The organism is Parabacteroides sp. Y3-G-102 (assembly GCF_023656845.1).
Taxonomy (GTDB): Bacteria; Bacteroidota; Bacteroidia; order Bacteroidales; family Tannerellaceae; genus Parabacteroides; species Parabacteroides distasonis.
In genome coordinates this window covers 1-57,671 of record NZ_JAMOKU010000021.1, presented here as the reverse complement: position 1 = coordinate 57,671, position 57,671 = coordinate 1, and the positions used below count along the sequence as shown (strand labels likewise).

The following is a 57,671-nucleotide window of genomic DNA, read 5'->3' as shown; positions in this document are numbered from 1 at the left end:
CGCCCTTTGTTCGCCTCTCACGATTTACAATTAGACAATGTCGTTATTCATGCCGGGGAGTCGGCATTGAAAGAGTGTAGCAATATCATAGCCGTAGGCTGTCGTTTTGAGGGTAAATATCCGTTTTGGCACGTGGATGGCTTCACCATCAAGAATAGCCTGTTTACCGAAGGTGGACGTGCCGCGTTATGGTACTCCCAAAATCTAGTGATGACGGATACACGGGTGGAAGCCCCAAAGATGTTTCGGGAGATGGACGGTATCAGACTGGAAAACGTACAACTACCCAATGCTCAAGAAACCCTTTGGCATTGCCGGAACGTGGAATTGATAAATGTGCAAATAGATCATGCTGATTATTTATTTATGCACGGCGAGAACATTAAAATCCGGAACTACGCTCAAAATGGAAACTACTCGTTCCAGTATTGTAAGAACGTGGAAATCCGTAATGCGGTCATCAATTCGAAAGACGCTTTCTGGAATACGGAGAATGTTACCGTATACGATTCCGAGATTAACGGCGAGTACTTGGGGTGGCACTCGAAGAACCTGCGTTTGGTAAATTGCAAGATCTCGGGTACGCAGCCGCTTTGTTACGCCCACGATCTTATGATGGAGAACTGTACGATGGCAGATGATTGCGATCTAGCCTTTGAATACAGTTCCGTGCAGGCGACTATCAACAGCTCGATCCGTAGCGTGAAGAATCCCCGTACGGGAAGTATCACCGCCGAAAGTTATGGTGAGGTAATCCTCGACGAGAACATCAAGGCTCCGGGTAATTGCCAACTGAGGCTATGGAATGAACGTACTTGCTTTTCCGCATAAAGAATATGAGATATAACTTCGATGAAATAGTGCCTCGTACCGGTACGAACTCTTATAAATGGGATAGTGCCGTGGGCACGGATGTACTACCGATGTGGGTGGCCGATATGGATTTCCGTACGGCACCCGTTATTATCGAAGCTTTACGGCAACGTGTAGAACATGGTATTTTCGGTTATACCCAAGTGCCGGATGCATATTACGAAGCGGTGACAGGTTGGTTTGAACGTCGGCATGGATGGCAAATACGGAAAGAATGGATGATTTATACCTCCGGTGTTGTTCCGGCTATTTCCGCCGTTATCAAAGTGTTGACCGAGCCGGGTGATAAAGTACTGGTGCAGACTCCGGTTTATAACTGTTTTTTCTCATCCATCCGCAATAACGGATGTGAGATTATCCGCAACCCTTTGCCTTATGCCCATGATACATTCACGATTGATTATGAGGATTTGGAGAGAAAAGCCGCTGATCCGAGGGTAAAGGTCATGTTGTTGTGTAATCCTCATAATCCCGCTGGAAGGGTATGGACACGTGAGGAATTAAGTCATATCGGCGAGATATGTATCCGTAATGGTTTAACAGTCGTATCGGATGATATACATTGCGAACTCGTATTTCCGGAATATACTTTTACGCCGTTCGCATCTATCTCGGAAGAATTCCTACGGCATTCCGTGACATGCCTGTCACCTAGCAAGGCTTTCAATATAGCTGGATTACAGATCGCCAATATCGTGTGTTCCGATGAGAACCTACGTCGGAAGATAGACCGGGCAATCAATATCAACGAGGTATGCGATGTGAATCCTTTTGGTGTAATAGCTACCATAGCGGCCTATAATGAGGGAGAGGAATGGCTGTCGCAACTGATCGATTATTTATGGCAGAATTACTTATACATGAAAGATTTTTGCGGGAAATATCTGCCGGACTTCCCGATAACCTTGTTGGAAGGCACTTATCTCGTATGGATGGATTGCCGTAAGTTAGGTAAATCATCGGAAGAATTGGAGCACTTGCTGATCGAGAAAGCGAAGCTATGGCTCAATGCCGGAACGATGTATGGAGCAGAAGGCGAAGGTTTCATGCGTTGGAATATCGCTTGTCCACGTTCCTCGCTGATAAAGGGACTGGAACGGTTTAGGAATTTTGTAGGTAGTGGCTGTTAAAGAATAGTGATGATAGAAAACGAGAGAAGGGGAAAACAACAATTGCTTTCCCCTTCTTTCATATATCTCTCGCTAGATAAAAGATTCGTTTTACTCGATCTCGATGCTATGTTTTACCGGAGTAAGAATGAACGTGAACTCATAGTCGCCGTAAGGAATTTGATATTCCGGGAGTGCGATAGTTCCCCAGCTATTTACACAGCCCAATCCCATCTGCACCTTATCGAGACAAAGGTTTGTCAAGTCAGCTTCCTCTACTTCGGGAGAGTGTCTTTGATCCTTCCGGGCACCGTCATCCAAAGACTCGATCGTATAATGTAAAGCGGAAGCGGAGAATGGGGCAGAGGCTACAACCTCGATACCGTTGCCAGCCTCGTTCAGCATTTTCCACCAGCGGATATCCGATTTCGTTCCATTCTCTTGCGGACGGATATACGAATAGAATTGCTCATCTACGGTCTGGCGGTAAATAGCCAAGTCGGCGTTACCCTTGCGGTCGATATAATTCTCCACGGGACCACGGCCGTAGTATTCGATATTCTCGAATGATCTCGGCATCGGCATTTGCATACCGAAGCGGAACATGGGGGATACCTTGGCATTCTTGTCTGCTGTCATTTTCTGGGTAACCTTGATCGCACCCTTGTTATTGATCACGTACGTCAAGTTCAACTTGGCGGATACGGTCGGCATATCGTAAGCGGCCTCTACGATCACTTGCTTGTTCTCCATCCGTTGGTTAAGAGAAGTCAGCTTCATCTCCGGATTCTTCCATGCGGCGTACTTTTTCTGTAGGCCAGCTCCGAAATCATTGTCTGTCGGCGCGCGCCAGAAGTTAGGAGTCAAAGCCTCTCCTTCCTTGATCATGTCTTGGCCGTTTACCTCGTATTTGATCAGATAACCATTCTCTCGATTGAACTCGGTACGGAAACCACAACCTTCCACGATCAGGTAATTCGCATCGCTATCTTGTACGACTGGAGCCTTGGTTTCGATATTGGTTGTCTCCACGTTTTTCAATTCCATAGATGGAGCCTTGTATGGATTCAACGTCAGCTGATCCTTGGCTACGGTATGTCCGGCGGGTAATAAACCCTCACGGTTCTTCAGTTTATAAGATACATTCAGCAACCATTCCGTGCATTGGCAAGTCTCGCCTAGATCCAATCGGATTGTTGATGTTTGCTGGGGAGCTACTTTCAGGTCATCGACACGTCCGCTACGAACAACCTTGCCACCTTTCAGCATTTCCCATTCCAGATAATAAGCGGAAAGGTCACGGAAGAAATTCTCGTTGTACACCTTGATCTCACCTTTCGACAGATCGCCGGGGGTTGTCCAGATATCTTGGTAATAATACCCCACCTCGTACATATGCGGGTTCGGAACACGATCCGGGCTGATCAAGCCGTTATCGCAGAAGTTATTATCGCTAGCGTCGAACTTATTGAAATCGCCGCCATAAGCATAGATCATTTTCCCGTTCTTGCCGGTCCAGCGTACGGATTGATCCACGAAGTCCCAGATGAAGCCTCCTTGATATTTCGGGTATTTACGGATCAAATCCCAATATTCCTTGAAACCACCTTGAGAGTTACCCATGGCATGGGCGTACTCACATTGTATCAAAGGCTTTTGCATGGAGTTGTCCTCGCAGTATTTAGCGCAATCCTCGTAGTTGTAATACATCGGGCAGAAGATATCTGTCTTTCCGGTCTTTCCGGCCTGCTCGTATTGTACGGCACGGCTGGGATCCTCGTTTTTGATCCAATCGTAAGCGGCCTCGAAGTTAGGACCGTATCCCGCCTCGTTACCCAAGGACCAGAAGATTATACTCGGATGGTTGAAACCACGTTGGACGTTACGTTGGTTACGTTCCAGATGCGCTTTCTTATAAGATGGGTTCTTGGCTAACGTTTCCTCGCCGTATCCCATTCCGTGAGACTCTACATTGGCCTCGGCTACGACATAGATACCGTATTTATCGCAAAGATCGTACCAGAAGTTATCATCCGGGTAGTGGCAGGTACGAACGGCGTTCAAGTTGAATTTCTTCATGATCTGTATGTCCTGTATCATGCGTTCACGTGAAACGACATAACCGCCATCGGGATCCATCTCGTGACGGTCGGCACCCTTGAAAAGAACCGGTTGCCCATTCACGAGTATCTGGGCGTTCTTTAATTCGATCTTACGGAAACCTACTTTTACAGGGATTACTTCGATTGTTTTGCCTCCCTCTTTTAAAGTAGCCCGTAAAGTATATAGATAAGGAGTCTCCGCAGTCCATTTGTGGGGAGAGGAGACTTCTATCGTCGTGCTGACCTTTCCGGAAGCGTTCAAGGATTGGGTAGCGACAGCTTTATTCTGGGCATCCAATAGTTCAAGCTCTACCGTACCTTTACCCTTCATGGTCAGGTTGACAGCCAACGAGCCATTTTGGTATTGAGCGTCCAGATCCGGAGTCACACGTATATCGGCGATCTGTTGCTTTGGGTTACGGGCGTATAAATAACAATCACGTCCGACACCGCTGTAACGGAAGAAATCTTGGTCTTCCAGATAAGTGCCATCACACCAGCGGAATACTTGGAAAGCGATCAGGTTTTTTTGTCCGGGTTTCAAGTAAGGAGTTAAGTTAAACTCCGCTTCCAGCTTGCTATCTTCGCTATAGCCTACGTACTTCCCGTTTACCCACAAATACATATTGGAGGTAACGGAGCCGAAATGGGCGATGATCTCTTTTCCGTTCCAGCTGGCAGGAACCATGATCTCACGACGGTAGGAACCCACATGGTTATTAACGGTAGGGACCTCGGGCGGGTTGTTCTTGAATTGCTCACGCCAAGCGTAACCAACGTTTACGTAGAGAGGATCTCCATATCCGTTCAGTTCCCATACACCGGGCACAGGCATATTGTTCCATCCTTTGTCGTTGTAATCGGTCCGCCAGAAATCGGTAGGACGAGCGTCAGCGTTCTTTACCCAAAAGAATTTCCAAGGACCGTTCAAGGTCATGAAGTTCTGGGATTGTTCCTTGGCGTCCTTCGCTGCCACCTCGGCGGTCTCGTAGGCGAAGAAATTGGCGTGCATCGGGGCACGGTTTACGGCGTTGACCTCGGGGTCTCGCCACTCATTCGACTGGGCTACCGCTGTGAAAGCCAAAGCGGCAAACAGTCCGGTCATAAGTTGTCTTTTCATGCTATTATATTTTTAATCTGCTTTACGGAATTGCAAAACTAAGAATAAAATTCCGGGTATGGCAATAATTCCGGCGGAAACTAACAGGGCGACACGTAAAGAATAGAAATCATTTAGCCAACCTATAAATGGGGCGATGGCAGCGAATATCAAGCGGATCACAAAGTTACGGATCGACAAGACCGTAGCCCGCATCTCCGAGAAGGTCATTTGATTAATGTAACCTTTCAAAATCGGTGTGGCGAAGCCCCGGACTATATAGAAAATGAACAAGATCGCTAATCCCCAATAAGTAAGGTTATAAGCGAGCGATATATATCCACCTACGATTATAAGTAGTATAAACGTGTTTGATTTACGCATCCCGAAATACCGCTCTACCTGATCAGAATAGAGGGCGGACAATCCCACCGTCAGATTGAGCACGGTCCAAATGACACCGTAATAGGAGGTCGGGGTTTCCAACTTCATCAATACGGGCTGCACGAACCATGCCATCGTTAATGTAGCGGCTCCGATGATACCGGAGAACATGATGTTATAGCATAGCCTACGGTTCGTAACCAAGGAATATTTCAAAATGCGGAGAATCTCGGAAACCGGGTTCTGCACCTTACTCTTAGTATTGAATTCCTGCAAGGCGAACGCTGCCGGAATGCCGATAAAGGCGACAAACGCTTGGGCGTAAAACGGCAATCGCAAGGAATAAGCGGCCAGCAATCCACCGAATATCCCGGCGATGGCCTCGGCGAAATTACCGATCATCGTGATACGTCCCTCGTACCGCAAGTAAAGTTCTTCTTTTTTATATCGTACGGTTGTATCGTAGAGCAGCGCCGAATCCGCTCCGTTTACCAAGGTTTGCCCGGTTCCCAACAGGATCTCGGCAAAGAGAAATGCCGTGAAAGTGGAGGTGAAAGAATAACATAGGTACCCACCAAAGAACAGTATACAACCTAGAATCAAGCATTTCTTACGTCCCCATACGTCCGCTAGGTAGCCCGAGGGAATCTCCAAAGCGACAGCGGCGACCGAGTAGACACTCTTCAAAATAAATACGTCTTGCAATCCTAACCCATGATCCTCATAGAAAAGGACAATGATAGGCATTACGAGCGAGAACCATTTGGATAACTTGATCAGATAGAGAGCGAGTATATTTTGTTTCATATTTTTCAACGGGATTGCCCTGTCGTTTTTATTTAGACACGCGAATGTATGAATTCTTTGCCAATAGCCTGAACTTTTTTAGGAAGCTTCTGTTCTTTTTGAAAAAGGAAAAATATGGTATTCAATCAACTTGATATTCATTTACTGATTACGGCCATTTGTGTGATATCATCCGCCTTGATATGCTATACGATCGGGGTCTGGGGCGAGCGTTTCCAAGGACAGTTAAAAGCGTGGCATCTTTGGTTTTTTGTATTAGGACTTTATGCGGACGCTATTGGAACGGGCTTGATGGAGCATATCGCCCAGCTGACCCATCTGCATGATACGGCGCATACCGTAACGGGAATTATCGCTATTTGCTTGATGCTAATCCATGCGATCTGGGCGATTTGGACTTACTTTAAAGGTTCGTTAAAAGCCAAGCAGCATTTCAACAGATTTAGCATTGTTGTGTGGTTCATCTGGTTAATTCCTTATTGCATCGGTATCTACATGGGGATGTCTCTCCATAAATAGAGGCCATCGCTCATATATCTTGAGAAATAAATCGTACATTTGGTGATATGTTTACTATATGCCATATCCCGGAAAAAGGTTTTGCCGATAAATACGCCCGTATCACCTCGGAAGGGGTCGTGAAGTGTCTATTTAGCTTCATAATGTAAGGGATGTAGAGGATTTCCCCCCGGCGGAATATCCCGAGACCGTAAATAAGGATGAACTGGGGAACTTAGCTTTATCTCAGGAAGAGGAGACTGCGATTGTCGCTTTTTTACGAACATTGACGGATTGCATCAAATAAAAATCAGCCTTTCCAAAAACTTTCTCCAGCCCTTGATAGTTTTCTTATAAAATAAAAAGAAGAGTTTAAACTATGGCGAAGAAAGTTGCGGACCAGTTAGTGGATACGCTGGAAAAAGCAGGCGTACGACGTATATACGCCGTGACAGGCGATAGCCTGAATGAGGTGAACGAGGCTGTTCGGAAAAACGGCAGATTGCGGTGGATTCATGTCCGTCATGAGGAAACGGGGGCTTATGCCGCTGCGGCGGAGGCCCAGTTGACAGGCGAGTTGGCTTGTTGCGCAGGTAGTAGTGGCCCCGGGCATGTACATTTAATTAATGGGCTGTATGATGCCCAACGATCCGGAGCACGGGTCTTGGCGATCGCTTCCACGATCCCTTCCCGGGAGTTTGGTACGGAATATTTCCAAGAGACAAATACGATCAAATTATTCGATGATTGTAGCTATTATAACCAAGTAGCCACTACGCCGGAACAATTTCCCCGGATGCTTCAAGGCGCTATGCAAGCGGCGATCTCATCACGTGGGGTCGGGGTGATCGGACTTCCAGGTGACTTGGCGGCAGAGAATGCTACAGCGGGTTTGTCCTCTACCATTTCTTTTCCTACGCGACAACGGGTTTGTCCCGCCGAACAGGAAATCCGGGAATTAGCGGATTTGTTGAATAACGCAAAGAAAGTGACACTTTATTGTGGAATAGGGGCGAAAGATGCCCATCCGGAATTGGTGCAGTTGGCTAAATTACTGAATGCTCCGGTAGCCTATTCTTTCAAGGGTAAGATGGAGATCCAATACGATAATCCGAACGAGGTGGGGATGACCGGTCTATTGGGCATGCCTTCCGGCTATTATAGTATGCACGAGGCAGAGGTGTTGGTGTTGTTGGGAACCGATTTTCCATACGAGGCATTCATGCCAGAGAGCAACACGATCGTACAGGTGGATATCAATCCGAATCGTCTGGGGCGTCGTGCCAAGATACAAATGGGGCTTTGTGGCGATGTGAAGGATACTTTGGATGAGTTGATTCCGTTGATTCACCAGAAAGAAGATGATAGTTTCTTGCGGGAACAGTTGGCTAAATATGAGAAAGTTCGGGAAAATCTCCGTTCTGCCGCCGCTGTCCGGGGGAAAGAAGAGAAGATACAGCCAGAGTACGTGATCTCGGTCGTAGACGAGCTTAGCTCGGACGACGCCATATTTACCGTGGATACGGGTATGACTTGTGTATGGGGTGCCCGCTATTTGCAAGCTACGGGTATGCGGAAGATGTTGGGATCATTCAATCATGGCTCGATGGCGAACGCCATGCCGCAAGCGATAGGGGCGGCATTGGCTTACCCCGGTAGGCAAGTCGTTGCGTTGTGTGGTGATGGAGGTATCTCAATGTTGTTGGGCGACCTTGCTACGATCGTGCAATACCATTTGCCGATTAAATTAATCGTGTTTAATAACCGTTCCCTAGGAATGGTAAAACTTGAGATGGAGGTGGCTGGACTGCCGGATTGGCAGACCACGATGTTGAACCCGGATTTCGCCCGGGTAGCCCTTTCAATGGGAATGGCGGGCTACAACGTGATCAACCCCGACGATGTATTCCCCACCTTGCAGAAAGTGTTTAACGCTGACGGACCGGCCTTGGTTAACATCATGACCGATCCGAACGCATTAGCGATGCCTCCCAAGATTGAGTTCTCCCAAATGCTTGGTTTTGCCCAAACCATGTATAAGTTAATGATGGAGGGGCGAAGCAAGGAGGTCTTGGATACCATCGATACGAATCTAAAACATTGGAAAGAGGTGTTTTAAACTCTCAAAAGAGCTGGATAACCGCTTTAGATTTTGCGCTTTGAATGGCAGCGTCCAATATCCGCACTACCATTAGGTTATTCTCCAACGAGGAAAGGTCCGTGGGAGGTACGTCAATCTCTTTACGGACAGCGGCTTTCAAGAAATAAAAGGAATCATTATAAGGAGCGTTCAAGGAAGGTGCTATTTCTTGGCGCTCCTTTCCGTTGGTATAAATTCGCATTTCCTTAGGTGTATCTTGGTAGATATATCCTTTGTCGCCATAGATATGCATATCTTTTCTACCCATCGGCCAACACCATGATCCCATGATCTGGACGGTCGCGGAAGGATATTCCACGATAATAGTCGCGTCATCGTCTACCTTGGGATAAAGATTCGGTTTATTCTGCCGTAGTACGGCGTATACGCTAAGAGGCTTTTCATCTTTCATGAGACGGGTGGCTAAGTTGGCTCCGTAACATCCAAAATCGATAACCGCCCCGCCGCCATTCAGCACGGGGTCAGTTAACCAGTCCGTGAACTCTTTTCCGCAGTTGATCTCGAAGGGACCTTGATGCCCGTCGTATACGTTGATACGATCGATCTTCCCGATAGCACCGCTGTCGATAAGGCGGAATGCCTCATGGTTAGTATTATACCACGTAGTCTCGTAGTTGGTAAGCAACAAGATATTTTTCTCACGGGCGAGCGATGCCATTCGGGTAGCATGTTCGTTATTGACGGCCAATGGCTTTTCTACCATAACATGTATGCCTCTCGGTGCGCAAGCCTCTACCACACGAAGATGGTCGTGGATCGGCTCGTATACGATGACCGCCTCCGGATGGGTCTTATCCAGCATCTCGCCAAGGTCCGCATAGAATAGGTTAGGATCCAGCTTATCCCGCAGACCGTTATGTTCCCGTAAGTAATCATCTTTCTCGGCGACTCCTACAATCTTGAAATCGCCTCTATCCAAACGGCTTATCACCTCCCATAGATGTCCGTGGGATACCCCTGCCACGGCCAGTCGCAAAGGCTCTCCATCTTGCCCTTTCGCCGTGAGAGTTAAGAACGTAAATGTACATAACATAAGTAAGTAACGTGTGATCTTGTGTATATTCATGATATTATCTATATATAGTTTTTACAAAGATATACGATTATTTCTTACCTTTGCAACCCATTACTTATTCAGATTAAGGAAAACAGTATAATTTAGAAATATAAAGAAATGGCAAAAGAGCTGAAAGAACTTACACCGAGAAGTGTAAACTATTCGCAGTGGTACCAAGATTTGGTAATTAAGGCAGATTTGGCGGAGAATTCCGCCGTGCGTGGTTGTATGGTGATCAAGCCTTACGGATACGCTATCTGGGAGAAGATGCAACGTATCCTAGACGATATGTTCAAGGAAACCGGTCATGTGAACGCTTATTTCCCCTTGCTGATCCCGAAGTCTTTCTTAAGCAAAGAAGCTGAGCACGTAGAAGGGTTCGCCAAGGAGTGCGCCGTGGTTACTCACTATCGTTTGAAGACAAATCATGACGGTACGGGGGTTGTCGTAGATCCGGCAGCTAAACTGGAAGAGGAATTGATCATTCGCCCGACTTCGGAGACCATTATATGGAATACATACCGTAACTGGATTCAGTCTTACCGTGACCTGCCTATCTTGTGCAACCAATGGGCGAACGTGATGCGCTGGGAGATGCGTACTCGCTTGTTCCTTCGTACGGCTGAGTTCTTGTGGCAGGAAGGCCATACCGCTCACGCTACTCGTGAAGAAGCGGAGATAGAAGCTAAGAAGATGCAAGACGTTTATGCGAACTTCGCAGAGAATTATATGGCAATGCCGGTAATAAAGGGCGTGAAGTCTGAGAGCGAGCGTTTCGCCGGTGCTTTGGATACCTATACGATCGAGGCGATGATGCAGGATGGAAAAGCTTTGCAGGCGGGAACTTCCCATTTCTTGGGGCAGAACTTCGGTAAGGCTTTCGACGTTACTTTCATCGACAAGAACGGTAAGAGCGACTATGCTTGGGCTACTTCTTGGGGTGTTTCCACACGTTTGATCGGAGCGTTGATTATGTCTCACTCTGATGATAACGGTTTGGTATTGCCTCCACATTTGGCTCCGATACAGGTTGTGATCGTACCGATCTACCGTAGCGCTGAGCAATTGACGCAGATCAGCGAGAAGGTCGCTGGTATCGTGGCTAAATTGAAAGCGTTAGGCATTTCCGTGAAATATGATGACGCTGATAACAAGAAGCCGGGCTGGAAGTTCGCTGAGTACGAGTTAAAAGGTGTTCCCGTGCGTTTGGCTATGGGTGGTCGTGATTTGGAGAATAATACGATCGAAGTAATGCGCCGTGATACTTTGGAGAAGGAGACGATCACGTGTGATGGCATTGAGGAATACGTGAAGAATCTGTTGGAGGAAATCCAAGCGAATATCTTCAAGAAAGCGTACGATCACCGTGAGGCTAACATCATAAACGTAGATACGTATGAGGAATTTAAGGAGAAGATCGAGGATGGCGTCTTCATCATGGCCCACTGGGATGGAACCCCGGAAACAGAAGAATTGATCAAGAACGAGACGAAAGCTACGATCCGCTGTATTCCTTTAGCTGGTGATAAGACTCCGGGTAAGTGTATGGTGACAGGTAAACCGTCGGCTTGCCGGGTACTGTTCGCCAGAGCTTATTGATCGCCCCCCGGTTTCGGGGCGAGAGTGGTTATAAAAAAGGTACGCCTTACTGAATGTGTGAGGCGTACCTTTTTTTATTTAAATTGTTTTACTGTCTATTAACTCAATCCCTCAATCATGCCATCCACGATATCGATCTTTCGGGCTTGCGGCTCTTTAGGGAGCCCCGGCATACGCATGATCTCGCCCATGACGACAACGATCATCTCGGCTCCGTTATTGATGATTACATCTCGTACTTTTAGTTCGAAATCCTTGGCGACCCCATAAGCTTTCGGATCGGAAGAGAATGAATATTGAGTCTTGGCGATACAGATCGGATAATGGGAAATACCCAAGCTTTCGATCTGACGCAATTTTTTATCGGCCAAAGTCGTATAAACAATCGAAGAGGCTCCGTATATCTTCTGGGCCACTTTTTGTACCTTCGTACGGATCGGATCATTCAGATCATATGTATATTGTAAAGGAGCGGAAGGATGATTTTCGATCGTATCAACCACTAAGCGGGCAAGTTCCGTACCCCCTTCACCTCCTTCAGAGAAAACGTTATTCATGGCGAATCCAACCCCTTTTTCCTTGCAATGCTCAGCCACTAAAGCGATCTCCTCGTCCGTATCGGTAGCGAAACGGTTGAAAGTCACGATTACTTGCTGTCCGAAGCTCTTCATATTCTCAATGTGTTTATCTAAGTTAGTGAATCCGTTCTTTAATCCTTCGATATTCGGTTCCTTGATTTCTTTTTCAGGAACGCCACCATGAAGTTTTAAGCTCTGGGCAGTCGCTACGATGACTGTCAGTTTCGGTGAAAGCCCCGCTTTTCTACATTTGATATTAAAGAATTTCTCTGCGCCCAGATCAGCGCCGAAACCAGCCTCCGTAATCACATAATCTCCATAAGTAAGAGCCATTTGGGTGGCCAATATGGAATTACATCCATGGGCGATATTAGCGAAAGGACCTCCATGTACAAATGCGGGAGTATTCTCCGTTGTTTGTACTAGGTTCGGCAGTAATGCGTCTTTTAGCAATACGGTAATAGCTCCGGCTATGCCAAGATCATTTACCGTGAAAGGCTTATCTTCGTTTGTATAACCCAATAAAATATTTCCGACACGTCGTTTCAAATCCTCTATATCCGTAGCCAAGCAAAGGATCGCCATGATCTCTGAAGCGGGAGTGATGTCAAATCCGGTCTCGGTAGGGACACCGTTCGCCGAGCCGCCTAGACCCGATACGATGTTACGTAAGCTACGGTCGTTTACGTCAAGAACCCGTTTCCATTTGATCTCCTTTAACCCCTCGCAGGTGTTGCGAGTCTGATAAATATAGTTATCCAATAAAGCGGTAATCATATTGTGGGCGGAAGTAACCGCATGAAAATCCCCTGTAAAATGCAAGTTGATGTTTTCCATAGGAAGCACTTGGGCATATCCACCTCCGGCAGCACCACCTTTCATGCCGAAACACGGGCCAAGAGACGGCTCACGTAAAGCGACCACCGCTTTCTTCCCTATTTTATTCAGACCTAAAGCCAGACCGATCGAAACCGTAGTCTTTCCGATTCCCGCTTTAGTGGGAGTGATAGCGGTCACTAAAATTAAATTATGCTGGTCCATTTGCTTTTTATCGATCAAATGGATAGGAACCTTGGCAATATACCTGCCATAATTTTGTACTTCCTCACGAGGGATACCTAACGTTGTCGCAACTTCCTTAATTTTACGCAAGTCTGTTTCTCTTGCTATCTCAATGTCCGATTTCATGTGCTTTATGTAAGTTTATATAGTTTGAACAAAGTAAATCTAATTTATTATAATAACAAAATGATACGGAACAAGGTTTTCCCCCTTTATGGAATAATAAGATTGTGTTATTTTGATATTTTTGTGCGAAGATGGCGATGATCTTGCTTTTTGTGATAGCTGTTAGGCTTGAAATTAAACTTTTTGTAAAGTGAACTTTGCAAAAATCATACGTTTTGCTTGTCGCACTCTTAAAGAATTATAAAATAGTCTTTAAAATTATCCATCTATGATAATTTGATTAATTTTGTGGTGTCGCAACGATAAAAAGAAAGATAAAATGATTTGAGTGTGATAAATTGAAACAGATAAGAGATTAATAACATTAGCAATATAATATGTAAATTTAAGGTTATGTCAACAGTAAGATTTAGTCAGGTTACATTTGCTACTAAATCGTGGGTAGCAGAAGCATGGGAAAAGATGGTAGTGGAATTGTTTAGCGGCCGTGTCGTAGCGGAAGTCAAACAATTGGATGAAGTATGTGAATCAAAGTGGGAAGTAGAATTGAAGAAGCTTCAAAACGAGGTTCATTCTTTATGTCATCATGCGATCCATCAATTGCTCCCGATAGCCGGCTCTTATCAACAGGCATTACTGGATGACGTTGCCCAAGCCTATACGGTATACGCTCCGGAAGAAGCAGAGTCTATCTTCAACCGGGGAAACCAAGCGATCGAGGATATCAAAGGGCATGTATCGGGTATTCGCTACAACGCTTGTAAAATGCGTGAGGCGAACCGTAAAGTAAGCGAGTTGGAAGATATGCACGCAAAAGCGATCATGTACCATAATTCAGTGAAACCTTATATGGATACACTTCGTTTCCATATCGATCAGCTTAAGCATATATTGCATGTAGCGTAATAAGATGGGCTGTCCGGGTTTGGTTACTCTCCGGGCAGCCTTCTTCTTTTAGCGAGGTTGGATAATCAGTAGGGAGAAATAGGGGAAATCCTTGGAATGTATAGTGGCGATATCAGTAGTATAATATTCTTTTCCTGTTCCTACATTCTCGAAATAATGAAAAACCGCCTTATCCGCATACTGCCGGATACAAGTATGAATAGCCTCTTGGCAACCCGGTAATTTCATGATGACGATGATCATTCCATTTTCTATTTTTGCCGAAAGTTCATCGAACGACGCAGTCCCGGGGATTACATTAATTTGCTCCTCTTGTTTTACGATATGTATCCCGGCCAAGGCACCTGCCGCTATAAATGCCGGAATTCCTGCGATTCGATCTACCGGGATTCCTGCTTCCTCGAATTTATCGTATACATATTGTATAGATGAATAAAAACCAGCGTCTCCCTCGGCGACGATCACGATTTGTTTTCCTTTCAAATATTCAGCTTGGGCATCCAGAAACAATTCGTTATAAGCGTTTAACGCATCTGTCCGTTCCTTACTCATTGGCAAAATAAACGGATGGATCAAGGATTCGTCTACCTCAATAGCTTTCAATATATCCGTCGCCCGAGATATGATTCCATGCTTGCCTTGTGTAGCAGGACAATAGATAATATCAGCCTTTTGTAATGTTTTAAGCCCTTTCAGCGTAATTAATTCCGGATCACCGGGACCTAATGAGACGAAGTGAATAGGATGATTCATGTGTATCTGTTTTTATTTGAAACGCAAAAGTCCTTAAAATTGCGGATGTATACAAATATTCTTACTACTTTTGTCGCTGTAACAGGCTCCGCTTATCTCTTTTTCCGGGAGGCGGATTAAAAGGGAACCGGGTGAGAATCCCGGACAGACCACGCTGCTGTGAACTTCTAAACATTCGGACAATACCTTGGCCACTGGTTTCGTAATCGGGAAGGCGTCCAGAATGGAAGTAAGTCAGAAGACCTGCCGGTTCATAAATAAATGTTGCTGTCCCGTGGAGCAGGACGAGAGTAACTGTCAATGATCAACTGTCAATTAAACAAGGATTATGAATAAGTTTATAGCGGGTGGATGCTTGCTTTTATCGGTATTGACTTTATCATGTACTTCAGGTATCCGTGAAAAAGGAGAAATAGGGAAGACGGCTTCCGTAGAGCAATCCGCATTCTCGCAAGAGCAGGTTAAGCCTTTATACGCCCAAGGATTCAAGCTTACCTATGCGGATCAATATGTCTTGGCTGATATTCAAGATCCTCAAAACGAGGAAAGCACCACGTTTCATTATGCGTTCGTAAAAAGAGGTTCGAAACCCACGGGGATTCCCGTTGATTATACGATGATAGAGCTTCCCATCCGAAGCGTTATCTGTATGACTTCCCTGCAATTATCGAATTTTATTAAATTGGGTGCTTTGGATAAGGTCGTTGGGATTACCAGTACACGGCATTTGTTCAATAAAGAGATGAACGAACGCCTGAAAGAAGGTAAAACCGCAAAGATCGGTATAGAGGGAAATTTCGATAACGAGGTTATCATGAGTATGAATCCTGATTTGATCCTTGTATCGCCATTCAAGCGGGGAGGCTATGAGACGCTGAAAGACGTGGGTATCCCCTTGATTCCCCATTTGGGTTATAAGGAGACTACGCCATTGGGACAAGCTGAATGGATCAAGTTCATAGGCTTGTTGTTAGGGGTAGAGAAAGAGGGCAATGAGCGTTTTGCCGCCATTGAGAAGAGGTATAATGAATTAAAGGAACTTACGGCGGATGGCAAGGTTAAAAAACGTCCGATCGTTTTTAGTGGCGAGTTACGGGGTGGAAACTGGTATGCCGTAGGAGGAAAGAGTTTCTTGGCACAGCTTTTCAAGGATGCCGGCGCTGATTATTTCTTGAAAGACGATGAGCGATCCGGTGGTGTTACATTAGACTTCGAGACGGTCTATAACCAAGCGGACGATGCTGATTACTGGCGTATCGTGAATAGTTTCCCGGGAACGTTTAGCTATGAGGCATTGAAAGAGCAAGATCCTCGTTATGCGGATTTCCGTGCGTTCCGGGAGAAAGGGATTATCTATTGTAATATGAAGAACACGCCGTTTTATGAGAGTATGCCGACAGAACCGGAGATCGTCCTAGCGGATTTGCTTCATATCTTTCATCCGGATTTATTACCGGATCATGAGCCGGTCTATTATTCTCGACTTAAATAAGGAACACTGATGAGACATTCAAATACCCTATGGATGCTGGCGATTGTCACGGCTATTTTTGTTCTAATCTTTTTGAATTTGGTGTTGGGGTCAGTCTCTATTCCTCTTCAATCGGTTTGGCATATTATCTGGAATTCAGGAAATGAGCCTATTACATGGCAGAATATTATCTGGAAATCCCGACTACCACAGGCATTGACAGCGTTGGTAGCGGGAGCAGGCTTATCCATCAGCGGCTTACAGATGCAAACCGTTTTCCGTAATCCATTGGCCGGACCTTCGGTCTTAGGTATCAGTTCGGGAGCGAGCATGGGTGTCGCTTTTGTGGTGTTGTTAAGCGGTAGTTTAGGGGGCGTTGCCTTGAGTAAACTTGGTTTTATGGGGGAGATCGCCTTATCGATAGCGGCCGTGATCGGTTCCTTATCCGTGATGGCGCTGATCGTGTATGTTTCCCAAAAGGTAAAAGGAAATGTCACGTTGTTGATTATCGGTGTGATGATCGGTTACGTGGCAAACGCCGTGATCGGTGTACTTAAATTCTTTAGCGTCGAGGAGGATATCCGTGCATACGTGATTTGGGGATTGGGTAGTTTCGCCCGTGTTTCCGGTAATCAGATGACGTTGTTCGTGATTCTTATGACAATCTTGATCCCTCTCTCGTTCCTGCTTATCAAGACCATGAACTTGATGCTTCTTGGGGATAGCTACGCACGCAATTTGGGACTTAATATCAAGCGGGCCCGTTTGTTGGTTATCACCTCGGCCGGGGTCCTTACGGCGATTGTCACGGCTTATTGCGGACCTATTATCTTCTTGGGGCTAGCCGTTCCGCATTTATGCCGGGCCATATTTCAAACTTCCGACCATCGGATTTTAATGCCTGCGGTCTTATTCGCAGGTGCGGCGTTGGCGTTGATCTGTAATTTGATCGCCCGTATGCCGGGGTTCGAGGGAGCGTTACCTGTCAACTCGGTAACCGCTTTAGTAGGTGCTCCTGTAGTGGCTTCGGTATTATTTAGAAAACGAAAGAATGAATTGAACGAGTAAGATGAAACAAGATACGATTCATATTAACGGACTTTCGATCGGTTACCATTCTAAGAGTAGTACAAAGCTGGTAGCTAAAGGTATACACTCTACGATCTATAGTGGTGAATTAACCTGTTTGCTGGGTGCTAACGGGGTGGGGAAGTCTACTTTATTGCGCACGTTATCGGCTTTCCAACCTAAATTAGATGGGGAAATATTGGTCCTAGGAAAAGATATAGATGCTTATTCCGATAAGGAATTGAGCACCACGATCGGTGTCGTGCTGACCGATAAATGTGAGATCCGGAATATGTTGGTACGGGAATTGGTCGGGATGGGACGTAGCCCGTATACCGGCTTCTGGGGCAAGTTGAGCAAGGATGATAAGCGGATCGTGGAAGAATCCATCGCCCTTGTCCGCATTGAGGAACTAGCATCCCGCATGGTCCATACCTTATCGGATGGAGAACGCCAGAAAGTGATGATCGCTAAGGCGCTCGCTCAGGAGACTCCGGTTATTTACTTGGATGAACCTACCGCATTCCTTGATTTTCCCAGCAAGGTAGAGATTATGCAATTACTCCATCATCTAACCCGGAAAACGAATAAGACGATATTTATGTCCACTCACGATTTGGAGCTGGCTCTCCAGATATCGGATAAGATCTGGTTAATGGACAAAGCGAATGGTATCTCTACCGGTACCCCCGAGGATTTGGCATTGAGTGGTCATCTAAGCAATTTCTTCGCCCGGAAAGGGATTGTTTTCGATAAGGATACCGGATTATTCCGTATAGATAATCAATTCTCCCGACAGATCCGCCTCGTTGGACATGGCCAGAAATACGCTATGGTGCGTAAAGCGCTCCAGCGAAACGGAATTTTGGCGAATCGGGAAGTGGAATCGAATATCTGGATTGAGACTGGCGATTTAAAGACCACCCACTTTATCATCCATGAGACTTCCGGCGGTACCTATATCACCCAAACGATAGAAGAATTACTTGCCTATTTTGATACTGAAAAATCATAACTATGAAATTTTCAATTCATAACTATGTTTTTCTTCATTCATAGTTATGAATTTTTTCCATTCAAATCCATTGTTTTAAAGTAAGCTAGCTTCGTCGGCTTTCCTGTAATTGCTTGAAAGATACATACAACTTTAATTCCACCATTCCTGTCACTTCTACGGCTGTGTGGAGTACAGGTGTTGTATAAGCATACGAAATCACTGATTACAGACAATATAAAACTCCTACTTGATTATTGTGAGCGGTTCTATGACCGTCAATTCGAAACGCGGGAGAATGTGAATCAATTCAACGTCATGTAACAATATGAAGTTTGCATGTATGGATCTTTACACGGTTCTTCCGTCGGGAATCGTGCTAGCTCGTGCGTGCCTTTCCGGACAGTAAGTCCTAAATGTTAAATGAGTAGTGAGATGTAAAGAGACAAACGGTAAAAAAAACGATAATGTAAAATGAATCGAAAAATAGAAGTGATTGAGAATAAAGAAGTAGGGAGAAAAAAAATGTCTCTTTCTTACGTAGAAAGAGACAACTTTCAGAATGACGGATAAATATCCGTTTTCGGGTGTAAAAGTAGCTCAAATTGCTGATAAAGGCAAGGAGAGTGCTTAAATCTTTTATCAAAATTTAAAAAGACAAACAATAGTGAGCCGTCGAGCGTGACGTGCCTTGTCCTATTAACATTTCCAAGGGATTGAAAAACAGCGGATAAAGAGCGATTTCTCTTTATTGTCTCTTTCTACGTAAGAAAGAGACAGCGTGTTTGAAGCAAAAAAATGTGAAATGTAGTAGTGAAAAAGCACGTGCAGGTATGGAGGTCATAGGAATAAAATTACAAAAAGCAGTATTGATCATGATGTCAATAGTATGGATGTTAGGAATGTCAAGTTGCGAGGATCGTCTCGATACGCCCCGTCCATCTACGGGTGGAGGCAAGACGGTGGAGGTATCCTTATGCGTGGGTATCGCCGACGAGGTGGATGCCGGCTCTTTGGAGGCTGGACCACCCACGACTAAGGTCATAGGGAGCGGTGGAAAGGCAGGCTTCGACGTGCGGTTGGTACCCGCCAGCCGTACCAAGGCTGGGGGAGACGATGCTTTGGCTACCGTCAAGCCGGATAAACTTTACGGCTTGGAGGTCTGGCAATATGATACGAACGGTAATTTCAAGTCGGGGAAAGGGCTAAGCATTGGAGATGTAGAGATCGGTTCCTCATTCACGGTAACCTTGGATGCCTTGACCGATTGCCAATTGGTGATAATCGCCCGAGGCAAAAAAAATTCCACCTACACAGTCGGATCCCTTAGCGGGAAAAGTCTTTCCGAGGTACAGGGCACGACTGCCACCGCTTCCGCTATCGAGGGCATAACCGCCAGTGCCTACGAAACGGATAAGTCTGTAATCAACGCTATGCCATACATCTTGCACCTTCCGAAAGTGAAGGTCGTGAACGACGGCGGTGCTTACAAGATTCAAAGTCCTGACGGTACGGATATCCGTATCCTCCTTCGCCGGTTAGCTACCCGGTTGACACTGAATTGGAAGAATTTCCCTCAGAAAACCGGCTATGAGTTAGAGCAAGTCTTGCTCCAATCCATTCCCGTGGAGTATAAGTTGTTGAGACCAGAGAATACGGATACCTATCCCTCTCTATTGGATCAATACGCCACTATACAAGTAGAGAACGTATCGGACGAAGGGCGTTATTCCTGCTGGATCCCTTCCTTGGTACGTGGGGAGAGCACGGCCGCCACCTCCGATTATTATCGTACGAAAGCAAACGCCCCCAAGGGTAGCGCTTACGCCACGTTCATCTCCCGTTTCGTAACGGGAGGCGGTGGCGATAGCCAAAAGAAACTAAAGTACCGGGTCTATCTGGGTGGTAGTGTGAGCAAGGAATTCAACTTACTCGATAATACGAACTATATATATAATGTAACGATGTCGCATACTAAGCTCCCTGTGGACGACCGACGCGTCACGATCATCGACCCGATCCCAGCCTCTAGCAATAATGACAATCTGGTGCCTACGGCCAACTGTTTCATGGTGGTACCGGGTGGGGCTTTTTGCTTCAATCCCTATAAATATACGGTGAATGGTGTAACCGTAGATAATACCGTGATGCAGGGGACGGATTGGTGCGATGTCAGTGGCGAGATGATCTCGACTCCCATCAAATCAGTGAAGGTACTCTGGCAAACCTTGGAGGATGGTGATCTTGGCGATCCGGTACTTGGAGTCGTGAATAGTAGCGAAGACCATACGAATATCGTAGAGCTAAGGAACGGCTCCAGTCTCACGGATGCCCGTATCTATTGCCGTGTGGCCCCGAACACGAGCGGGGGCAGCGGAGTAATCGCCGCTTACGATGATGAGAACGGGACGGGTAATATCCTTTGGAGCTGGCATGTTTGGGTAACAGACTACGCTCCGTCTGCCATAGGGACGGAGACCGTATTGGAAAAGAATAAGAGAAAGTTCGTCCTAACGAATGGCACTACCACTACGCAGCCTCTCATGGATCGTAGCCTGGGGGCTTACGAAGGCTATGTGCAAGTTCCCGGAACTACTTTAGAGATGTCCCGTGTCGGTGGTTTTTACTATCAGCATGGGCGTAAAGACCCGCTTCCCGGCGCTTATACATCAGAACAATTACCTAATAAATATACCTTCACGTTAAATGCGGTGACACCTCCGAAGAACTGTCTGAACCGGTATTTACCGGATGGTTTTAACTGGCTGATACCGGAAATGAAGTCGAGAACTTCACTTCGTAACGCATATAAAAATCCACAGTTCCAAATTGCTGGAGCGAGTGGACAAGGTTGGTGCTCGGACGCAGCCCAGCCAGCTTGGGGTAGCACGAAAACAGTACACGATCCTTGTCCTGCAGGTTGGAGAGTACCTAGTAAGGCTGAACTTGAACCATTGACGGCACTTAATACGAGTATTCCTTCATCTGCGGTGAAGGAGGGAGGACTCCTTTTACGATACGATGCGGATCAGTCCCATCTGACATATATTCGATTTACGGGCTATCCCCCAATGCCTACGCAATTGAATGACGTAGGATTTTCCGGATACATGGGTACTTTTGATAGATCTGGTGGATCAAGACAAGTATTTACCGTGAGTCGGGACGGTGGAATTATTGAAAGTCAGGCCGGTATTTGTTTCACGGCAAAACAAGTGTACGACGCTCATTCGATCCGCTGCATACAAGAACGGACGGATTGATACGACGAACCATAAAGGCTCCCCCACGTGCCTTGCCGCAAACGCTGGGGGAAACGTTCTTTGACATGATGAGATTAATAAGGAAAAGTGATAATCGCTGTTATCATATAAATTGTTATATTTGTATTCACTACTCAAAATAGTGATACTTATGGAAACGAGAAGACTACCGATCGGCATCAGCGATTACAAGAAAATGATAGATGAGGGCTATTATTATGTGGATAAGACCGATTTTATCCGTCAAATAATAGAAGAAGGCGCTTTGATCACGCTTCTTCCCCGTCCGCGTCGCTTCGGCAAGACGCTGAACCTTTCGATGCTGCGGTACTTCTTCGAGAAGACGGATGGTAACGTGTTCCGTCCGTTGTTCGACGGCAAGCGTATCCGGGAGTGGAAGGATTTCGATAAGCATCAAGGTCAATACCCTGTGATCATGTTAACGTTGAAGGACTGCAAGGCGGATACGTTCGAGGACACGTTGGTCAGAATAGGCTATGAGTTGAAAAACGAGTTTACTCGCCATGCTTACTTGCTCGATTCTCCTAAGATGCGGCCTAATTACTTGGATGACTTTATGGCACTTTATGAGGGCAAGGCTTCCCGGGGACAATTAGAGGGTTCGATCCGCTTGCTATCCGAACTGTTGACGCTCCATTGGGGCATGCCCCCTCTGGTATTGCTCGATGAGTATGACACCCCCATTCATGTGGCTTTCGACAAGGGCTTTTATGATCGGATGATCGTCTTCATGCGTAATTTGATGTCAATGGTTTTCAAGGATAATACGTCCATCTTCCGGGGGGTGATCACGGGTATCCTCCGTGTAAGCAAGGAGTCGATCTTTAGCGGGCTGAACAATATCGACGTGGATACCTTGCTGGATCGTCCGATGAGTACGGCGTTTGGCTTCACGCAAGTGGATGTCGACACGCTGCTCGACTCATACTCGTTGGGTGATCAGAAGTCAGAGGTCAAGCACTGGTATAACGGTTACTTGTTCGGGAATGAGGTGGTCTATAATCCATGGTCTGTATTGAACTATATAAATAAAGGTGGTGTCTTTGCCCCTTACTGGGTGAATACGGGCTCAGACGTGTTGCTTCGTCATTTGATAGCGGAGGGCCCCTCCCAAGTACGGAAGGGAATCGAGACGCTTGTCCAAGGCGGTAGCCTGTGTAGCGCGATTAACGACAAGCTGGCTTTCCCGGACCTGTTGTCTAGCGCTTCGAACATCTGGTCTTTCATGCTGTTCAGCGGCTATTTGAAAGCGTCGGAGGGGAGAATGACCCTGGATCACTTGATGTCGTACACCTTGGGGGTGCCGAACACGGAGGTTTCCACGGTTTTTTCTACGATCATCCGGGGTTGGATCAACGACGGCCCGGTGAAGAACGACCGCTTGGAGATGATGCTGCAGGCTTTGGACGAGAACGATATCGAGGCGTTCGAGGAGATCTTGAATGAGTTCGTTGTAAATACGCTCTCCTATTACGACACGAACGGCCGTGATCCGGAGAAGGTCTACCAAGCTTTCTTGTTGGGAATGCTGGTAAGTCACGGCTCGTATAAGGTGAGCAGCAACCGTGAGTCCGGTTTAGGCAGATATGACATCTTGATGTGCCCTGTTGACGTTAGCCGCCGTGGATATATCATGGAGCTGAAACGCCTTCGAATGAGCAGCACGGTCGAGACGACGTTGGATACGGCTTTGCAGCAAATAAAAGACAAGCGATACGCCGCCACGCTCCATGCGGCCGGTGTGCGTGATATTCTGGAGATGGCCATCACCTTCGATGGCAAGCGTGTGTGGGTGAAGACCTCCGAGTAAAATAACACTCCTTATCCTTATTAATCCCGTCATGCGATGATATAATTGTTGTCGCATGCGTGAAGTTACACGGTACCCCCGTCGGGTATCGTGCGGTTTCGTGCGTGCCTTTCCGGACAGTAAGTCCGAAATGTTAAATGAGTAGTGATTTGTAAAGAGACAAAAAGCGAAATGAAAGAAAATGGAAAAGAGGAAGGAAAATGGAAGATATTGAGAATGAATGGATGAGAGAAAAAAAGTTGTCTCTTTCTTACGCAGAAAGAGACAACTTTCAGAATGACGGGTAAATATCCGTTTTCGGGTGTAAAAGTAGCTCAAATTGCCGATAAAGGCAAGGAGAGTGCTTAAATCTTTTGTCAAAATTAAAAAAGACAAACAATAGCGAGCCGTCAAGCGTGGCGTGCCTTGTCCTATTAACATTTCCAATGGTTTGAAAAACAGCGGATAGGAGCGTTTATCCTCCTGTTGTCTCTTTCTGCGTAAGAAAGAGACAGGTACTTTCAAGTAAAAAAATGTGAAATGTAGTAGTGAAAAAGCACGTGCAGGTATGGAGGTCATAGGAATAAAATTACAAAAAGCAGTATTGATCATGCTGTCAATAGTATCAATGTCAGGAGTGTCAAGTTGTGAGGATCGTCTCGATTCACCCCGCCCGTCTACGGGTGGAGGCAAGGCGGTAGAGGTATCCTTATGCGTGGGACTCGCCGATGAGGAAGACGCGGTTGGTGGGACCAAAGCGATCACGGTTCCGGATGATCCGTTGGCTACTGCCAGACCAGATAAGTTATATGGCTTGGAAATTTGGCAATATGACCGGAGTGGTAGCTTTGTGGCGGGAAAAGGAGCAAGTCTTGGGGATGTGGCTATCGGTTCTTCTTTCAGTGTAACCTTAACAACCATGGACGATTGCCAATTATTGATCATAGCACGTGGTTATGGTAGTTCTAATTATACGGTTGGCTCCTTAAAGGATAAAAGTCTTTCCTCCGTTCAAGGTACGACAGCGCCTGCCTCCACGATTGAAGGAATAACAACGGAAGGCGGCGTTAATGCGATGCCCTATATTCTTCATTTACCTTATGTGAACGTAACGGAAGATGGCCGGATTGAGAGTCCCGAGGGCTCGGATATTCGTATCCTCTTGCGCCGCTTGGCTACCCGGCTTACGGTGGCATGGGAGAATCTACCCGATAATACCGGTTACGATTTGAGACAGGTCATGCTTCAAAGTATTCCCGTAGAGTATAAATTATTACCGGACAATAAGGACTCATACCCATCCCCATTAGACCAGTATAGGACGATACAGGTATCAAATGTGACAAACAAGGGCCAATACACCTGTTGGGCCCCGGCGGTGGTACGTGAGGAGAGTGCGAACGCTACCTCCGACTATTACCGTACGAAAGCGAACGCCCCCAAAGGAAGCGCCTATGCGACTTTTATCTCCCAGCATAAGACCGATAATAAAAAGAAACTGAACTATCGGGTCTATTTGGGGGGTAACTCCAGTAAGGATTTTAGTTTACGTGATAATACGAACTATATATATAAGGTAACGATGGATCATACATCACTTCCGGTAGACGATAAACGTATCACGATAATCGACCCAATCTTGGCATCAGAGAATAACAACAACCTAGTCCCGACGGCGAACTGCTTCATGGTTGTCCCGGGTGGTGCCTTCTGCTTCAATCCCTATACCTATTATGTTAATGGCGTTTCTAAGGATAATACGCTATTACGAGGTTGGTGCGGTCTTTCCGGTTCTACGCTCTCTTCCCCGATAAAGTCCGTGAAAGTATTGTGGCAGACCTTGGAGGATGGTGACTTGGGAGACCCAGTTTTAGGTGTCGTGACTAAATATGCCCCGCAAACCACGGAAGACGACCATACGAATATCGTGGAACTAAAGAATGGTGAAAGTTTGACTGACGCCCGTATCTATTGTCGTGTCGCCACGAATACGGTGGGAGGTAGCGGTATGATAGCCGCTTACGATGGTGATAACGGGACGGGCAATATCCTTTGGAGCTGGCATATCTGGGTAACGGATTATAGTCCTTCCGCTACGGCGAACGAATCCGTGGATGATGAGAATAAGCGAGTCCAGAAATACACTTATGGAAATAAAACACAATATCCTATGATGGATAGAAATTTAGGTGCGATGGCTGGTTATACGATCGCTCCTTCTGACAAATTGGAGCGTTCCAAGACAAATGGTTTTCATTATCAATGGGGAAGGAAGGACCCGTTTCCGAGTACCTATTCCTCAAAATCTCCGACATCTATCGTGGTTAATAGCGGTCAACTTACTCCGGGTATGTTGAATCTATATCAGCCGGATGGTGTCTCTTACTTTATCAGAAAGAATGTGACCAGTCTATATACTATTTTGCAAGCTTTTCAAAACCCGACTGTAATTGCTGCATCAGGGGCCACTTGGTCTAATCAATGCACGGGGGATCTATGGAACGATTCTCAAGACAACAAAACAGTATACGATCCATGTCCGGCAGGTTGGCGTGTGGCTAGTAAGGTTAATTATCTGCCTTTTTTTACGAATTCATCTTATACGGAATCTAATGATGATGTCCAAGCAATGAATTTGGCTAATTCTTCTAGTTTGGAAAGGGATGGAGGCGCTGTCTTATACTTTGAGGATCAATCTTCCGGTGGTAGTACTTATATTCGTTTTACAGGATATCAGGAGTATGCGAATGCTTTCAATTACATCAATGGAATGGGTAATTTATGGTGTAGAGAGGGTAAAGCAGGGGATGTGGGGCATAAGTACGCTTTTTCGATTGTTTTACCCGGTAAAGTAGGTTTTGCGAACAAGGGATTGCGTTGTATCTCGGGTGAATGGACTCCTCGTGACGCGCATCCGCTCCGATGTATTCAAGATCGATAAGATCATAAGGCTTCCCCTCGTGCCTTACCGCAAACGCTAGGGGAAACGTTCTTTGACATGATGAGATTAATAAGGAAAAGTGATAATCGCTGTTGTCATATAAATTGTTATATTTGTATTCACAACTCAAAATAGTGATACTTATGGAAACGAGAAGAATACCGATCGGCATCAGCGATTACAAGAAAATGATAGATGAGGGCTATTATTATGTGGATAAGACCGATTTTATCCGTCAGATAATAGAAGAAGGCGCTTTGATCACGCTTCTTCCCCGTCCGCGTCGCTTCGGCAAGACGCTGAACCTTTCGATGCTGCGGTACTTCTTCGAGAAGACGGATGGTAACGTGTTCCGCCCGTTGTTCGACGGCAAGCGTATCCGGGAGTGGAAGGGTTTTGACAGGCATCAAGGTCAATACCCTGTGATCATGTTGACGTTGAAGGACTGCAAGGCGGATACGTTCGAGGACACGTTGGTCAGAATAGGCTATGAGTTGAAAAACGAGTTTACTCGCCATGCTTACTTGCTCGATTCTCCTAAGATGCGGCCTAATTACTTGGATGACTTTATGGCACTTTATGAGGGCAAGGCTTCCCGGGGACAATTAGAGGGTTCGATCCGCTTGCTATCCGAACTGTTGACGCTCCATTGGGGCATGCCCCCTCTGGTATTGCTCGATGAGTATGATACTCCGATCCATGTGGCTTTCGACAAGGGCTTTTATGATCGGATGATCGTCTTCATGCGCAACTTCATGTCGATGGTTTTCAAGGACAATACGTCTATCTTCCGGGGGGTGATCACGGGTATCCTCCGTGTAAGCAAGGAGTCGATCTTTAGCGGGCTGAACAATATCGACGTGGATACCTTGCTGGATCGTCCGATGTGTACGGCGTTTGGCTTCACGCAAGTGGATGTCGACACGCTGCTCGACTCATACTCGTTGGGTGATCAGAAGTCAGAGGTCAAGCACTGGTATAACGGTTACCTGTTCGGGAATGAGGTGGTCTATAATCCATGGTCTGTATTGAACTATATAAATAAAGGTGGTGTCTTTGCCCCTTACTGGGTGAACACGGGCTCAGACGTGTTGCTTCGTCATTTGATAGCTGAGGGCCCCTCCCAAGTACGGAAGGGGATCGAGACGCTTGTCCAAGGCGGTAGCCTGTGTAGCGTGATCAACGACAAGCTGGCTTTCCCGGACTTGTTGTCTAGCGCGCCCAACATCTGGTCTTTCATGCTGTTCAGCGGCTATCTGAAAGCGTCGGACGGTACGATGACCCCGGATCACTTGATGTCGTACACCTTGGGGGTGCCGAACACGGAGGTTTCCACGGTTTTTTCTACGATCATCCGGGGCTGGATCAACGACGGCCCGGTGAAGAACGACCGCTTGGAGATGATGCTGCAGGCTTTGGACGAGAACGAGATGAATATCTTCCAGCGGCTATTGAATGACTTCGTCGTGAATACGCTCTCGTATTACGACACGAACGGCCGTGAGCCGGAAAAGGTCTATCAGGCGTTCTTGTTGGGAATGCTGGTAAGTCACGGCGCGTACGAGGTGAGCAGTAACCGTGAGTCGGGTTTGGGCCGTTACGACATCCTTCTTCGTCCCCGTGACCTTGGTGGCAGGGGGTTTATCATGGAGTTGAAAGTGTACGACCCCATGTTTGACGAGTCCGTGGACAAGGTCCTTGATTCCGCCTTGGCGCAGATCGAGAAGAAGCAATACGCCGCTACGCTCCATGCGGCTGGGGTGCGAGACATCCTCAAAATGGCGATCACGTTCGATGGCAAACGTGTGTGGGTGAAGACCTCCGAATAAAATAACAATTCTTATCCTTATTAATCCCGTTATGCGATGATATGATTGTTGTCGCATGCGTGAAGTTACACGGTACCCCCGTCGGGTATCGTGCGGTTTCGTGCGTGCCTTTCCGGACAGTAAGTCCGAAATGTTAAATGAGTAGTGATTTGTAAAGAGACAAAAAGCGAAATGAAAGAAAATGGAAAAGAGGAATGAAAATGGAAGATATTGAGAATGAAGGGATGAGAGAAAAAAAGTTGTCTCTTTCTTACGCAGAAAGAGACAACTTTCAGAATGACGGATAAATATCCGTTTTCGGGTGTAAAAGTAGCTCAAATTGCTGATAAAGGCAAGGTGAGTGCTTAAATCTTTTGTCAAAATTAAAAAAGACAAACAATAGCGAGCCGTCAAGCGTGACGTGCCTTGTCCTATTAACATTTCCAAGGGCTTGAAAAACAGCGGATAGGAGCGTTTATCCTCCTGTTGTCTCTTTCTGCGTAAGAAAGAGACAGCGTGATTCAAGTAAAAAAATGTAAAATGTAGTAGTGAAAAAGCACGTGCAGGTATGGAGGAAATAGGTGTAAAATTACAAAAAGCAGTATTGATCATGATGTCAATAGTATCGATGTTAGGAATGTCAAGTTGTGAGAATCGTCTCGATTCACCCTGCCCATCTACGGGTGAGGGCAAGGCGGTGGAGGTATCGCTCTGCGTGGGTATCGCCGACGAGGTGGATGCCGTATCGCTTGCCGGCGGCACGTCCGGTACGAAAGCGGGGGAGGGCGTTGGTTCCGGCTCCGGTCTCAATGTGCGGCTGCAATCCTCTGCCAAGACCAAGGCTGCCGTAGAAGACCCGTTGGCCACCGCCAAGCCGGATAAGCTTTACGGCTTGGAGATCTGGCAATACGATGCGGGCGGTAATTTTAAAACCGGCAAAGGAGTGAGTTATACGAGCGCCGTTGAGATTGGTTCCTCCTTCACGGTCACGCTGGAGGCTTTGGACAATTGCCAGCTGGTGATAATCGCCCGGGGATATAACGGTTCCGCCTACACGGTGGGTTCCCTTAGTGGGAAAAGCTTTTCCGCCGTGCAAAGCACGACAGCCACGTCATCCATGATCGAGGGGATCAAGAATGAGGGGGATATAAAGGCCATGCCCTATATCCTTCACCTGCCTAAGGTGAACGTAACCTCGGCAGGCGAGATCCAAAGCCCTGACGGTACGGATGTCCGCATCCTCCTGCGCCGCTTGGCTACCCGCCTGACGCTGTCTTGGAAAAACGAATCGGAGAAAACCGGCTATACTCTAGAGCAAGTCCTGCTGCAATCCATCCCCGTAGACTACAGGTTGTTGAAACCCGTCAATGACGATACCTACCCGTCCCTGTTGGATCAATATACCACCATACAGGTGGCAAGCGTCTCGGACGAGGGAAGCTATACCTGCTGGGTTCCCTCCGTCGTACGCGGGGAGAGCGCCTACGCCTCCTCCGCTTATTACCGCACGAAGGCGAACGCCCCGAAGGGCAGCGCCTACGCTACCTTCATCTCCCGCCACAAGAGCGACGGCGGCAACGAAACGGATAGCCGGAAGAAACTGAACTACCGCGTCTATCTGGGTGGCAGCACCAGCAAGGAGTTCGACTTATACGATAACACGAACTATATATATAATGTAGAGATGTCGCACAATACGCTTCCAGTTGACGACCGTCGCATAACCATCATCGACCCAATCCCTGCCTCGCAGAACAACAACAACATAGTCCCCACGGCGAACTGCTTTATGGTAAAACCGGGTGGAGCGTTCTGCTTCAACCCATACAACTACACCATAAAGGGAGTAGCCGGAGGCAATACGATATTGCGAGACTGGTGCGGCCTTTCAGGCACTACCTTCTCCACTCCGATAAAATCCGTGAAAGTATTGTGGCAGACGCTGGAGGATGGCGACTTGGGCGACCCCGCACTGGGAGTCGTTAACAAATACGCCCCGCAGGTACCGGCCGAAGATGACCACACGAACATAGTGGAGCTAAAGAACGGCGACAGCCTCACGGATGCCCGTATCTACTGCCGTGTCGCTCCGAACACCACGGGAGGCAGTGGCCTTATCGCCGCCTACGATGGCGAGAACGGAACGGGCAATATTCTTTGGAGCTGGCATGTGTGGGTAACGGATTATAGTCCCTCGGCGACAACCGACGCTACCATTCTCTCGCCGGACAACCAGCGCATCTTGAAATTGCAGAACGGGGCGACCTCATATAAGCCCATCATGGATCGTTGCCTAGGCGCCTACGATGGCTATGTGTCCGTCCCCTCCGATATCCTCGATATGTCGCGTGCCAACGGTTTTCATTACCAGAGGGCACGTAAAGACCCTTTCCCCGGAAGCTATACGGCGGAAAAAATAGCGAATCAATATAAATTCACCATCAATGCCGCCCTACCTCCCAAGCATTGCCTGAACAGGTATAAGGCGGACGGAATCACATGGGTGATGCCGACAGGTCTTAATTTCAGCTCGGTTCATCATGCCTATCAGCATCCCGAGGCTTTTGGGCAGCCCCAAAATCAAGAATGGTCATCCAATCCCAGTTCGGATGCGAACGGCAGGCCCACTTGGAGTGACAGCAAAACCGTGCATGATCCATGTCCTGCCGGTTGGCGGGTTCCGACACAGAATGAACTTCAAGTACTAATAAGCCGTAATTCCTCTGACTGGAATACGATACTATCTAATTCTGAAAAAAATGGTGGAGTCCTTTTGAAATACGATAATACGGCAAACGGCACGTACCTGCGATTCTCCGGTTATCCGGCGGATTTGACTACATTAAATAATGTGGGATACACGACTTTCTTGGCTATTACAGCCTCCAATGTCAGAGCGAGTAACGTATTTATCGCCAGTCGTAGCGGTGGGATCGTAGAAGGGGGAGGAGGACTTAAGTTCGCCGGCAAAGATAACCGTGATGCCCAAAACATCCGCTGTATCCAAGAATAAGATCATGACATAACATCTAATTAAACGGATTACTAACAATTAAAAACAAACCAATCATGGCAAACGAGTATTACTGGAAAGTATGGCTTCGGCCGAATTTGTTAACCAAGGATGACGACAACGACTACGTAGCGGAGGTATTGACACAAAAAGACACCCTGCACAACGAGAATATAGCCAACGCCATCATCAAGGAAGGTTCCGAGATCAAGTACGACACCTTGCTCTCTATCATCAAGCAACGCGACCGCATCGTGCGGGAGCACCTCATGATGGGCTACAGCCTACTCACCGAGGTGTGCCAATACACGCCTCGTATCACGGGCCCTTGGGGAGGCGAGACGGCGAAGTTCGATCCCGCTATCCATAAGCTGACGCTCGATATCGTGCCCTCCGCCGAGATGCGTGACGCGTTGAGCAAGGTGGGCGTCGAGGTTCTAGGAGCCAAGTCCGAGGTGGGGCGCATCGGCATGGTGACCGATACCTTCACGGGATTGTCCAACGGCTCTATCACCCCGAACGAGGACATACTGATCGAGGGCGACCGTATCCGTATTAACGGGGCGGACAGCTCGGTAGGTATCTTTTTCGTGTCGGAAGACGGCGAGAAGGTTACGCCCGTGACCCGCCGCCTCACGCAAAACGACCCCAGCCGTATCATCGCCCGCGTACCGGCCTTGACCGACGGCAAGTACAAGCTACGCATCGTGACGCAGTTCTCGAAAGGCGTCACCTTGCTCAAGTCTCCCCGCACGATCGAGTACAAGCTGCCGCTCACCGTGGGTGCCGGGGGAGGCGACTCCGAGAGCCCGGATGAGATTTGATCCGGGGGAGGCATCATCCCTAGCACAGGGGAGACATCATCCCTAACACTAGGGAGGCATCGTCCCTAACGCTGGGGAGGCATCATCCCTAACGCTAGGGAGACACCCTCCCCGACGGCAGGGAACCGGCCCGTACAGAGGGAAAGGAAAAACTATAGATAAACTAGTATATGAGATTAAGACATTTATCGGAAAAAACAGCTTTTTTATTACTCGGCTTCCTCGTCTTGGGAGCTTGCGGTAAGGACGATCCGGAACCACCCGTTCCCGGTTCCGGCGAGGGATTGTTGCGGGTATCCGTGCGACATACGGGCGATACTCCCTTGGCCGTTTTCGCTTATAAGGCGGATGGTTCCCGCGTGGCGGGGAAGGAAGAGCCCGCCGGAACGCCGTCTACGTGGTCGTGGAGCGAGCGGCTCGTGGTGGGGGAGTACGCCCTGCTGGTCGCCGGCGCCGACCCCGCCGAGGTCCGGTTGGGCGATACGGAGAATCTGGGGAAAGCCTATGCCGCCGCCCTTCCCTCGGGAAGCGACAGCCTGCTGGTATCGCTGGATAGCCCTCTTTACGTGGAGAGCGTGACGGGGATTAAGGTGACCGATGGCGATGAGACCGCGATCTCATCGACCCCCAAGGATATCCGCCGGATCTTGCGCCTTACCATCGACGCGGGGAAAGGCTTCGGCGGGGCGAAGGTGGAGGGCCGTTTGGACGGGATAGCCTCGTCGGTGCGCCTGTCCGACCGGATAGCGACAGGAGTGGGTGTGCTCGACCTTGATTTCCGTGCCTCGGCTGCGGGCGTGGCGGGCGTTTACCAAGCCGTGGCGGGTATCTTGGGTACGGTGACGCTGGACGGCTCGGACCGGAGCAACGTCTGCACGCTCTCGTTCGAGACCGCCGGCGGCGAGCGTTTCAGCTACAAGGAGAACCTGACCGCGAGCCTGCATGAGGCCATGTCCTCGGGCCGTGATACGCTGGATCTCTCCTTGAAGGTAAGCCCCGCCGTCCCGATCCGCCTTTACACCGGCATCCAGACCCGTGCCGCCGTGGACGTTTTCGACTCCATGCCCGTATCCATCGCCGTAGGCACTTCCGCCGGCGATTACACGGAGCATTGGACGGGGACGGCCACGGAGGGCGATATCCTCTTGGACCCGGAGCGCTACTATCCCACGGACGGCTCCGCGCTTTTCATCCGCAGCTATCACCCCGCCGCCCCCCACGTGAACGGCGAGGTACGGTACGAGCTGACGGGGCAGGAAGACTTGATGCTGACCGATGAGCGGAGCGGTTCCCTGTCCCGCCGTTTCGACGCTACGGAAACGCCCTTGATCCATAAGCACCTGCTGACGCAACTCAGCTTCCGCCTACGTGTCAAGGGAGCGCCGGACGGGTATAGCGTACATGCCGTCAAGCTGAACGGGCTAGCCTCGGTAGCTAAGGTGTCCTTGTCGGATGGAGAGGTGGTCCCGGTCGGGGAGACCAGCTCGGTGATCATCTATTCTTCCGATGACGGGAATGGTATCCCCGTGGTGGATGGCGTAGTGACGCTCCCCGGATTCGTGCTGGTGCAGCCCAAGGCCTCCTTGACGCTTGACATGACGCTCGCGCCGGAAGGTGATCCCGCCTCCGGGCAGGATTTCAAGGATCTCCCCGTCTCGTTCGGCGGCGAGGGCAACGAGAGTGGAGGGGCTTACGATATCGAGATCTCGCTTGAGATACCCGTTGATCCAGAGGAACCGGACGATCCCGATACTCCCGAGGAACCCAAGGAGCCGGATCCCTTCGAGGAGTACCAAGTAAAGATAACGGCAACCGTCACCCCGTGGAAACCGGGCAATGGCGGCAACGCCGATTTATAGATAAGATTATTTAATTCATATTTTTTATTAATACTTTAAAATTACAAGACAAATGAAAAAGATTTTGACAATGGCGGCTGTGGCCCTGTTAGCGGCAAGCTGCTCGAACGACAAGGATGTGATCACTCCCGATTTGGGTACGGCGAACGCTCCGGTAGCGATCAAATTGACACAAAGCGTGGAAGGTCTCACGACTAAAGCCCCGATCACGAATGGATCGCAGGTGGAAGGTATCGTGGTGATGGTGGACGTGACTTCCGGACACGAGCATGATTGGGGTAGCTTTAATCCGGTTTACAAGAATGTGATCAATGAAACTACAAAGGCATTGGAAACACGTGCCAACGTAGCCGGCGCTGTATTTACGGCTGGGAAAGAGACGGATATTACCTTGACTCCCACCTTGTATTATGATAATGCGCAGGTGAGTGCTAAAAACTCCCATATCACGGCGGTTGTTCCTTCCGGAACAATCGAGTCCTCAAAAGTGGTTTTCGGTAAGGTAGACGGATTGCAGGATGTCATGACGATCGGTGCGGATCAAGATGCCGGAACTGCAGCGTCACCAAATCAAAATGGATGTAAGTTGACGTTTGCCCACAAGACCACCCAATTGGTTTTCGCCGCTAGTTACACAAGCGTAGCTGGTGGTAAGGGAGAATGGGAAGGAAAGAACGTCTCCATCAAGAGCATCAAGATTTTGGGCACGCAATTGCCCCAATCCGTAAACTTGACAAATGGTGACGTGAATTGGGCTACTGCTTCCGATTTCTCTGTCCCGAATATCACGACAACCGCTCTTTCCACGACAGCTTCTACGATTAGCCCGGCAGTGATGCTCGCTCCGTCTAATGATATCAAGCTGAACGTAACGATCAACGTAGGCGGTACGGATCGTACCTTCTTGAATGTCCCGGTGATGGACTCAAAGAATGCAGGTGAAAAGTTGAATGCCCAAGAAGGCTATGCCCATACGGTTACGTTGAACATTACCGAGCCAGACAAACCTACAGGAGATAATGTGAAGGCACTGGAAGTGAAAGCCACTGTCAACGAATGGAAACAGGGTAACGGCGGAACCGTTGAATTGAAATAATCCCAAATATCCCTCAACCATCATGAGACAACTCTCTACATACATATTGTCGATGATAGTCATGGGATCGTTGGCCGCTTGCTCGGACAATGGTGAGGCGGGAGGTGAGATACCTTCCGCCGATCCTCCGATCGAGCTTCGGGCGACGTACCCGGACACGTCCATAAGCACGAAAGCGGAAGTGGGAGAGGCGGAGGCGTTCAAGACTACCCTCTTTTGCGTGACCCGTCTCGACGCCATCACAGGTGTTCCCGACTATACGAGTCTTGCCGATCGTTTCTCCACCCCCGTATCCAACGTGACCACAAGTTGGGCCGATGCCGTATTCTACGAGGAATGGGTAGAGCGGACGGCTGATGTGGCGGTAGGCGGGAGTATCTCATGGGATGCCTCTCGTAAGCACCATTATCCCCGCATGGGAGCGAATGTGTATCTGGTCGGCGTATCTCCCGTGGCGGGCGATAACTCGTACGATGCCGCCGAGGGTACCGTAAGTTATACCCTTGACGGGCATATGGACTTGATGTACGCCGGTCCCTTGGCGGGTAATAAGTGGGATGGTAACCGGTTTACGGGCAATACCGTCGCCGGGGTCGAGGCGAATCGCTCATTGAATTACGCCCACCTGCTTACCCAGCTGGTATTCAAGGCAAAGAAGCATGATGCCGGAGGACTGGAGGTGAAGGTGAACAAGATTATCGTGAAAAGCATACCTACGGCGGTAAATGTTCCGCTGGCTACGGGCGAGGCTGTCTTCTCCGGTTCCTCGGAAGTGATCCTTGAGCCTGCCGGCAACGCCACGGTAGGGGCATCAAATGTCGGTCCCATCGATCTGGGCTGCTTGTATCTGCCGCCTACACCCGATCCGGGCAATGTAAAAATAACGGTCGAGACTTCGATCGGTACCTTTACCGACGTATCCGTAAAGATGGGTGATGAAATATCTGAGGATAATTTCAAGCCCGGTTTCTCTCACGTGATCACGTTGGATATCTACGATGCCTCTTTAGGTATCTCCTCCGTGGAGGTAGCCGAATGGACTCCCTCGTATGTCGATGGCAACCTAGACTTGATCCACTGACTGACTAAACGAATTGAACAATTAATAGAACGAATCAAAAAAAGTAATCATGAGAAAACTGATAAACTATAAACTACTCTTTCTTTCTCCCTTCTTCTTGGCTGCCTGTAGCAACGAGGACAATATCCCCTCCATCCTCCCTTCCAACCAGCCGGATGCCGTAGAGCTGGGGATTACGGCGGGGGTGACGCTTACGAAAAGCGTGATAAATTCGGGTACCCAAGCTAACGCTAGCAAAGATGATGTCATGAAAAGCGTGGCGGTGTACGCACGCTTAAAGGGGACAGTCGTATCGGGTGAAGATCCTTATACGAATGCGAAAAGCAATAATTACGCATTATATACTTATTCGACAACAGGAACCGCAGGCTGGAAAAGTGGAGAGAATAAGAAAATATATCTGACCTCCGAAGTGGCAAAGATATACGCTTATTATCCGGCTTATCAGCCCGGAACAAATCAAGAGTTAGCCACAACCACAGCTCTAGTATTATCTGATAATACCGCTACGGATAACTCCACAATCCCAGTAACGGTCTTTGCTGGAACGACTGATGATGCGCATAGGGATTATCCCTCGACATTAATAGACAACTCTGAAACGACAAATACCAATAAGGCAAAGATTAATTCAGCGAAAGGTGAAATCGATTATATGTGGGCGGACCAAGGTAGCTCTGAGACGAATTGGATAACTGCGAGCAACACGAAAAAGGAAACCTCTATAGATGCCTCTGTTGATCTAACCATGAAGCATGCCTTGACTTTGGTTAGTTTCCGCATTTACAATGATGGAACTTATAAGAATAAAGGTGTGCTATCGAAGATACAGTTGAAGGATGTACCTAATCAAAAGGTAAGCGGTAATAGCAATCCTCTTGCTACGATGAATATTGATAAGGGAACCTTGGCTAATAATAGTTCCTTGACAACGGGATCTTATATCCGTGAGTTTGCTACTGGCGCTACTTATACCTTGAAAAAGAAAGGAGACTCTGGTTTATCAGACGATAATGCAGCTAAAGGGGCTTCATACCGATTCAGCATCTTGGCTTTGCCGATAACTAACCAAGCCCTAAATAATACCAAAGCCATCTTTACGATTGATGGAGCGGATTATGAGGTAGCGTTAGCTGATAATGCGACAGGAGTTACTTGGGAGCAGGGGAAAGAAAACATCTATACCGTAAAACTTAGCGGTAAGGAATTATCCATAGGCACCGTAACCGTAGCCGCTTGGGGCACCGTAACCGGCAATGATGATTTGAAAGTTAATTAACTTACAGTCTAGGGTTGTAGAGACGGGGCGTGCCCCGTCTCTACAACAAAACACGAAACACGAAATACAAAACACGAAATCTGTGTAGTAACAATCAGACCGGGTGGTAATAATAAAACCGGGTGGCAAATAAACGAACAATATAAACAACGATAAATATGAAACCGTATAGATACCTATTATTAACAACAGTATCGCTTTCCCTTTTCGCCTGCGGCGGCGAGGATGGCGAAGACCCCATCGTACCCCCGGTTGATCCGGATACCCCTGTCGCCCTGTCCCCGCAGATCGCCAGCGTAGCCCTTACCAAGGCCACTGCCACATCCAGCGATATAGCGGCTATCGGCCTATACGCCGTAAATAACGTGGCAAGTGAAAACCATTACGGCACATCCCCCCAAGGTACATACGGCCAATACACCCTCCAAGAGGGTTCCTTAAAACCCGCTACGATAAACGGTAAGGATCAAACGATCTGGCTAAGCACCCAGCAAGCTATAGTCTACTCTTGCTATCCAGTCACGGATGCCACCACGATAACCGCGGCCGGAAATGCCTCTTCCCCGGTCTATACCATCCCGGTACGAGCCACTGCCATAGCCTATTCGAATACGGTAACGAATGCCTCCTCCTTGGATTTCACAGTTCCCGGTAACGATTATATGTATGGTGTAGCCTATAACACTTCCACGAATACCTTTGGAACAACTCAACCCATAGCCGATAACGGCCACAGAGCCTCCGATTCAAAAGGCGAGAAGATAAACCTAGGCCTTAAGCATGCCTTTTGCTTGGTAAGCCTAAAGTTCAAGAAACACACGGACTACGTCGGTCCTTGCAACCTGACAAAAATAACCTATAGTCGCCCCATCCCGACACTACAAACGAATGGTACCACCACCATGAGCCTAAAGGACGGAGCCCTCGGCAACCTAACCGGAGCGAAGGCGGGTACACCGGTAAAGTACGAGTACACGGTAAATGGCGGCGTAACCGTTGCCGCTACCACAGACGGAATCGAGTTCATCAATTACGGCGTACCATTCCCCTCCGGCACTGCAAATGTTACCGCCGCTACCTTGACCGTCGTAGTAGATGGCAAGGAAATGAAACTAGACACCATTACCGACGGTGGCGAATGGTCCGCCGGAAATAAATATACATACACCATCTCCATCCACGGTACCGGCCTTAAGCTGGACGGCTTCAATGTGGTAGGGTGGACGAATGAATCATCCGACAATACAAGTACGACTATCTAAAAAAACTATACGACCTATGATACAGGATATTTACAAAAACGCACGTCCGCTACACCTCGGTGTAGGCCTGTTGGCGATACTGGCGCTCTTATCCGGCTGCTCCTCCGACGACTCCTTGCCGGAAGACACGACAGGGGCATTCTTACAACCCGTATTCCACATGAGCGGTGTCGAGACCCGCTCCATCATAAGCGGAACCTCCACGACGGAGGGTGAGGGAAGGATTAACGCGGTAAAACTTTTCGTTACTAAAGCAGAGGACGGCTATACTCCCTATGGCGGGGTTGGTACGGCGGGAAATGCTGGCCTTTCCACCTTCACCTATCAGTCGGTAGGTAGCGGCGGAAACGATTGGGTAGGCGATCCCACTGTGAATTTATCGAGTGTAAAGGCCCGGATCTATGCCTATAGCCCGGCGAACGCCATCTTGACAAAATCAACGACTACCACGACGCATACTATAGCGACCACCCTTCCCGTTCACCAGAATTTCTATGGCGGCAAGGGATGGGATTCTGACGCTACCGATTATATGTACGGTTCCGCCAGCAACACGGTAGGAGAGGCTATCGCTATTACGGCCAGCAATACCACGCCGTCCGGCGGTTCCCCCTCAAGCGGTACTTATCAGCCGGAAATCTACTTGCAACATGCGCTGGCCCGCCTTTCCTTCACGATGCAATCCGCCACGGGACGTTCCGTGAATGCGACCTATGATTACGTGAAGAAGATAACGTTGAAAACATCCTCCAATGCGTTCATTACCGGCACGGGAACGATGCGGATCGCGGATGGAGCGCTTGGTGGAGGAACAAAGGTAGCCGAACTCACTTTTACCCCTAAAAACGATGTGTCGAGTAATACCACTGCCATACTTTGCGGTGCCGCGGGTGTTCCGGTGGAGGTAGGCTATGGGTTGGTGGCTCCTTTGGCATCGGTTGACATGACCCTTACGGTAGTGGTCGGCAAGCGGGATGACACTACGGATGACCGGACGTTATCCGCCAACTTAAGTCAGATCACTTGGAAAAGAGGACATACCCACAAAATACAAATAACCTTATCCAACCGGGCGATTACAGTGAACGCCGATATCCTCCCTTGGACAGAGAGCGGTTCAGCGGGAACGGGAGACGTTAAGCCCGGCGGCTATTAATTACGGCATAAAAAGAAAAATATGAATATGAATTACATGAACCTCAGTTTAGCATGGATGGGAGCCTTAAACATGGCGCTGGCTCTCTCCGGTTGCACGAACGGGATAGAGACGGGGCTTTCCGCTCCGGAGGGAATCCCGGTGACGGTATTTGCCGAGATCAGCCCTGTTACCAAAAGCGGCGAGGCGGTTAGCTCGGATAATGGTTTCGATAGGACATCCTTCCTTTCCGGCGATCAGATAAAGGTGACAAGGACAAAAAAGGCAAGTGGGACGGCGGCTTCCCAATCGGCCAGCTATCGGTATGACGGGACTTCCGCATGGACCGTGGTGGGAACCTCGCCTGTGACCTTGGAGCCTGCCGTTACGTATTCGGCGCAGTTTCCGGCGGATTACTCGGCCATCAACCAGTTTCAAACCACGAGCGCTGCTTATCTGGCCAGTAACCTGCTGAAAACGGGTGATGCCACATCCAGCGACGGTACGCTGGACTTTACGTCGAGCGGCAAGCCCTTTACGCACGTCAATTCGAAGTTGACCTTGAAGTTTACCGTGAACCGTGAGACTACCATCGCCAATGATGCCGTATTGGTAGCGGCGGCGGGGATACGTACGGCTGTATCTACGAACCAGACGATCACGCTATATCGGCCTTACCCGGTCGATGCATCCCGGAAATATGAATGGTGTGGTATCCTAAGGGCTGTAGGTGGTAGTGCGGGAACCCCTGCTACGGATCTAACGGTCTCTCTCACTTGCGATGGTGTTACCTACAAGGCTACCTTAACGGGTTGTGCCTTGCGGACCGGTTACCACTATACATATAATTTGACCTTGCATAACGACATGCTGATCCCGGAAAGTTGTACCATCGGCAAATGGACGGATGAGATCATGGCTGGAGGAAATTTAACTTAACAACTATATAGCATTATGATACATTATACTATGAATATACGACAAACCATGCTCCACCTGTCCGGAGGCTTATTGCTATTGCTCACCCCCGCCTGTACCTCAGAGGTGGATCTGGAAGGTGGACAGCCCTTGGAGGTGACGGCGGAGATCGTTTCTTCTCTGTCTACCCGTGCGGTCGACGCTACGAACTATGATAAGAGTAGCTTTAGTACGGACGATGAGATACAGATTAATGGTGGGAGCCAGACCGTGACTTACCGAAAGGATGCCACGAACGGGTGGATTCCGAAAACGGCGGGAAGCTCGTTGACGGTTTCCGGATCATCTACGGCTTCTTCATTCTCGGCCTCATATCCGGCAGCTTTCACCTTTATTCTGCAAGACCAGAAATCCTATGAGAATTTCTGGCAAAGCAATAAACTGGAAGCGAAAGGCGGCTCTAACGTTACCTTGAGTAGCAACAAGGTAAACTTTACCTTTATGCCAGTAGCGGCGAAGATCACGATCTCAATTAATTATGCCTCATCAGGGGGTGCTACTACAAAATATAGGAATGTGACGGCTACCTTGGCAGGCAATGGCATCCGGACTGGTGCCTCTTCTTCTGAAACGATCGAGATGTTGCATACAGGGGATAATACCGTAGCTAGCGATAAGCATACTTTCGTCTGTATCTTAAGACCGGGAGCGAATATGAGTTTCAAGCTAAGCGTTTCCCGTACGCTTGACGGTGCTTCAAGTCCAGAGGCTACACAACAAACATTTACTCAGCCGGCATACACATTTGGGGCTAGTAAGAATTATGTATATAACTTCACGTCATCCGATGAATTGATATTGACTTCCGTGGAAGTAATGGGGTTTACGGAGACAACGGTTCCCGACAATCCTGTTAGCGCCACTTGATCCATTTAAAATCTATAAAGAATGAAGAATATGAGAAATTTATATAATCTAGGTTGGGGATTGGCCCTCTGTTCCCTGTTGGGAGCTTGCCAGTCAGACGGGATACCGGAGGTGGAGGCAGGTTCCACCCTTGAGCTGCGATCGGTCTCTTTGGCTGACGACGCTGTTACGAAGGCTGTGACTACCTCTGTGGATAACGTGAAATTGTATTTGAAGAACTCCAGTGATACATGGGTGAATCCGGTGTATTCCAAATCCGGAGTAACATGGGGATGTGAATCCGCGCCACTGCTGGGTAGTACCGCTACGGATGTGTATGCTTATTATCCTACGGAAGAAGAAGGTAAGGCCATTAACGTAACAGCCTCCTCCGGCGTGTACTCTGTCGAGGTCACGGTCCGGGATGCGGATACATTCGATGGTAAACAGATCGATTACCTTTATGCTACGCCGGTTCAGGCTTCCAAAACCTCAAAGATAATCAGCCTTCAATTGTTCCATGCCTTGACAAAGGTGAGTTTCTATATCTATAAGTCTGCGAATGCCAGCGATGAGATCTTAACGCTGAAAAAAATAGATATACGTAGTAACACCGGACGTCTGCAAATCGGTAAGGCGGACATGCGATTGAACGGGACAGGGGAGGAACTAGGGCGTCTGAATGGCCTAGCGGGGACATCCTCGATAGAGTTGACCGGTTCGAAAATATTGGAAACCTCGTTGACGCAACCGAACATATCTTGTCTCGTAGCCCCGATGGACGCTGCCGAGCAAGTATTGTCGTTCCGTTTGACAGTGGATGTAGATGGGGTGGAACGTGAGTTTGAAACTGCCTCTATTTCTTCCGAAAGCGGGGTGAAATGGTTGGCGGGTTATCATTATGTCTATAAGATACGTATTGATAAGATGGAAGGTACATTCGAGGGCGTAACCGTATACGATTGGCAAAATAGTACAGATCAGAATACGAGTGTGGGTATTTAAATAAGAAGGGAGGAGATATGAGATATGTATTAAGTTTTGTAAGTCTATGGCTTTTGGTCACGTTGGTGGGTTGCCAAAAGGAATCTTTTTGGGAAGAAGGGGAAGGTGATAAGGTTGCCTTGGAGTTCGATCTTTATCAAGCGAACGTAACCAAGGCTGCGGCCGTTTCAGCCTTGAATGATAAAGCGTTGATTAAAGTCTATGCTTTCAAGGTGGAGACTAAGACTGAGACCGGTACTAAGACTGGGACTGGTGAAACTGGTACTCCTTCGGCGGAAGGTACTTATGTGGTGGGTGCGGATGGAAAGGTCACCGCCCAATCGGGCAAGGCCCTATTTTTGTATCGCGGTGTATATAACCTTTATTTCACTTCCTACAATGAAGAGAATGCGCCGGAATTGGGTGATGGAAATCTGGTGACCGTGCAAAATGGGCAAGATTTTATGTATACGTTCATGAACGATATAACTGTCCAGCCCCAGAAAGCGGGACAAAACACGATGTCGGTTACCTTGACGAATCCGTTCACGCGGCTTTGCTCGCAAGTAGAGGTGTCGGTAAAAGCGGCTAGTGTATCTCCTGTTACTGTAAAAGGCTTGCGTGTAAACTTTATAACGATGAAAAACTTATCTGATTCAAGAACTTATCGGCTAGGGGATAATGCATGGTATTCGGATGGAGTTGCGAATGAAAACAACGGAGTGGATTTTAGCTCTTTCAATAATTCCGTAGCTGTAGGCCTGCCTCATACCTCAGATCCACGTAAAATCGTATTGCCTTTAAGCGGGTCGGAATTACAGTTTGTAATTGATTTAACGGTAGATTATGATAAAAATGGAAATGGTGGATCTGTGCCCGGTCATTTTGTATTCAATGCTACCGCTCGTAAGACTTTCTTGCCCGGTATGTCCTATAGCTTTGAATTTACCTTGAAGTTCTTTGGGGATTTTAAAGAAACAGAACTGACATTGGGTATATTGGAATTCACGGAAATAAAAAATGTGACAGATCCCGTTGGTGGAGAATAAGGAGGAACTGAAAATGAGAATAAGAATAAGTTTATTTTGTATACTATGCTTGCTGCTAGGGGCATGTAGTAATGAGGAAATGATACCATCAACATCCGAAGGAGGGGAGGAATGTGCTTTCCAGTTCCTGTTAAGGGTACCGGGTACGATTGATGTAGAGACGAAAGCGGGAACGGAAACGACAATTCTTAAATTGGGAGATACTAATATATATAACGTATGGATTTTACAGTTTAAAAAGGATGGAACCGAGTTGTTGAAAGCTGTCTTTGCCGATAGGAATAGCATAACGGCTGTGCCGGGAAGTGGTGGTACTGACTATAGCCAGTTATTGATTCAATTAACAAAGGATGATATGCGTTTTAAGAACGAGACTAGTGAGTTTTATATTATCGTAAATGCGGAGGAAATGAATGCGACGGAGGCAACCGCCAGTTTATTTGGTAATGATGGTACCAGTGGTATTCCTAAGACCCTTTCTGTAACAGATCTGATGGCTAAAACGAAAAGTATTGCTTATTCAGGAGATGGTGCTCCAACAGGTACTAATATACTATCTTCGGGACCGACCGACTATACGAAGGATCCCTCTAGCTCAGAGGCTGACATGAGGTTGGTCGTATTATCCCGTATGTACAGGGCGTTCGCGAAAGTGACCGTGACCGTGAACTCTTCAGTGGCCTCTGGCAATTTTAAGTTAATTGATACGAAACCGGTTATTATGTCAAATGTACCTAAAGTAACCCGGCTATATGATGACGACTCGACATATCCAACGATTTCAAGTCCTTTATCTACTAATTTCTATACGGAGGAGATACCTGTATCAGGAATAACACTCGGTGATAAAGAAGGAGTTTTCTATATGGCGGAAAATATCCGGGGTACAGGTTTAGCTACCACGGCGCAAGAGAAGAATAAGAAGGATATGGGGCCGGGGACTGGCGGATCTTTGGAAGGATGCACTTATCTATTGGTAAGAGGGCAATATCAGTATCCTTTGGGTGGAGGAGCATACTCTTCGCCGATCGATGTAGAGTATAAATTCTATCTTGGGGGTGACTTGGTGACCGATTACAATATCTATCGGGATTATCATTATAAGCTGACGGTGAATATCGCCGGCTCTAATAGTGCCGACCTCCGTGTAACGATAACAAACGGCAACGTGGCTGTCTTTGATGATGTGGACAATGTCGAGAATACTGTTAATTTTGGTGAAGAGAAATAGTATCCATTCTAAGGGCTGTGCAGGAATGCCTTGACGAATCTACCCTTTGGCATTCCTGCATGAACTATTTTAAATAAATGAGAATAACTTAGAGGCAATCGAGGAAATGAGCTTCTTGCATTTCTTGCCGATTGTCTCTTTTATTTGTATAGGAGGATTGTCTCTTAAAGCCATCACCTTATTTTTACTTCTTTGCCGGGAGGAAGAGCCGCGAACCAAATTATTCAACATATTATCGGAGGCCCTGTCTATTTTAGATACTGATATCCGGCCAAGATAGATCTCGGTAGTCCGTAGGGACATATGTCCTAAGGATTGGCTGATAATGCCGATTTCCGAATTCGCCTCCAGCATCATGGAAGCCCAGCTATGCCGCATCACATAGGTAGTGAATGGCTGTTCGAAGTGTAATTGCTCTCCCATTTTCTTTAAGTGGCGGTTCACTCTCCGAAGCGCGGACTGGGCCGTGACTTCTCCCTCTCCGCTGATTTTCTCGTGTAAGAAAGGGAATATCCACGGGTTATTGAAACGCCGATAAGAGAATATGATGTTCTTCATCTCGGGGGTGATCTTTACTTGCATCGCTACGCCAGTCTTGCTACGTACGTAGTGGATATAATCATCGTTTATATTGCTGTGTCGCAAATTAAAGACATCCACGAAGCACATACCTCTAGCGTAAAATAAGAAAAGAGCCAAGTGAAGGGCCGTACAGGCGTGTGGGTTCTTGGGCCGCTCAAGAGTCGCCAGATTTTGTAGGTCGAGGCTTGGCAAAGCCCTTTTCCGGGTGGGTGGGACCTTTATCTGCAGGCCGGAGAACGGGCTTTCTCTCGGAACATCCATTTGTTTATCTTGAGCGATCTTGTTGTACATTGTCTTTAGATTACGAATGTAGAAGTCCAAACTACCCGGTTTCAAGGGAGCCTGTTTCCCGTCTTCCCCTTGCATCAACCATAAAAGATAGTGATGAAGAAAATCGGTCGTTAAGTCGGCAAATGTAAACTCCGTTACTCTCGGACCTAAAAAGGTGGATAATTTATTCCATGCGCTTCGATAATTCCCAGCGGTTCTTCCTTTCCCCTCATCGATTTTACTACTGATCAATTCTTCTATACATTCCTGTAGCAAAGGGGAGTTGTCTGTTGTTTCTATATTCATATGATTACTATTTATGGATATAGAATAACAAAAATAGAAAAGATTGGTTTTATCAAAACCTCCCCTTACCAATTGTGGTAGAGGAGGTTTTGTTTTATTTATAGTTTATTTGAAAGCTTTCTCACTAATTCCGTCTCCATCGAGCCTCAATCGCTCCATATAATCCGGAACGGTACGGCCTAACGCTTTATCTACGTATAGTTTAGCCAAGTATTGAGCGAGCATGAAGCCGTGACCTTGCAAACCGACGAATAGTCCGTTATCCGGATCGATAATGTAGCGAGGCTCTACATAATAACCGGACCATGTGGCTTGTACGGGTACTGTGGCTAACGATGGAATCCAATCGCAGAACACTTCGGAGATGATCTCCATGAAACGACGGGTATTAAACTTCAACTCATCAAAGTTGCTGATCTCCGCTTTAGCGTCGACAGCGGGGGAGGCGCAAGCGATAATCTGTCCGGTCTCGGCGAATTGCTGACCGTAGACAGCGGAGAAGTCGTTACGTTTCCGGCGGTCTATCAACATATCGAGGATATCCCCGTCTTTACCCAGATTCGGTAGGCGATGGGTAATCAACGCTTGGTGCTTGACCGGATAGAGGCCGGTGTAAAGGCCTAGCATGCGGGCGAAACGCTCGGCGCTATAACCGAGGGCGTTCACGAAATGATCACATTCGTATTCGATGTATCGCTTATCATGCGTATATAATAAGACGTGATATTTTCCACCGTTTTTGTGTACTTCCACTAGGTGTGTGTCTTCCAAAACCTCACCTTGCCGCTCTTTGCCTTTGTTTCGTATAAAGTCTATCACACGCCCCGGGGTAGCTTGCCAACAATGCTGGGAGATTTGTGCGGCGAAATAGGTGTTTTGGTTCGTGTTGAAGTAGGGAGACACCTCTTTCTGGAAGTCTTTCTTGTCGATCAAATAAGCGTTGGACCAACCGCAGGAACGTTCCAGATCATTGTAGGTAGCCTCGTCGTGGGCGAACGTGATATAGCGTATCTCACGGTAATGGATATCGTATTCTTTTTGTGTCTCCTCGAATATCGTTTGGTTATTACGGGCGATCTCCGCTAATTCGGGGATCGAGAACGCTGGACGACCACCACCGATATTACGCCATGATGATCCTCGATCCGCATTAATAAGCACGGTCTTTTTACCGGCTTCCGCAAAATAACGGAATAATGCGCTACCACCTATACCTCCGCCGGCGATTAAGACTTCCGTCTTACGAACCTGCTTTCCGGAATCTACTTTATAGGTATCCGCTATCTGACGCTGCGGATACATTTCCCCTAGGACGAAGCGGGTAGATAGGGGAGCACGGGGGGTAGCGTCGCCTACCAGTTCGATACCTTTTTCCCTTAGTTTCATGCGTAGGCGGGGTATGCAGCGTTTTCCCCGGCATGGCCCCATTCCTAGGCGGGTGATATGTTTTACCTCGTCGACGGAGATATATTTACGATCCCCAATGGCGGAAAGTAGCTCGTCCAAAGATACGTCCTCGCAATGGCAAACATAGGTCTCCGACTCACACTCCGGCTCTTGCTTGAAGTCGATTTCCTCCGGATAGTTTTCTTTTACGATGAATCCTGTGATATTCAATAAGGCATCGTTTTCCATTCCTGCCGCTTTCACACGGGCCACGTTTGTTTTTGTCGGCTTCTTTAATACTTTCTCAATGATACCTTCGCCTTGTTTCTTCCCGTTATCATCGACGAGCCACACCTCGGCACCTTCTTCTACCTCGTATTCTACCGGTAAGAATAAGTTTTGCTTCCGGGTATCGTAGCCGAAAATAGCCAGCCCCGGACAATGGGATACGCATTGCATACAGCCGGTACATTTTTCGTAATCGATCTCGGGCGTTACGCTGGTGGAGCTTTTGGTGATCGCCTTTTGAGGACAAGCGAAAGAGCAAGGGTTACAAGCGAAACCGTATAGGCAATCCAAACGAACGAAAGGGCGTTGGGCTTGACGTTCGGGAGTGGGCCTTGGGGACTCTTCCTTGATGCGGATCGGATGTTGCTGGGAGTCGATGTATTCCTTAGATATTTGTAAGTAATCGTTGTAGTTGAAACGTACGCCTAGCTCTTGGGCGATCTCATAAGCGGCTTGCTTTCCTCTTAGTACGGCGGTAGTACCTTCTCCGATTCGTACAGCATCACCTACGCCGGCACAACGTTTTCCAAATGTATATTGGCCTTTGGTTAGCAATTGGTTGTCGGGAATCAATCCTGTACATATATTAATAACATCAATACCATCAATCACTTTCTCTGTTCCCGGGATTGGCTTGAAGTTCTCGCATTCGCAGACAACCGCGCCAGTGATACCTGTCCGATCCTGGTTTGGAATGGCTTTCAAAAGCATATGAGAGGTATAAATAGGTATGCCAAGGCGGCGAATTCGATTCGCTTGTACCGGAAATCCACCTTCATGGGGCATCGCCTCTAAAATAGCCTTGACTTTCGCTCCGGCTTGCATCAATTGGTAAGACGTTAGGTAACCTATATTACCGGCGCCTACTGTCAATATGTTTTTGCCGAGTAACGTGAATTCAGCGTTCATCATTTTCTGTACGACTGCCGCTGTATAAACTCCGGGCACATCATCATTCTCGAAGGTCGGCATAAAAGGAACCGCACCAGTAGCGACTATCAAGGCTTGAGCTTCTACATAAAAATTTTTATGGTTAAGCATGTCTTTTACGGCGATACGCTTATTTTGTAGGATATCCCAGACCGTAGAATGTAAGAAAATACCAGAGTGGTCGTCTCCGGCTAAAGTTTTCGCTATATCGAAACCACGCATACCGCCAAAGCGCCGCTCTTTCTCGAAAAAGAAAAATGCATGGGTTTGCATCAAGAATTGACCGCCAATCTTATCATTGCTATCGATTACGATGCTGTTCAAGCCTAGCTCTTTTAAGGTTTCCCTACAAGCTAATCCAGCGGGGCCGGCACCAATGATGGCCACATCGGTTCGATAGATCTCTACCGGTTCTTCTCTGGGTTCTATTTGGGAATCTGTCGTATAATTCTGTACTGTTATTTCCGATACTTCCTTTACATTGTCTACTTTCGTAATACAGATACGCTTTACTTCTCCGTCTACCAGCATTTCGCAGGCGCCACATTTACCGATACCGCAATTCAACGAACGGTTGCGGCCATTTACGCTATGACTGTGTACTGGATAGCCGGCCTGATGTAAGGCGGCGGCGATGGTAAAACCCTTCATTCCCGTTACGGGTTTGCCATTGAATAAAAAAGTGTGTTCTCCCTCTTGTGGAATTGTTAAAATAGGATGATTAACGATTCTTTCCATAATTGCTATTGATTTAATTGGGCTAAAATTACGGATATAATTGGATAAATGTCCTAATTTTACTTGAAATCTATTCATAAAAAAGCGATTATCCCTAAATATTTAGGAGTAATCGCCGTGTTTTACTTGAAATTTGTCGTTTTGGGTAACTGCTCCACCAACCATAGCGTCGGAAGCGCTTTCATTTAATGTTAATCCTAGTGCGCTAACGATAGGAACCGTTAGAAAAGTGTTCCTCATCCGCTTCCGCATTCATCCGGAAGGCAAAGAGCATTATCATAAACAATAATATAGAAAGTAACTTCTTAATCATGCCTCAAACCGATCAATCATCATTTTTATCTTTGTTTGTAAAACAATTTGCAGCTTGAAATGTTTTATATTCAAACAGTCGATAAAAAGAAAAGCTCTCAGCCTAAAAGAAATTACTGGTGAACCTTTTCAAACAATCTTCTGTTATACTATAAAATGACTCAGAAGTCACCTTGATAGTAGTCATCGTATAATAATTTGTTAGTAGTATTTGTTTTTTCATATAAGTAGAGTTTGTTATTTGTTTGGTCCGCATGTAGCTGTGAAGCTGGATGCGGATTTTTATTTGTTTCCGCATGGAATCCATATGTTAATGCTAAAATATAAGATGTTGTGTGTCATGATTATCTGTAGATAGGCGAAATTCGGCATATCCGTTGTTCTATATCTATTGATTACGTTAATATGAATAGATTGTTTAATTAAAAATCTTATCCGGATTCAGCGATCCAAGAGGTATATGTTGCGGAAAAGACTGAAGGTAAACTCTTTAAGGTGATTTTGGTAATCGAGGGCAAGGAGGCTATCGCTATCTTTAATGAAAAGGGAGAAGAGATGAAGTAGTTATTAATGAATAGGATAATCCAAGATAGAAATAAACTCTATATTTGTCCCAATAACCGTATGCAATGAGCGTCTACCACTTTTCAGGTAGGCGTTCTTTTTTTCTTCTATTCCCATTCTCCCTTCCAAATGGGAGATCATTGTACTTCGACACTACACTGGCGATTCAAGTCCAGATTTTTTAATTAGCTTGAGAAAGAGACTGTTTTTTGAATTTCGCTATTCATTTATTGTTTATCAATAAATATTTATTACATTTGCAACGTCGTTTAAAATTAACATCATACGTCATGAAAAGAATTTCAACAGCATATCTTCAAACAGTTATTGTTCTTATCGGTATTGTGGCACTTATTATTTTGATTTGGTTTCCCTTAACTGAGGGACGAGCCACACACCTAGATTTATTTAGTACTTACGCTGATCCATTTATCTTATATGGATATGGAGCGTCAATCGCTTTTTTTGTTGCGTTGTACAATGCTTTTAGGTTGCTCGGTTATATTGGGCAAAATAAAGTGTTTTCAACAAACTCTGTAAAGACTTTGAAGAACATAAAGCATTGTGCGATCTTACTAAGTATTTTAATCGTGGTGGCAGGACTATTTATAAGGTTGACCCATAATACAGAAGATGACCCCGCAGGTTTTCTTGCCATTTGTATCGTAACTACTTTTGTCGCTATCGTAGTTGCGACAGCCGTGGCTGTATTTGAAAAATTATTGCAAAATGCGATAGATATGAAATCAGAGAATGACTTAACAGTTTAATTATGCCTATTATTGTAAACTTAGATGTAATGATGGCAAAGCGGAAGATTTCTTTGAACGAACTTTCTGAAAGAGTTGGTTTGACATTATCTAACCTTTCTATCTTAAAAACGGGAAAGGCGAAAGCAATTCGTTTTAGTACCCTAGAGGCAATTTGTAGAGCATTAGACTGTCAGCCAAGCGACATTTTGGAATATGTAAATGATGAGAAAAAAACAACATAAGGAATCAACACTTTGATGTGGTTCAGTCTGCTTATTAGTATAATACAACTTTATGTAGTGCCTAACTCTTGTAAGAGTTTGTTATTTTTGATCCGCATGTAGCAGTGACACTGGATGCGGATTTTTATTTTCTGTTTTATTTTGGCTATTGAAATTCATCAAAAGCATAAACATTATGATCTTTAATCTGGTTATAATAATATAAGGTATTAGTTTAAGGCAATATATCCACTTCCGCTTCACCTGTGAAGGCCGAGCGGTTTGGTTTTCTAACTTTACTTCATGGCGTTTAAATCCTATTCATGCAAGACTTAAGCGCCATTTTTCTGTACTTTCCCTTGAAAACTTTATGGGATCTACTCGGTATCTTTATTTTCAGTCTCTAGTTCCTTGATCTCTTTATTCAGAAAGACAGACAGAACTGTTCTAAGCACGACTATTCCACCTAAAATGGCCAATTCATTAAGTGTTGGTTCCAATACTGTTTTTAAGATATCTGACGCTATCAAAAATTCTAGTCCGAGAAGTAAGTATGTACCGAATACAGCTCTTAGTTTTCTTATGTTAGTAATGGAATAATTACCAGTAAGTCGCTTAAGTTCATTTCTGAAAAATGAGATGACTCCGATTAATGCACCATAGGTGACAATCAGAAGGCTTGTCACACTTATTATTGTCGCTAAGGTATTTAAAAAACCAGTAAGCATAAATAGACCATTTACAACCATAACATAAAAGGCCTATAGAATGTTTGTTGGAAGGCTCGCAGGTATGGTAGGTTTTCGGACTCACACTTTTACACGTATAGGATCAATCATGGATAAAAAACAACCCGGTAGTACAAAACTTGCCGGGTTGCTGTCTGTGTTATTCCAGAACGTCAAAAAATCCCCAATATTTTCACTTGCAACAAAATGCGCATCAAACATAATCTTTATTATTTGAATATCAAAACAAATCTATTAAATATTTTTCTTTTAAGCCTATTTTTATTGTTGTAGGACCATCTGATTTCTTTTTAAGGAAACTACTTCCTATCTAATGGCAATGAACTTCAATGATCTCATTTAGATTAGTGGTATATAATTTAGAGATGTGTTCATTTTCCATTTTTGCTATTTTATGTAAAAGAATTAAAGATGAAAATCTGTCTATATGATTTGTTTATTTGATTAAATATATTATATTTGTAGTAATAAAAATAAAGATTATGGAAGACCTTGAATTAATATCATTGTTGAATGAGTGTAATAAGATGAGTGTTTTTGAAGTGAGTAATTATCTTTTAGGAAAAATGGATTATTTGTCACGTATAAAAAGTGATAAGTCAAATAAGATACTAAAGTATATAGAGTCTTTTGTCTGGATGATAAATCACGCGGGTAACCGTAGGCCAAGTTATGTCTCTGATAAAGATTATGAATTGATGCAAAAATCATTTGCGATTATTTATAGGAATAGTATTATCCATTGAGTAGAATCGAAAGTCTTTTTTAACTTTAGGCAAATGACTCTAGGCTAAATTCTTTTGATTTAGCCTAGAGTCATTGATAGTGTCGTAGAATCTTTAATGATTACAAACCTTTGTAATATCTACCGTGAAACCATTTTCGACAGGCATGAATTTCCCCTTTTGTTTCAGAAATACGATTAACTCATCCGTATCCATATTTTCTGCCGAACAAGTATAGAAACGCTGATCCTCACCAAAAGTCTTAACGATCGCTTCTTTTAAAGAAGCTTCTGAATAACTATTACCCTCCATCATATGAAGGACTTCGTGTGCATGTAACTGTTCCATAAATCAAATTACTTAATTATCGGATACAAAAATAAGGGGTTTATCCGTATAAAGGTGTAACAAATGTGACATCCTTTCAACTTTAGGCTTTTCTAAACAAAAATTAATCAAACCTGTTTAAATGATAGGACGTCTTATTTTTTAATAACTAAAATATATCACAATATGAAACGTATATTCTTCATGACATTGTTTGTCGCATTAACGACAATCACATATAGTCAAACGGATGATAAAGGATATGAGGAAGGCAAATGGGTACTGAAAGGTGTGACAGGTTTGAACTTGTCGCAAACGGCGATGTCGAATTGGTCGGCTGGCGGTGAGAACTCTGTTGCCGGAAATGCGTATCTGAATGGGACATTAACACATAAAAGCGGTGACTGGTTATGGGTAACCAATCTCGCTCTCGATTACGGATTATCAAAGACTAAATCGCAGGGAATGAGGAAAAGTACCGATAATATAACCCTGTCTACCCAATTAGGATATTCCACCAATAATGTATGGTATTATACGTTGATGGGAGATTTAAACACCCAGTTTGCCAAAGGATATAATTATCCGGATAAGACACATTATATATCGAACTTCTTTGCGCCGGCGTATTCGAATATCTCCGTAGGTATGGAATATCGTCCCAAAAGCAATTATTCGGTTTATCTTTCTCCGGCTTCCACGAAGATGACTTTCGTGGAGGATGATTACCTTTCCGAGTTAGGAGCTTTCGGGGTCGATCCGGGAGATCGCTTCAGAATGGAATGGGGAGCTTACCTGAAAGCTCGTGCGGAATTAATCGTGATGGAAAACGTGAACTTGATTACTACAGCTGACTTTTTTACTCCTTATAGCGATCAATTCGGAAATATCGATGTCAATTGGGATGTATTGATAAGCATGAAGATTAATAAATTCCTGTCCGCTACACTCAATACGACGCTTAAATATGATAACGACGTGAAAACTTTTGAGGATAATGGAGAGAAACGGGGGGCGAAGGTCCAGTTCAAGGAAATATTAGGCATAGGTGTCGCCTATAATTTTTAAGTGGCATTTACTTGCAGAAAATTCATAGTTATGACTACTTTCACTCATAGCTATGAATTTTTTTATAACTATGACTTTTTCTTGTAGTAATGATAACGCTCCAACACTTCCCGCACGTAATTATATGTTTCTGAGCCACGCAAGTATCCATGCTTGCAAACAGGATCGTTATAATACTCGGGATCATTTTTCAAACGAATATATTCCGCTACATTATTATCCCATTTATTGGGATCTTTTCCATATTTTCGGGCCAATCGCTGCGCATCGTAAATATGTCCGATCCCAGCGTTGTAAGCCGCTAGGGTAAACTTGACTTTTTCTTCAGGATCCGTAATCTCAGAAAAACCTTGACGGAAGCGCCGTAAACAATCTACTCCCGTACGGATTCCCGTATCCGGATCTTTCAATTCATGCGGGGTGACACCTAATGCCTTCGCCGTATTTGGCATGATTCCCATAAGCCCCTCGGCACCGGCCCACGATACAACCGTAGGATTGAAATGAGACTCTTGATAGGAAATAGACGCCAGCAGCTGCCAATCCCATCCGATGTTTTTCGCATGTTTCTTGAAAAAAGGGTCATACGGGGAAATATGTCCATTCTTTACCTCCGGAATATCTGCGGTAAAAGGTCGCTTGCTTAATTCAAAGTACCGCTTAGTAACTGCCTTGAAAGAATGTTTACCCGTTTTATCGGAAGCCCATTCATCGATGGCCTTCGCCAAGTCCGGACTACTTTTCCTTACCACCCATGAAGAGCGTTGGGGAAAACTAACCTTTAGGTCGACATTGATATTCCAATAATAAGTCTTGTTTAGGCGGGCGGTGTTATCATCGCTGATCGTATAGGGAATTTCGCCCAAGGAGACCATCTCGATAAGATCTTCGGTAGCAATGGAGTCATTTTCCACTTTTTGGATATGGATTCCTCCGCCGAGTTCCTCATCCAAGTTCTTCAGTCGTTCGGAGTATTTGGTGTTAGGCTTTACGTAAACATTCTTATCGATTAATTGAGTGACATCGGTAAGAAGCTTATCGCCTTTATTGGCCCGTTGTATCAATACTTGACTGGAGATATCCTCCCGGCCGCAATAAATGACCTCTTGTTTCAGCTTGTTATTGATTGGGATAGGGTAGGCTACAACATCGGCCTCACCGGCTTCAAGCATCTCGATCAGGCGGGCAGGATTCTCGGCGACCTTGATGTTTAATTTCAAACCTTGGCTCTTGGCAAAATCGTTTATCAGATCGTATTCGTAACCCATGGGTTGCATCTTATATTGGAAGTAGGAGGTAGAACTGTATAAAGTCACCGCCGTGATCTCGCCTTCCGCTTTCAGTTGCGGTAAATCCACGAAAACGGAAACCTCCTCTTTCTCCTCTTGTTTGTTACCGTTGCAACCATACAAGAAGAACAAAAAGAGCAGAAAGGGGACGTATTTCCTATACATTATATTATATGTTTATTTTTTCTCAAGCAAAACCACGTTCTCCACATGATGTGTATGAGGAAACATATCGACCGGACGGACTTTCTTGACGGAGTATTTCACGCTCAACAAACTCAAATCGCGGGCTTGCGTAGCAGGATTGCAGCTAACGTAAACGATACGTTCCGGCTCGGCGAAGAGAATAGTGTTGATCACATCATCATGCATACCGGCACGTGGTGGATCGGTAATAATAACATCCGGACGTCCGTGTTGGTTTATGAAATCCTGCGTAAGGATATCTTTCATATCACCGGCATAAAAAAGCGTGTTCTCTATATGGTTCAAGGCGGAATTCACTTTTGCGTCCTCGATAGCCTCCGGTACGTATTCGATGCCGATAACCTTCTTTGCTTGACGAGAGACGAAATTAGCGATCGTACCTGTCCCGGTATATAAATCGTACACCATCTCATTTCCGGTAAGACCCGCAAATTCTCTAGCCACTTTATATAGATTATAAGCCTGTTCACTGTTTGTCTGATAGAAAGACTTAGGACCTACCTTGAATTGAAGCCCCTCCATCTCCTCGATGATATGATCTTTTCCCTTGAATACGAGAACTTCTTGGTCGGTGATCGTGTCATTACATTTGCCGTTGATGACGTACATCAAGGACGTGATTTCCGGGAATCGTTCCGCCAGATGAGATAATAACGCTTCCCTGCGCTCTACATCCTCATGGAAGAAAACCAATACGACCATCAAATCCCCAGTGGATGCCGTACGGATCATCAACGTACGAACGAATCCCTCTTGGTTCCGTAAATCGAAGAAAGGATATCCCTCATGAGATAGGCAATATTCCTTGACGCAAAGACGGATCTTGTTCGATATAGCATCTTGCAACCAACATTTATGGATGTCCAATACCTTATCGAACATCCCCGGTATATGAAACCCGACACCATTCATGCAATCGAAAGAGGCACCGGACTGGATCTCTTCCTCCGTAAGCCATTTCTTGTTTGAGAAAGTAAACTCAAGCTTGTTCCGGTAGAAAGTCGTGCGCTCGGAACCTAAGATCGGAAGTTTCTCTTCCATTTCGACTTTCCCGATGCGGGTAAGATTATCGTAGACCTGTTTTTGCTTATAGTAAAGTTGTTCCTCATAGGGAAGATGTTGCCACTTGCAACCTCCACAGACACCGAAGTGCTCACAAAACGGCTCCGCACGTTTGGCCGAGTACTCATGGAAATATACAGGTTTCCCCTCCGCATAACTATTCTTCTTACGGGTCAGTTGAATATCAACCACGTCTCCCGGAGCGACGAAGGGTACAAATACCACCATATCGTTCACTCTCGCGATAGCCTTGCCCTCGGCGGCTACGTCCGTAATGGTTACCTTTTCTAATATAGGCAACTGTTTCTTCTTTCTTGCCAATGTCGTTAAGTTTTAAATTCGCTTCGCAAAAATACTTACAATTCCGCTAAGAACAAAGAGCTTCGTTCTATATACTTAAATGAGTCCGGCAAACAGTTCTCGTTATTCTATCAAGATTGATGAAGATATGATTATGGACAGAAAGGGATGTATAGTATGTGTTTATAAATCAATATATTGCAGTTTCTTAAAATTTCTTATAAGGAAAACTTTTGTTTTGCTATAGAAAAACTTTAGTTCCACTAGGGAGAAACTTTAGTTTCATGCTGTAGAAACTAAAGTTTCTTCAGCAAAAAACTCCTGAGTCTTCCTATTGGAATGTCTTTTCCTGATTTATCTAGACACTTTTTTGTTTATAAACGTAATCAGTAGACAGTAGTTATAAAGTAATACTGATATAGTAGTCACTTCTTTTAACTTCATACTGATAACATAGACACATTACCTCTGGGCCGAACAGAGCCCTTC

42 protein-coding genes, 2 pseudogenes and 1 riboswitch (1 of these 45 running past the window's edge) are annotated in these 57,671 nt (G+C 46.4%); of the genes and pseudogenes, 32 read left to right on the top strand and 12 right to left on the bottom strand.

The window, feature by feature from the left end; translation table 11 throughout:
* Together NBH16_RS12175 and NBH16_RS12170 are read left to right on the top strand one after the other, a co-directional pair.
* Positions 1-831, top strand: partial view of a DUF3737 family protein gene (locus tag NBH16_RS12175; protein ID WP_005862587.1) — the 3' portion only. 36 nt of this gene lie to the left of the window's left edge; only the last 831 of its 867 coding nucleotides appear in the window; its start codon lies off the left edge, out of view; it ends in the stop codon at positions 829-831.
* 5 nt (positions 832-836) lie between these two features.
* Positions 837-2,003, top strand: a complete 1,167-nt coding sequence (locus tag NBH16_RS12170; RefSeq protein WP_250788654.1) for a MalY/PatB family protein — start codon at positions 837-839, stop codon at positions 2,001-2,003.
* Positions 2,004-2,093: 90 nt separating this feature from the next.
* Here the strand turns inward: NBH16_RS12170 and lacZ are convergent, their stop codons facing one another.
* Positions 2,094-5,204 (bottom strand): beta-galactosidase, LacZ type, encoded by a 3,111-nt coding sequence (gene lacZ / locus NBH16_RS12165; RefSeq protein ID WP_048927259.1) that lies wholly within the window; start codon positions 5,202-5,204, stop codon positions 2,094-2,096.
* A 12-nt stretch (positions 5,205-5,216) separates the two neighbouring features.
* On the bottom strand, positions 5,217-6,374 hold the full coding sequence (locus tag NBH16_RS12160) for an MFS transporter (protein WP_048927260.1): 1,158 nt from the start codon (positions 6,372-6,374) through the stop codon (positions 5,217-5,219).
* A gap of 114 nt (positions 6,375-6,488) precedes the next feature.
* Here NBH16_RS12160 and NBH16_RS12155 point away from each other — a divergent pair, with 114 nt between their 5' ends.
* The 3 genes and pseudogenes from NBH16_RS12155 to NBH16_RS12145 all read left to right on the top strand — a co-directional run bounded on the left by NBH16_RS12155 (position 6,489) and on the right by NBH16_RS12145 (position 8,991).
* The gene (locus NBH16_RS12155; RefSeq protein WP_048927261.1) at positions 6,489-6,893 is read left to right on the top strand and encodes an HsmA family protein; all 405 of its coding nucleotides are present in this window, start codon (positions 6,489-6,491) and stop codon (positions 6,891-6,893) included.
* 139 nt (positions 6,894-7,032) lie between these two features.
* Positions 7,033-7,179 (top strand): annotated as a pseudogene (locus NBH16_RS12150) (cytochrome-c peroxidase); the annotation flags it as partial.
* Between the two features lie 72 nt (positions 7,180-7,251).
* Positions 7,252-8,991 carry a thiamine pyrophosphate-dependent enzyme gene (locus NBH16_RS12145; RefSeq protein ID WP_048927262.1) on the top strand — a complete coding sequence of 580 codons (1,740 nt, stop codon included), beginning with the start codon at positions 7,252-7,254 and terminating at the stop codon, positions 8,989-8,991.
* A gap of 4 nt (positions 8,992-8,995) precedes the next feature.
* Here NBH16_RS12145 and NBH16_RS12140 read toward each other — a convergent pair whose 3' ends face one another.
* A complete protein-coding gene (locus NBH16_RS12140) occupies positions 8,996-10,099 on the bottom strand; it encodes a Gfo/Idh/MocA family protein (RefSeq protein ID WP_048927263.1) in 1,104 nt (367 codons plus the stop codon).
* A 108-nt stretch (positions 10,100-10,207) separates the two neighbouring features.
* On the opposite strand from NBH16_RS12140, the gene proS reads away from it, so the two are divergent.
* Positions 10,208-11,689: a proline--tRNA ligase gene (gene proS, locus NBH16_RS12135; protein WP_005862574.1), complete on the top strand. Its 1,482-nt coding sequence runs from the start codon at positions 10,208-10,210 to the stop codon at positions 11,687-11,689.
* A 98-nt stretch (positions 11,690-11,787) separates the two neighbouring features.
* On the opposite strand, the gene NBH16_RS12130 is transcribed toward proS, so the two are convergent.
* Entirely contained in the window at positions 11,788-13,455 is a 1,668-nt protein-coding gene (locus tag NBH16_RS12130; protein WP_048927264.1) for a formate--tetrahydrofolate ligase, read from the bottom strand.
* A 393-nt stretch (positions 13,456-13,848) separates the two neighbouring features.
* Here NBH16_RS12130 and NBH16_RS12125 point away from each other — a divergent pair, with 393 nt between their 5' ends.
* On the top strand, positions 13,849-14,361 hold the full coding sequence (locus tag NBH16_RS12125; protein WP_048927265.1) for a hypothetical protein: 513 nt from the start codon (positions 13,849-13,851) through the stop codon (positions 14,359-14,361).
* 48 nt (positions 14,362-14,409) lie between these two features.
* On the opposite strand, the gene NBH16_RS12120 is transcribed toward NBH16_RS12125, so the two are convergent.
* On the bottom strand, positions 14,410-15,114 hold the full coding sequence (locus NBH16_RS12120; protein ID WP_121962327.1) for a precorrin-2 C(20)-methyltransferase: 705 nt from the start codon (positions 15,112-15,114) through the stop codon (positions 14,410-14,412).
* 66 nt (positions 15,115-15,180) lie between these two features.
* Positions 15,181-15,379: riboswitch (cobalamin riboswitch) on the top strand.
* Positions 15,380-15,442: 63 nt separating this feature from the next.
* Here NBH16_RS12120 and NBH16_RS12115 point away from each other — a divergent pair.
* The 21 genes and pseudogenes from NBH16_RS12115 (at position 15,443) to NBH16_RS12020 (ending at position 45,106) form a co-directional block, all read left to right on the top strand.
* Positions 15,443-16,606 carry an ABC transporter substrate-binding protein gene (locus NBH16_RS12115; RefSeq protein WP_122380547.1) on the top strand — a complete coding sequence of 388 codons (1,164 nt, stop codon included), beginning with the start codon at positions 15,443-15,445 and terminating at the stop codon, positions 16,604-16,606.
* A gap of 9 nt (positions 16,607-16,615) precedes the next feature.
* Entirely contained in the window at positions 16,616-17,653 is a 1,038-nt protein-coding gene (locus NBH16_RS12110; RefSeq protein ID WP_044546063.1) for an iron chelate uptake ABC transporter family permease subunit, read from the top strand.
* 1 nt (position 17,654) lies between these two features.
* The gene (locus tag NBH16_RS12105; RefSeq protein ID WP_008779842.1) at positions 17,655-18,668 is read left to right on the top strand and encodes an ABC transporter ATP-binding protein; all 1,014 of its coding nucleotides are present in this window, start codon (positions 17,655-17,657) and stop codon (positions 18,666-18,668) included.
* 186 nt (positions 18,669-18,854) lie between these two features.
* Positions 18,855-18,953, top strand: a pseudogene (locus NBH16_RS23555) (AraC family transcriptional regulator); the annotation flags it as partial.
* A gap of 569 nt (positions 18,954-19,522) precedes the next feature.
* Complete coding sequence (locus NBH16_RS12100) at positions 19,523-21,910, top strand: DUF4906 domain-containing protein (RefSeq protein WP_250788652.1); 2,388 nt, start codon at positions 19,523-19,525, stop codon at positions 21,908-21,910.
* A gap of 151 nt (positions 21,911-22,061) precedes the next feature.
* Complete coding sequence (locus NBH16_RS12095; RefSeq protein WP_250788651.1) at positions 22,062-23,741, top strand: AAA family ATPase; 1,680 nt, start codon at positions 22,062-22,064, stop codon at positions 23,739-23,741.
* 589 nt (positions 23,742-24,330) lie between these two features.
* Positions 24,331-26,661, top strand: coding sequence for a DUF4906 domain-containing protein (locus tag NBH16_RS12090; protein WP_250788649.1), 2,331 nt, complete (start codon positions 24,331-24,333; stop codon positions 26,659-26,661).
* A 143-nt stretch (positions 26,662-26,804) separates the two neighbouring features.
* Entirely contained in the window at positions 26,805-28,490 is a 1,686-nt protein-coding gene (locus NBH16_RS12085) for an AAA family ATPase (protein WP_250788646.1), read from the top strand.
* Positions 28,491-29,082: 592 nt separating this feature from the next.
* On the top strand, positions 29,083-31,482 hold the full coding sequence (locus NBH16_RS12080; RefSeq protein WP_416338891.1) for a DUF4906 domain-containing protein: 2,400 nt from the start codon (positions 29,083-29,085) through the stop codon (positions 31,480-31,482).
* Positions 31,483-31,538: 56 nt separating this feature from the next.
* On the top strand, positions 31,539-32,306 hold the full coding sequence (locus NBH16_RS12075; protein ID WP_048927267.1) for a DNA-binding domain-containing protein: 768 nt from the start codon (positions 31,539-31,541) through the stop codon (positions 32,304-32,306).
* Positions 32,307-32,476: 170 nt separating this feature from the next.
* Entirely contained in the window at positions 32,477-34,165 is a 1,689-nt protein-coding gene (locus tag NBH16_RS12070) for a fimbrillin family protein (RefSeq protein WP_250788643.1), read from the top strand.
* Positions 34,166-34,217: 52 nt separating this feature from the next.
* Positions 34,218-35,261 (top strand): hypothetical protein, encoded by a 1,044-nt coding sequence (locus tag NBH16_RS12065; protein WP_250788641.1) that lies wholly within the window; start codon positions 34,218-34,220, stop codon positions 35,259-35,261.
* Positions 35,262-35,283: 22 nt separating this feature from the next.
* Complete coding sequence (locus NBH16_RS12060; protein WP_250788639.1) at positions 35,284-36,342, top strand: fimbrillin family protein; 1,059 nt, start codon at positions 35,284-35,286, stop codon at positions 36,340-36,342.
* 49 nt (positions 36,343-36,391) lie between these two features.
* Positions 36,392-37,621, top strand: a complete 1,230-nt coding sequence (locus NBH16_RS12055) for a fimbrillin family protein (protein ID WP_005862552.1) — start codon at positions 36,392-36,394, stop codon at positions 37,619-37,621.
* Between the two features lie 158 nt (positions 37,622-37,779).
* Entirely contained in the window at positions 37,780-38,883 is a 1,104-nt protein-coding gene (locus NBH16_RS12050) for a fimbrillin family protein (RefSeq protein WP_250788637.1), read from the top strand.
* 16 nt (positions 38,884-38,899) lie between these two features.
* Positions 38,900-40,039, top strand: a complete 1,140-nt coding sequence (locus NBH16_RS12045) for a fimbrillin family protein (RefSeq protein WP_250788636.1) — start codon at positions 38,900-38,902, stop codon at positions 40,037-40,039.
* Positions 40,040-40,060: 21 nt separating this feature from the next.
* On the top strand, positions 40,061-40,957 hold the full coding sequence (locus NBH16_RS12040) for a fimbrillin family protein (RefSeq protein WP_250788634.1): 897 nt from the start codon (positions 40,061-40,063) through the stop codon (positions 40,955-40,957).
* Positions 40,958-40,987: 30 nt separating this feature from the next.
* Positions 40,988-41,863 (top strand): hypothetical protein, encoded by an 876-nt coding sequence (locus tag NBH16_RS12035; protein WP_250788632.1) that lies wholly within the window; start codon positions 40,988-40,990, stop codon positions 41,861-41,863.
* A gap of 30 nt (positions 41,864-41,893) precedes the next feature.
* A complete protein-coding gene (locus NBH16_RS12030) occupies positions 41,894-42,847 on the top strand; it encodes a fimbrillin family protein (RefSeq protein ID WP_227806139.1) in 954 nt (317 codons plus the stop codon).
* 17 nt (positions 42,848-42,864) lie between these two features.
* Positions 42,865-43,875 carry a fimbrillin family protein gene (locus NBH16_RS12025; RefSeq protein WP_250788631.1) on the top strand — a complete coding sequence of 337 codons (1,011 nt, stop codon included), beginning with the start codon at positions 42,865-42,867 and terminating at the stop codon, positions 43,873-43,875.
* A gap of 79 nt (positions 43,876-43,954) precedes the next feature.
* Positions 43,955-45,106 (top strand): DUF4906 domain-containing protein, encoded by a 1,152-nt coding sequence (locus NBH16_RS12020; RefSeq protein ID WP_250788629.1) that lies wholly within the window; start codon positions 43,955-43,957, stop codon positions 45,104-45,106.
* 69 nt (positions 45,107-45,175) lie between these two features.
* Here the strand turns inward: NBH16_RS12020 and NBH16_RS12015 are convergent, their stop codons facing one another.
* From NBH16_RS12015 to NBH16_RS12005, 3 genes are all read right to left on the bottom strand, one after another.
* Positions 45,176-46,264, bottom strand: a complete 1,089-nt coding sequence (locus NBH16_RS12015; RefSeq protein ID WP_005862537.1) for a tyrosine-type recombinase/integrase — start codon at positions 46,262-46,264, stop codon at positions 45,176-45,178.
* 105 nt (positions 46,265-46,369) lie between these two features.
* On the bottom strand, positions 46,370-49,606 hold the full coding sequence (locus NBH16_RS12010; RefSeq protein WP_048927274.1) for an FAD-dependent oxidoreductase: 3,237 nt from the start codon (positions 49,604-49,606) through the stop codon (positions 46,370-46,372).
* Between the two features lie 102 nt (positions 49,607-49,708).
* Positions 49,709-49,846: a hypothetical protein gene (locus tag NBH16_RS12005; RefSeq protein ID WP_008772202.1), complete on the bottom strand. Its 138-nt coding sequence runs from the start codon at positions 49,844-49,846 to the stop codon at positions 49,709-49,711.
* A gap of 926 nt (positions 49,847-50,772) precedes the next feature.
* On the opposite strand from NBH16_RS12005, the gene NBH16_RS12000 reads away from it, so the two are divergent.
* Positions 50,773-51,252 carry a DUF2975 domain-containing protein gene (locus NBH16_RS12000; protein ID WP_250788627.1) on the top strand — a complete coding sequence of 160 codons (480 nt, stop codon included), beginning with the start codon at positions 50,773-50,775 and terminating at the stop codon, positions 51,250-51,252.
* A 2-nt stretch (positions 51,253-51,254) separates the two neighbouring features.
* On the top strand, positions 51,255-51,476 hold the full coding sequence (locus NBH16_RS11995; protein ID WP_005862373.1) for a helix-turn-helix domain-containing protein: 222 nt from the start codon (positions 51,255-51,257) through the stop codon (positions 51,474-51,476).
* Positions 51,477-51,832: 356 nt separating this feature from the next.
* Here the strand turns inward: NBH16_RS11995 and NBH16_RS11990 are convergent, their stop codons facing one another.
* The gene (locus NBH16_RS11990; protein ID WP_005857075.1) at positions 51,833-52,183 is read right to left on the bottom strand and encodes a DUF1622 domain-containing protein; all 351 of its coding nucleotides are present in this window, start codon (positions 52,181-52,183) and stop codon (positions 51,833-51,835) included.
* Positions 52,184-52,686: 503 nt separating this feature from the next.
* Between NBH16_RS11990 and NBH16_RS11985 the strand changes: the two genes are divergently transcribed.
* Positions 52,687-52,950, top strand: a complete 264-nt coding sequence (locus NBH16_RS11985; protein WP_227154340.1) for a hypothetical protein — start codon at positions 52,687-52,689, stop codon at positions 52,948-52,950.
* A gap of 93 nt (positions 52,951-53,043) precedes the next feature.
* Here NBH16_RS11985 and NBH16_RS11980 read toward each other — a convergent pair whose 3' ends face one another.
* Complete coding sequence (locus NBH16_RS11980) at positions 53,044-53,277, bottom strand: YecH family metal-binding protein (RefSeq protein WP_048927276.1); 234 nt, start codon at positions 53,275-53,277, stop codon at positions 53,044-53,046.
* 165 nt (positions 53,278-53,442) lie between these two features.
* Between NBH16_RS11980 and NBH16_RS11975 the strand changes: the two genes are divergently transcribed.
* Positions 53,443-54,324, top strand: coding sequence for a DUF3078 domain-containing protein (locus NBH16_RS11975; protein WP_048927277.1), 882 nt, complete (start codon positions 53,443-53,445; stop codon positions 54,322-54,324).
* Between the two features lie 68 nt (positions 54,325-54,392).
* Here NBH16_RS11975 and NBH16_RS11970 read toward each other — a convergent pair whose 3' ends face one another.
* Complete coding sequence (locus NBH16_RS11970) at positions 54,393-55,778, bottom strand: MltF family protein (RefSeq protein WP_250788625.1); 1,386 nt, start codon at positions 55,776-55,778, stop codon at positions 54,393-54,395.
* A 12-nt stretch (positions 55,779-55,790) separates the two neighbouring features.
* Positions 55,791-57,203, bottom strand: coding sequence for a 23S rRNA (uracil(1939)-C(5))-methyltransferase RlmD (gene rlmD, locus NBH16_RS11965; RefSeq protein WP_048927279.1), 1,413 nt, complete (start codon positions 57,201-57,203; stop codon positions 55,791-55,793).
* Positions 57,204-57,671: the final 468 nt, after the last annotated feature.

What these genes read in the sequence shown, in the direction of transcription:
- NBH16_RS12170 (WP_250788654.1), top strand. Translation starts at nt 837, where the DNA reads ATGAGATATAACTTCGATGAAATAGTGCCTCGTACCGGTACGAACTCT.
- lacZ (WP_048927259.1), bottom strand. Translation starts at nt 5,204, where the DNA reads ATGAAAAGACAACTTATGACCGGACTGTTTGCCGCTTTGGCTTTCACA.
- NBH16_RS12160 (WP_048927260.1), bottom strand. Translation starts at nt 6,374, where the DNA reads ATGAAACAAAATATACTCGCTCTCTATCTGATCAAGTTATCCAAATGG.
- NBH16_RS12155 (WP_048927261.1), top strand. Translation starts at nt 6,489, where the DNA reads ATGGTATTCAATCAACTTGATATTCATTTACTGATTACGGCCATTTGT.
- NBH16_RS12145 (WP_048927262.1), top strand. Translation starts at nt 7,252, where the DNA reads ATGGCGAAGAAAGTTGCGGACCAGTTAGTGGATACGCTGGAAAAAGCA.
- NBH16_RS12140 (WP_048927263.1), bottom strand. Translation starts at nt 10,099, where the DNA reads ATGAATATACACAAGATCACACGTTACTTACTTATGTTATGTACATTT.
- proS (WP_005862574.1), top strand. Translation starts at nt 10,208, where the DNA reads ATGGCAAAAGAGCTGAAAGAACTTACACCGAGAAGTGTAAACTATTCG.
- NBH16_RS12130 (WP_048927264.1), bottom strand. Translation starts at nt 13,455, where the DNA reads ATGAAATCGGACATTGAGATAGCAAGAGAAACAGACTTGCGTAAAATT.
- NBH16_RS12125 (WP_048927265.1), top strand. Translation starts at nt 13,849, where the DNA reads ATGTCAACAGTAAGATTTAGTCAGGTTACATTTGCTACTAAATCGTGG.
- NBH16_RS12120 (WP_121962327.1), bottom strand. Translation starts at nt 15,114, where the DNA reads ATGAATCATCCTATTCACTTCGTCTCATTAGGTCCCGGTGATCCGGAA.
- NBH16_RS12115 (WP_122380547.1), top strand. Translation starts at nt 15,443, where the DNA reads ATGAATAAGTTTATAGCGGGTGGATGCTTGCTTTTATCGGTATTGACT.
- NBH16_RS12110 (WP_044546063.1), top strand. Translation starts at nt 16,616, where the DNA reads ATGAGACATTCAAATACCCTATGGATGCTGGCGATTGTCACGGCTATT.
- NBH16_RS12105 (WP_008779842.1), top strand. Translation starts at nt 17,655, where the DNA reads ATGAAACAAGATACGATTCATATTAACGGACTTTCGATCGGTTACCAT.
- NBH16_RS12100 (WP_250788652.1), top strand. Translation starts at nt 19,523, where the DNA reads ATGATGTCAATAGTATGGATGTTAGGAATGTCAAGTTGCGAGGATCGT.
- NBH16_RS12095 (WP_250788651.1), top strand. Translation starts at nt 22,062, where the DNA reads ATGGAAACGAGAAGACTACCGATCGGCATCAGCGATTACAAGAAAATG.
- NBH16_RS12090 (WP_250788649.1), top strand. Translation starts at nt 24,331, where the DNA reads ATGCTGTCAATAGTATCAATGTCAGGAGTGTCAAGTTGTGAGGATCGT.
- NBH16_RS12085 (WP_250788646.1), top strand. Translation starts at nt 26,805, where the DNA reads ATGGAAACGAGAAGAATACCGATCGGCATCAGCGATTACAAGAAAATG.
- NBH16_RS12080 (WP_416338891.1), top strand. Translation starts at nt 29,083, where the DNA reads ATGTCAATAGTATCGATGTTAGGAATGTCAAGTTGTGAGAATCGTCTC.
- NBH16_RS12075 (WP_048927267.1), top strand. Translation starts at nt 31,539, where the DNA reads ATGGCAAACGAGTATTACTGGAAAGTATGGCTTCGGCCGAATTTGTTA.
- NBH16_RS12070 (WP_250788643.1), top strand. Translation starts at nt 32,477, where the DNA reads ATGAGATTAAGACATTTATCGGAAAAAACAGCTTTTTTATTACTCGGC.
- NBH16_RS12065 (WP_250788641.1), top strand. Translation starts at nt 34,218, where the DNA reads ATGAAAAAGATTTTGACAATGGCGGCTGTGGCCCTGTTAGCGGCAAGC.
- NBH16_RS12060 (WP_250788639.1), top strand. Translation starts at nt 35,284, where the DNA reads ATGAGACAACTCTCTACATACATATTGTCGATGATAGTCATGGGATCG.
- NBH16_RS12055 (WP_005862552.1), top strand. Translation starts at nt 36,392, where the DNA reads ATGAGAAAACTGATAAACTATAAACTACTCTTTCTTTCTCCCTTCTTC.
- NBH16_RS12050 (WP_250788637.1), top strand. Translation starts at nt 37,780, where the DNA reads ATGAAACCGTATAGATACCTATTATTAACAACAGTATCGCTTTCCCTT.
- NBH16_RS12045 (WP_250788636.1), top strand. Translation starts at nt 38,900, where the DNA reads ATGATACAGGATATTTACAAAAACGCACGTCCGCTACACCTCGGTGTA.
- NBH16_RS12040 (WP_250788634.1), top strand. Translation starts at nt 40,061, where the DNA reads ATGAATATGAATTACATGAACCTCAGTTTAGCATGGATGGGAGCCTTA.
- NBH16_RS12035 (WP_250788632.1), top strand. Translation starts at nt 40,988, where the DNA reads ATGAATATACGACAAACCATGCTCCACCTGTCCGGAGGCTTATTGCTA.
- NBH16_RS12030 (WP_227806139.1), top strand. Translation starts at nt 41,894, where the DNA reads ATGAGAAATTTATATAATCTAGGTTGGGGATTGGCCCTCTGTTCCCTG.
- NBH16_RS12025 (WP_250788631.1), top strand. Translation starts at nt 42,865, where the DNA reads ATGAGATATGTATTAAGTTTTGTAAGTCTATGGCTTTTGGTCACGTTG.
- NBH16_RS12020 (WP_250788629.1), top strand. Translation starts at nt 43,955, where the DNA reads ATGATACCATCAACATCCGAAGGAGGGGAGGAATGTGCTTTCCAGTTC.
- NBH16_RS12015 (WP_005862537.1), bottom strand. Translation starts at nt 46,264, where the DNA reads ATGAATATAGAAACAACAGACAACTCCCCTTTGCTACAGGAATGTATA.
- NBH16_RS12010 (WP_048927274.1), bottom strand. Translation starts at nt 49,606, where the DNA reads ATGGAAAGAATCGTTAATCATCCTATTTTAACAATTCCACAAGAGGGA.
- NBH16_RS12005 (WP_008772202.1), bottom strand. Translation starts at nt 49,846, where the DNA reads ATGAGGAACACTTTTCTAACGGTTCCTATCGTTAGCGCACTAGGATTA.
- NBH16_RS12000 (WP_250788627.1), top strand. Translation starts at nt 50,773, where the DNA reads ATGAAAAGAATTTCAACAGCATATCTTCAAACAGTTATTGTTCTTATC.
- NBH16_RS11995 (WP_005862373.1), top strand. Translation starts at nt 51,255, where the DNA reads ATGCCTATTATTGTAAACTTAGATGTAATGATGGCAAAGCGGAAGATT.
- NBH16_RS11990 (WP_005857075.1), bottom strand. Translation starts at nt 52,183, where the DNA reads ATGCTTACTGGTTTTTTAAATACCTTAGCGACAATAATAAGTGTGACA.
- NBH16_RS11985 (WP_227154340.1), top strand. Translation starts at nt 52,687, where the DNA reads ATGGAAGACCTTGAATTAATATCATTGTTGAATGAGTGTAATAAGATG.
- NBH16_RS11980 (WP_048927276.1), bottom strand. Translation starts at nt 53,277, where the DNA reads ATGGAACAGTTACATGCACACGAAGTCCTTCATATGATGGAGGGTAAT.
- NBH16_RS11975 (WP_048927277.1), top strand. Translation starts at nt 53,443, where the DNA reads ATGAAACGTATATTCTTCATGACATTGTTTGTCGCATTAACGACAATC.
- NBH16_RS11970 (WP_250788625.1), bottom strand. Translation starts at nt 55,778, where the DNA reads ATGTATAGGAAATACGTCCCCTTTCTGCTCTTTTTGTTCTTCTTGTAT.